We start from the raw sequence: 55,898 nt of genomic DNA, 5'->3' as shown, positions 1-55,898 counted from the left end.
AGGACTGGGGATCTCCATCGGCCAGACGCCCCAGGATCAGCGCGATCCGCAGCGTGAACGCGGATCGTACATCGGACGGTGACCATCCGGTGACGTCTGTCACACGTCGGAGCCGGTAGCGCACGGTGTTCGGGTGAACGAAGAGCATGCGGGCGGCCCCCTCCAGGCTGCTCGCCTGCTCCAGATAGACGCTCAAGGTTTCCAGCAGGGCCGAACCGGCCTCTTCGAGCGGTCTGTAGATCTCCTCCACCAACTGCTCGCGGGCGCTCGGATCGCCCGCGATGGCACGTTCCGGAAGCAGGTCGTCCGCCAGGACCGGGCGGGGTGCGTCCTGCCAGGCGGAACAGGCCTTCAGCCCCGCCGCGGCGGCCTGCGCGGACCGGGTCGCGGCCAGCAGGTCGGGCACCACGGGCCCGGCCACGACGGGTCCCGCGGCGAACGGGCCGATCAGCGACTTGGCGACGGCCAGCGGGTTGTCGCTGCCGCCGGCGACCACGACCAGCCGGTCGCCGAGCACCCCGGTCAGCACCTGGAGCTTGGCGTGCCGCGCGGCCCGCCGAATGGCTTCCACGGTCAGCTCGCTGTCGCCGTCCGGCGCGGTCCCGAGCACGACGCACACATGGTCGGGGGAGTTCCAGCCGAGCGCGGCGGCCCGGCTGACGGCGCCCTCGTCGGCCTCACCGCTGAGCACGGCGTTGACCACCAGGGATTCCAGCCGCGCGTCCCAGGCACCGCGTGCCTCGGCGGCCTGGGCGTACACCTGGGCGGTGGCGAACGCGATCTCCCGGGCGTACACGAGCAGCGCCTCGCGCAGCACGCCCTCGTCGCCGGGCGCGGCCACCTCGTCGATCGCCGACTCCATGACCTCGATGGTGGTCCGCACCATCTCCACGGTCTGACGCAGTGTGATGGCCCGGGTCAGCTCGCGCGGCGCGGTGCCGAAGACATCCGTCGAGATGGCCTGCGGGGCGTCCGGGTGCCGGAACCACTCGGTGAAGGCGGCGATACCGGCCTGGGCCACGAGCCCGATCCAGGATCGATTCTCCGGGGGCATGGCCCGGTACCACGGCAGGGACTCGTCCATGCGGGCGATGGCCTGGGCGGCGAGGCTGCCGGACGACTTCTCCAGCCGCCGCAGGGTCGCGGAGTGCGGGTGCACTCCGTGCGCTGCGGGTTCGGGCTTGTGGGATTCGGGTTCGGGCACGGTGACAAGACTGCCTCATCCGGACGGCCGAACGTGTCGCCGGGGGCTCGCCTTGGCAGTGGGGCTGTTCGCCGTGGGCGGTTCGGTCCGCTGCCGGGTGCGGGTGCGTGGTGGCTGATCGCGCCCGCGCGGCGGAGCCGCATGTGGACAAAGTCCTGCGTCCCTTCGGGGCGGGCTAACGTGGGGGTGTGATGGATGTCAGGCGGGCTGGGGAGCGGTATGCGGGCGGGGATGCGGGGGGTGGGACCGAATCGCGGCATGCCTTCGCGTTCGGTCCGCATTACGACCCCGACAACCTCCGCTTCGGTGCGCTCATCGCGTGCAACGAGGAGCGGCTGGCGCCTGGTGCCGGCTTCGACGAGCACCCGCACAGCCATACCGAGATCGTCACCTGGGTCGTCGAGGGCGAGCTGACCCACCGTGACTCGACGGGCCACGAGACGGTGCTGGGTCCGGGCGACGTCCAGCGCCTCAGCTCCGCCGCCGGTGTCCGCCACGCGGAGCGCAACGACGGCCCGGTGCCGCTGACCTTCGTCCAGATGTGGCTGGCCCCGCGGACCCCCGGCGGTACCCCCGGCTACGAGATCGTCCGGGGCATCGCCGACTCCACCCCGTACGCCGTCCCCGAGGCCGGCGCGATGCTCCACGTACGGCGGTTGGGGCCCGGGGAACGCACGGCGCTGCCGGACGCCGCGTACCTCTACCTGCATATGGTGCGCGGAGCGCTGCGGTTCGCGGCGGAGCGGCTGGAACCGGGCGACTCGGCCCGCGTCACGGACGCACGGGACCTGGAGGCGGTGGCGGAGACGGCGGCGGAGCTGCTGCTGTGGGAGATGGCGGCGGCGTAGGGCGCGGGAAGCGCCCGGCGGGCCTCAGCCGCGCAGTTCCGAGAGCACCGCGTCCGTGAACACCGGCCACGCCTCGATCGCCCAGGGACCGAAGGCACGGTCGGTCAGCGCGACGCCCGCCGCCCGCGCCTCCGGGTCGATCCACAGGAACGTACCGGACTGCCCGAAGTGCCCGAAGGTACGCGGGGAGGACGAACCGCCCGTCCAGTGCGGCGACTTGGCGCCGCGGATCTCGAAACCCAGCCCCCAGTCGTTCGGGTTCTGGTGCCCGTACCCCGGCAGCACGCCCTTGGTGCCCGGGTACTGCACGGTCATCGCCTCGGCGACCGTCCGCGGATCCAGCAGCCGGGGCGCCTGCACCTCGGCCGCGAACCGCAGCAGGTCCGTCACCGACGACACCCCGTCCTTCGCGGGCGAGCCCTCCAGTGACGTGTCCGTCATGCCCAGCGGCTCCAGCACCGCCTGCCGCAGATACTCGGCGAACGGGATGTCGGTCGCCTTGGCGATGTGGTCGCCTAGCTGCTCGAAGCCGGCGTTGGAGTACAGCCGCCGCTCACCGGGCGGTGCGGTCACCCGGTGCTCGTCGAAGGCCAGCCCGGAGGTGTGGGCGAGCAGATGACGGACCGTCGAGCCGGGCGGCCCCGCCGGTTCGTCGAGTTCGATCGCCCCCTCCTCGTACGCGACGAGCACCGCGTACGCCGCGAGCGGCTTGGTGACCGAGGCCAGCGGGAAGCGCAGCCGGGCCGGTCCATGGGTGCCCAGCACCGTACCGTCGGCCCGTACGACACCCGCCGCGGCGGTCGCCACGGGCCACTTCGCGACCAACGCAAGACTCTCCAACGCCATACGGCCGAGCTTAGGTCCTCAGAGTTTCAGCTCCAGCAAAGGGTCCGGCTTGGGCCGGAAGCCGAGGGAGTCGTACAGGGGGCGGGCCTCGGCGGAGGCGGTGAGCTGGACCTGGGCGGCGCCGCGGGAGCGGAACCACTCCAGCAGTTCGCCCATGCACGCGCGCGCGTATCCGCGGCGGCGTGCGCCGGGGTCGGTGGCGACGCTGAACACGAAGCCGACCGTGCCCTGCGGGTTGCGGGTCCGGCCGATGCGGTATTCGATCGTGCCGGCCACCAGCGCGGCCAGCGCCCCGGGCCGCTCGGGGTGGTCCACGACGAACGCGGCGAAGTCGCCGTCGGGCTCGGCGAGCCGGCTGCGCAGGGTCGGCAGGGACTCCCCGTGCCAGTCCGTGGACGGGTCGGACCCGAACATCGAGTCGATCATGACCTGGCGCAGCCGCAGAACTTCCTGCGCGTCGTCGGGTGTTGCACGGCGTACAAAACTCATACCCGAACGCTAGACACTCCGCCAAAGCCCCCGCCACGCACCACCACCCCACCCGACCAACGCCGGCCCCCCAAAGCCACGGCCGCAGGGAACAGCACGAAACCCCACAACGTTGCGGCACTGGACCGACGGCGGATGTGCTCGACAGGGGCGCGGGGAACTGCGCGAAACCCCACGACGCGCCCGCACTCGAAGGACGGCAGATGCACCCCACCAGGGGCGCGGGGAACTGCGCAAAAACTCACAACGCAACCGCAACCGCAACCGCAACCGCAACCGCAACCGCACCCGAACAACGGCAGACGCACCCCGCCAGGGGATCACAACGGCCCACAACCCTCCCGCACCAGAAAGAAGATCACGAGAGAGACGTCACACCCGCCCAAGCCCGACGCAGCCGCTTGCCTGGAGCGCACTCAAAGGTCATAGCGTGGACCCCATGACGGTGATGCAGACCACGCCCGCGGCCACCGAGCAAGCCCAGACCCCCGCCGACATCTGCTCCGCCCCACCCCGGCGGCACCCACGCCCGGACGGCCAGGACCACTACACGATCAGCGAGGTCGTCGCCTTCACCGGCCTGAGCGCCCACACCCTGCGCTGGTACGAACGCATCGGCCTGATGTCCCACATCGACCGCTCGCACACCGGCCAGCGCCGCTACACCAACCGCGACCTGGACTGGCTCGACCTGGTCACCAAGCTGCGGCTGACCGGCATGCCGGTGGCGGACATGGTCCGGTACGCGGAGCTGGTGCGCGAGGGCGATCACACCTTCCTGGAGCGGTACGAACTGCTGGAGTCCACCCGCAGGGACGTGCTGGCCCGGATCGCGGAACTCCAGGACACCCTCGCCGTACTGGACCGAAAGATCAGCTTCTACGCGGACGCCGGGCGCGAATTCGAGCGGGAACGGGCCGGCCGCTGACCGCGGCGGCTACAGCTCCGCCAGCAGTTCGGCCTTCTTCACGGCGAACTCCTCGTCCGTGACCAGCCCCGCCCCGTGCAGCTCCCCGAGGTGCCGGATCCGCTCGGCGATGTCGGCGGGGTCGCGCCGGCGCGGCGGTGTCGTCGGCACCGCCGCCGCGGACCCGCGCGCCCGCACCGCGGCGAGCACGGCCGCGGCGAAGGGCAGCGACTCGTGGACGGGCCCGTAGCCGAGGCCGAAGACGACCGTCGCCGGGTCCTGGTCGGGCTGGACGGTCCGGCCGTCGGCGGGGGAGCGGTGCAGGAGCCGCAGATGGCCCTCGAACACCTCGGGGGAACGCCATTCGACGCCGCCGAGGTCGGCGACCTGGAAGCGCTGGTCGCCGGCCTTCCATTTCGCGGTGGAGGCGCCCGTCCAGGACCAGCGGAAGTGCACCGAGGTCCCGTCGAAGGACGCCTTCCCGTCGTACGCCTTGAAGTGCCGGGGCGCCTCGGGCGCGGCCACCAGATGGCGCTCGGCCGGGCCGGACTCGGTGAGTTGCGCGCGCAGTTCGTCGGCGTAGTACTCGGCGAGAGTGGCCCGCTCGGCGGGCAGCACCAGCCGGTAGGGGTCGCTGTGCTCCTTGAGCTGCCCGGCCGCCGCCTCCATCAACGGATCGGCGCCGGGCCGGGGTTCCGCGCGCAGCACGACCGTGCCGCGCCGCCCGGGGGAGAGCGTCACCCCCTCCAGCGCGGCCAGCGGAACACGTCGTTCCGCAAGCGCCTGGAACAACTTGGGCGTCCGAATCCCCCGTTCGTAACGGATGAGCACGGAGTCGGACTCGAACTCCCAGGCGGCATGAAATCCGGCCAGCACGTCACCCATGCGGCTCATCGTATGCGGCACAAGCTCCTCCGTCCCTCCCCGAGCAGACCGCACTTCCTGCAAGTTCTACGCGCGTTCGACCGTAGAGCCGTCGGTCAGGCCCCTCCGGCACCCCTTGTCGTCGCGGGCGCATGTCACCGAGTGGTACGCGCCCACCCCGATGTCGGCCAGGTTGCGCAGGCTGTCCGTGCCCGGCTCGAAATAGCCGCTGTGCCCCTGGGCGTTCCGCGCCGACAGCACCCGCGCGCCGAACCCGCCGGAGACGGGGTCCGCGCCGTGCCCGAGCCCCCCGACCTCCAGATAGGGCACGTCCTGGATCCAGTCAGTGGCGTCCCGCATCGCCCACACCCGGGCGTCCGTGCCGAGGTGCGCGGCCTTCGCGACCCGCATGCCGGGGCTCGCGGCCACCGCCAGGTCGGTCACCCGGCGCGGCATGCCGTGCGCGGCCACTCCGCAGACCACGGAGCCGTAGCTGTGGCAGAACAGCGACAGGGGCGCGGCGCCGGGCAGCGCCCGCAGCAGCGCGTTCAGCCGGACGGCACCGTCCTCGGCGCGCATCGCGGTGGCCGCGTCGACGCCGAGGCCGCTGGGCGAGGTGTAGTCGGCCCAGGCGATTACGGCCGTACGGGTCGAGGGGCTCTGGGCGCGCTCCGCCGCGTACAGCGCCTTGGCCATGCCGACCGGCGCCGAGTACGGGCTGTACGTCTTCTGGAAGGTGAGCAGGTCGGTGTCGACGCCGGGCACCACGACCGAGATCCGCTGCGCCTTGCGGAGACTGCCGAACACCTCGGCGATCCGGCCCGGGCCCGCGGGGTCGAAGGCCAGGATGTGCCGGCCCTTGGTCAGCAGTGCCTCGAAGCGGTGCATACGACGGCCCGCCTGCTGCTGGCCGACGGGCGTGAGCCTGGTGTCGTGCATGCGTTTCTTCTCGGCCTTGCGCGCCTCGTCCAGGGCGATGCGGTTGGCGCGGTAGCGCAGTTCGACCGGGGCGCCGTTCATGTTGCCGACCGCGAGCGGGTACCGGTGCGCCAGCCCGATCTGCTCCCGCGCGCTGAGCGAGGCGAAGAACCGGGTGAGCGCGGCGGGGGCCGCGTGCGGGTCGGGCAGCCGGTGGCCGTGCACGCTGCCGTGCTCCCACGCCGTGAGCGAGGCTTGCAGGGCGCTCGCCTCCCGGTGGCTGCGCAGTGCGGTCCAGCCGGTGGTCGTGAGCATCACGAACACGACGGCCAGCGCGAGCAGCGCGCGCCAGACGTTGAGTTGCGGGGAGGTGTCGAAGGAAGTCACTGGGAGGACACACTAGGAGAACGAGACGGTCTCGCGTTAACCGAGTGACGGGTATCACGTTTCGGCGGACGCGGCGGGTTCAGTCCGGCCGCCAGCTCCCGATCAGCTCGGGTCCCACCAGGTCCAGATATGACCTGGTGAGGTCGCGTATCGCCGTGACGCTGATGTCGTCGCCGACCGACCAGGTGCGCCCGGTGACCCTTATCACCGCGCCGAACACGGCCACCAGGAGGCGTGGGCGCGGATCCGTCTCGACGTCCACCCCCTCGCGCTCGGCGAGCAGCCGCGCCAGCGCCTCCTCCGTCTCCACGGAGCGGCGCAGATGGGCGGCGAGCAGTACGGGCGTCGACTCGATCACCCGGAACATCCGCAGATACGTCTCGACCGGGACGACCGAGGCGATGGTCTCGTTCACGGTTTCCCAGCCCTCCAGCACGGCCTGGCGCAGCGCCTCCAGCGGGGGCTCGTACGGCGGGCGCTCGCGCACCGCACGGAGGAAGTGCGCCTCGGTGATCTCCTGGATGGCGAAGGCCGCTTCCTCCTTTCCGGGGAAGTACCGGAAGAATGTGCGCTGCGAGACCTCGACGGCGTCGGCGATCTCGTCGACGGTCGTCTGCTCGTACCCCTGGCTGGTGAACAGGTCGAGGGCGGCGTGCAGCAGGGCGTCCCGGGTGCGACGCTTCTTGCGTTCGCGTAGCGTCTCCACGGGCTCCTCCGCCTCTTGGGCCCTCTTGGGCGAACCGTTCTCCCAGTTCGGGCTATATGTGAGTGACATGACAGTTACCGACTTGTGAATTGGTTTGTCAATTGTCAGCCGCTGTCATTAGCCTCGAAGGTATGACTAGTCAGACCACCATCGACGCGGCGGGGTCGGGGGACAAGGCGGACCGGGTACCGTCGGACCCGTCGGTCCAGGCCCCCGCCGCCGGCCTGCGCGGCCATCCGTGGCTCACGCTCATCACCGTTGCCGTAGGGGTCATGATGGTGGCCCTCGACGGCACCATCGTGGCCATCGCCAACCCGGCGATCCAGAAGGACCTCGGCGCGACCTTCGCCCAGGTCCAGTGGATCACCAACGGCTACTTCCTCGCCCTCGCGGTCTCCCTGATCACCGCGGGCAAGCTCGGTGACCGCTTCGGTCACCGGCAGACCTTCCTGATCGGCGTCGTCGGCTTCGCCGCCGCCTCGGGCGTCATCGGCCTGTCCGACAGCATCGGTCTTGTCGTCACCTTCCGTGTCTTCCAGGGTCTGTTCGGCGCGCTGCTGATGCCGGCCGCGCTCGGCCTGCTGCGGGCGACCTTCCCGGCCGAGAAGCTCAACATGGCGATCGGTATCTGGGGCATGGTCATCGGTGCCTCCACCGCGGGCGGCCCGATCCTCGGCGGCGTGCTGGTCGAGCACGTCAACTGGCAGTCGGTGTTCTTCATCAATGTGCCGGTCGGTGTTCTCGCCCTCGTCCTCGGTGTGCTGATCCTCCGGGACCACCGTGCCGAGAACGCGCCGCGCTCCTTCGACATCCCCGGCATCGTCCTGCTGTCCGGCGCGATGTTCTGCCTCGTCTGGGCGCTCATCAAGGCGCCGGAGTGGGGCTGGGGCGACGGCTTGACGTGGGCGTTCATCGTCGGTTCTGTCCTGCTCTTCGGGCTCTTCTCCTTCTGGGAGACGAGGGTGAAGGAGCCGCTGATCCCGCTCGGCCTGTTCCGCTCCGTTCCGCTGTCGGCGGGTGTGGTGCTGATGGTCCTCATGGCCATCGCCTTCATGGGCGGCCTGTTCTTCGTCACGTTCTACCTCCAGAACGTGCACGGCATGAGCCCGATCGACGCCGGTCTGCATCTGCTTCCGCTCACCGGCATGATGATCGTCGGCTCCCCGCTCGCCGGCGCCATGATCACCAAGCTGGGCCCGCGGATCCCGCTCGCGGGCGGCATGGCCGCCACCGCGATCGCGATGTACGGCATGTCGACGCTGGACACCAACACCGGCAGCGCCGCGATGTCGATCTGGTTCGCCCTGCTGGGCCTCGGTCTCGCGCCCGTCATGGTCGGCGCCACCGAGGTCATCGTCGGCAACGCCCCGATGGAGCTGTCCGGTGTGGCCGGCGGTCTCCAGCAGGCCGCGATGCAGATCGGCGGCAGCCTCGGTACGGCGGTGCTGGGTGCCGTGATGGCGTCCAAGGTCGACAGCGCCCTGCCGGGCAACTGGACGGACGCGGGGCTGCCGAAGCTCTCCTCCGAACAGCTCGCCCAGGCGTCCGAGGCGGTGCAGGTGGGCGTGGCCCCGGTGCCCGAGGGCACGCCCGCGGCCATCGCCGGGAAGATCACCGCCGTCGCGCACGACACGTTCATCTCCGGCATGAGCCTGGCCTGTTTCGTGGCCGCGGGCGTGGCGGTCGTCGCCGTCCTGGTCGCGCTCCTGACCAAGCGCGGCGACAACGCGGAGGCGGGCGCGGGCGTAGGCCACATCTGAGCCCGCGCAGCCCACGGAAATCCCGGCGGAGTCAGCCCCTCAGACTGACTCCCCGGGAGCCCCCGGACAGGGGCACGAGGAACAGCGCAAGAAACCACGACACACCCGCCCCCAATCGACGGCGGATACCGCCCCGGATAGGGGCGCGGGGAACTGCGCAACACACCACAACGCACCCGCACCCAATCGACGGCGGACGCCCCCCGATAGGGGCGCGGGGAACGGCGCAAAATCCCACAACGTTCCCGCACCCGAAAGACGGCCGACGCCCCCCGCAGGGGCCCGCGCAAAATCCCACAACGTTCCCGCACCCGAAAGACGGCCGACGCCCCCCGCAGGGGCCCGCGCAAAATCCCACAACGCACCCGCACCCGAAAACCAACCCCCTGGCCAAACCGGCGGAGCCAAGTGGCCAAACCGGCGGAGCCAAGCGGCTAAGCCGGCGGAGCCTGCGCCGCCACCTCCAGCAACCGATACCGGTCGATGGCCTGCTTGAGCACCGAGCGGTCGACCTTCCCCTCCCGTCCCAACTCGGTCAGCACCGCCACCACGATCGACTGCGCGTCGATATGGAAGAAGCGCCGCGCCGCCTCCCGGGTGTCGGCGAAGCCGAACCCGTCCGCGCCCAGCGACTGGTACGTCCCCGGCACCCACCGCGCGATCTGGTCCGGCACCGACCGCATCCAGTCGGACACGGCCACGAACGGCCCCTCCGCACCGCTGAGTTTCCGGGTGACATACGGCGTGCGCTGCTCCTCCTCCGGATGGAGAAGGTTGTGCCGCTCGCACGCCACGGCCTCCCGCCGCAGTTCGTTCCAGGAGGTCGCCGACCAGACGTCCGCGCGGACGTTCCACTCCTCGCCGAGGATCCGCTGCGCCTCCAGCGCCCATGGCACCGCGACCCCGGACGCCATGATCTGCGCCGGGATCGAGCCCGCGGTGCCCTCGCCGATCCGGTGGATGCCCTTCAGGATGCCTTCGACGTCCACGTTCGCCGGTTCGGCCGGGTGCTGGATGGGCTCGTTGTAGACGGTGAGGTAGTAGAAGACGTCCTCGCCGTGCGGGTGCTCGGCGTCACCGCCGTACATGCGGCGCAGCCCGTCCTGCACGATGTGCGCGATCTCGTACGCGTAGGCCGGGTCGTAGGCCACGCACGCCGGGTTGGTGGAGGCGAGCAGCTGGGACTGGCCGTCCGCGTGCTGCAACCCCTCGCCGGTCAGGGTGGTACGCCCGGCGGTCGCGCCCAGTACGAAACCGCGCGCCAGCTGGTCGGCCATCTGCCAGAACTGGTCGCCGGTGCGCTGGAAACCGAACATCGAGTAGAAGACGTAGACGGGGATCAGCGGCTCGCCATGGGTCGCGTACGCCGAGCCGGCCGCGATCAGCGAGGCCGTGCAGCCCGCCTCCGAGATGCCGTCGTGCAGCATCTGGCCGGTCGGCGACTCCTTGTAGGCGAGGAGCAGATCCCGGTCGACCGACTCGTACTGCTGGCCGAGCGGGTTGTAGATCTTCGCGCTCGGGAAGAAGGAGTCCATGCCGAACGTGCGGTACTCGTCCGGTGCGATCAGCACGAACCGCCGGCCGATCTCCTTGTCCCGCATGAGGTCCTTCAGCAGCCGTACGAACGCCATGGTGGTGGCGACGGACTGCTGACCGGTGCCCTTCTTCACAGTCGCGTACGTCGCGTCGCCGGGCAGCGCGAGCGGCTTCGAGCGCACGACCCGGGTCGGCACATAGCCGCCGAGCCCCAAGCGCCGGTCGTGCATGTACTGCATCTCCTCCGTGTCCCGGCCGGGGTGGTAGTACGGCGGCGGGCCGGACTCCAGCTCCCGGTCGGAGATCGGCAGGTGCAGCCGGTCACGGAAGTGCTTGAGGTCGTCGACCGTCAGCTTCTTCATCTGGTGCGTGGCGTTGCGGCCCTCGAAGTTGGGGCCCAGCGTCCAGCCCTTGATCGTCTTGGCCAGGATCACCGTCGGCTGGCCCTTGTGCGCCTTGGCCGCGGAGAACGCCGCGAAGATCTTCCGGTGGTCGTGACCGCCGCGGCCCAGGTGCAGGATCTGGTCGTCGGTCATGTTCTCGACCATCGCGCGCAGCCGGTGGTCGTCGCCGAAGAAGTGCCGGCGGATGTATGCGCCGGACTCGGTGGCGTACGTCTGGAACTGGCCGTCCGGGGTGGTGTTCATCTTGTTGACCAGCACGCCGTCGCGGTCCTGGGCGAGCAGCGGGTCCCAGGTGTGGTCCCAGACCAGCTTGATCACGTTCCAGCCGGCGCCCCGGAAGACCGACTCCAGCTCCTGGATGATCTTGCCGTTGCCGCGCACCGGGCCGTCCAGCCGCTGGAGGTTGCAGTTGACGACGAAGGTGAGGTTGTCCAGGCCCTCACGTGCGGCGATGGTCAGCTGGCCGAGCGACTCCGGCTCGTCCATCTCGCCGTCGCCGAGGAACGCCCACACATGCGATCCGGAGGTGTCGGCGATGCCGCGCGCCTCCATGTAGCGGTTCATCCGGGCCTGGAAGATCGCGGCGAGCGGGCCGAGGCCCATGGAGACCGTCGGGAACTCCCAGAAGTCCGGCATGGAGCGGGGATGCGGATAGCTGGACAGCCCGTCGGGGTACTTCGACTGCTCCTGGCGGAAGCCGTCGAGCTGCGCTTCGGTGAGCCGGTCGAGCAGGTACGCGCGCGCGTAGATGCCGGGGGAGGCATGGCCCTGGAAGAAGACCTGGTCGCCGCCGCGGCCGTCGTCCTTGCCGCGGAAGAAGTGGTTGAAGCCCACGTCGTACAGCGAGGCGGAGGAGGCGAAGGTGGCGATGTGGCCGCCGACGCCGATGCCGGGGCGCTGCGCGCGGGAGACCATCACGGCCGCGTTCCAGCGGGTCGCGTTGAGGATCTTGCGTTCGATCTGCTCGTTGCCCGGGAAGAACGGCTCGTCCTTGGTCGCGATCGTGTTGACGTAGTCCGTGCTGCGCATCTCGGGCACGGCCACCCGCTTTTCGCGGGCCCGTTCGATCAGGCGGAGCATCAGGTAGCGCGCCCGCTCCCGGCCGCGCTCGTCGACGGCGGCGTCGAGGGAGTCGAGCCACTCCTGGGTTTCCTCGGGATCGAAGTCAGGAACCTGACTCGGAAGGCCGCCAATGATGATCGGGTTGCGATCGGATCCGGAAGCCACGCTGTTCCTTACCTGTCGAAGGGCTGCTGTGTCCGGCTGTACCTGTCAGAACGGTTGCTTTTCCGCTTGCCCCGGTTGTTCTCGGATGTCCCTACGCCTTGTCCCTACGCCTTGTCCCTGCGTCTTGTCCGCACACCTTGCCCCCGCACCGTGTCCCTGTGCCGTTCCCCATGGTGTACCGCGGCACGGCGTACGTCACCTCCACCGCGAGGTGGGAAGGCGCCCGTCCGGCCCCTCCCACCACGTATTTCCGGGCGGTCCAGCCGAAACGCAACGATACGCCTCAGGGTGTACCGTGCGTGGCAAAGTTGTTCGATGGCCGTATAGCCGGATGATTCCGAATGGGGCAAACCGGGCACAACGCTGTGGTGTGCGGTCGAGTGCCGCGCGATACGGTGCCAGGAGTTGCGAGGACACGGCCGGGATCGTCACCGTTTCGGCGGTCTGAACGGCCGGGTACTTGCGCGATCCGCCCCGCCCGTGTGGACTACGGCCAATGCTTCGCGCACGCGCGTGGCTGAGTCATTCACCGAAACATGATCAGGAGGCAACCCGTGAGCGCGACCGCGGACCACGCGGAGGAGCGGACGAGCCCTGCCGCAAGGCTGGGGTTCCAGCCCGAGCAGGTGGTCCAGGAGATCGGCTACGACGACGACGTCGACCAGGAGCTCCGCGAGTCCATCGAGGAAGTCATCGGCAGCGACCTGGTGGACGAGGAGTACGACGACGTGGCCGACGCCGTGGTGCTGTGGTTCCGCGACGACGACGGCGACCTGACGGATGTGCTGGTGGACGCCACCACATACATCGAGGAAGGTGGCGCGATCCTGCTTTTCACGCCCAAGACCGGCCGTTCGGGATACGTGGAGCCGAGTGACATCTCCGAAGCCGCGACGACGGCGGGACTGTCGGCGTCCAAGAGCGTCAGCGTGGGCAAGGACTGGAGCGGCTCGCGTCTGGTGACGCCGAAGGCCGCGAAGTCCAGGAAGTAGGCCGCCTCATCCCGTACGCGGACGGGCCGGGCCCGCCCCGGTCCGTCCGCCGCACCCCGGTGATCGCTGCGTAGGGTGGATCCACCCGAACGGCCCCACCGAAGGGACACAGGACGATGGCGATCCAGGTCGGCGACAAGGCGCCCGGCTTCGAACTCAAGGACAACCACGGCCGCACCGTGCGGCTCTCGGACTTCCGCGGCGAGAAGAACGTGGTGCTCCTCTTCTACCCCTTCGCCTTCACCGGAGTGTGCACCGGCGAGCTGTGCGAACTGCGCGACAACCTGCCCACGTTCGTCAACGACGACACGCAGCTGCTCGCCGTCTCCAACGACTCCATCCACACCCTGCGCGTCTTCGCCGAGCAGGAGAGCCTGGAGTACCCGCTGCTCAGCGACTTCTGGCCGCACGGCGAGACCTCGCGCGCGTACGGCGTCTTCGCCGAGGACAAGGGCTGCGCCCTGCGCGGCACCTTCATCATCGACAAGGAGGGGGTCGTGCGCTGGACCGTCGTCAACGCCCTGCCGGACGCGCGTGACCTGGACGAGTACGTGCGCGCGCTCGGCGCCCTGTGACGCGGCGCCCCGCCACCGACACCGTCGAATCTTGGGTACCAGGGCCTGCGGGGGGCGGGAACCCGTCACTAGGATCGACTCGTTGATCCGGTATCCGACGTACTACGGGGCTCCCCGCCCCCGGACACACATGGAGGACTCGTGGGAGTCAGCCTCAGCAAGGGCGGCAACGTATCACTGACCAAGGAGGCCCCGGGCCTGACCGCTGTCCTCGTCGGTCTGGGCTGGGACGTCCGCACCACCACCGGCACCGACTTCGACCTCGACGCCAGCGCGCTGCTGCTGAACGGGTCGGGCAAGGTCGGCAGCGACCAGAACTTCGTCTTCTTCAACAACCTCAAGAGCCCGGACGGCTCGGTGGAGCACACCGGTGACAACATCACCGGTGAGGGCGAGGGCGACGACGAGGTCATCAAGGTCGACCTCGCGTCGGTCCCGGCCGACGTGGACAAGATCGTCTTCCCGGTGTCGATCTACGACGCCGAGAACCGCCAGCAGTCCTTCGGCCAGGTGCGCAACGCGTTCATCCGCGTCGTCAACCAGGCCAACCAGCAGGAGATCGCCCGTTACGACCTCAGCGAGGACGCCTCCACCGAGACCGCCATGGTCTTCGGCGAGCTGTACCGGCACGGCGCGGAGTGGAAGTTCCGCGCCATCGGCCAGGGCTACGCCTCGGGCCTGCGCGGCATCGCGCAGGACTTCGGCGTCAACGTCTGAGATGTGACCCGTCCCGTCCGGCGCCGCCGCCCCGCCCGGGGCCGGCGCCGGACGCGCAGGACAACCGAACGGCTCCACCCAGGGGAGGACCAGCAACATGGGCGTCACGCTCGCCAAGGGAGGCAATGTCTCCCTCTCCAAGGCCGCACCGAACCTCACCAACGTCATGATCGGACTCGGCTGGGACGCGCGGTCCACCACCGGTGCCGACTTCGACCTGGACGCCAGCGCGCTGCTGTGCCAGGGCGGCCGGGTCCTCGGCGACGAGTGGTTCGTCTTCTACAACCAGCTGAAGAGCCCGGACGGCTCGGTGGAGCACACCGGTGACAACCTCACCGGTGAGGGCGAGGGCGACGACGAGAGCATCCTGGTCGACCTGCCGAAGGTCCCGGTCCACTGCGACAAGATCGTCTTCCCCGTCTCGATCCATATGGCGGACGAGCGCGGCCAGACCTTCGGCCAGGTCTCCAACGCCTTCATCCGCGTCGTCAACCAGGCCGACGGCCAGGAACTCGCACGGTACGACCTCAGCGAGGACGCCTCCACCGAGACCGCCATGATCTTCGGCGAGCTGTACCGCTACCAGGGGGAGTGGAAGTTCCGTGCAGTGGGGCAGGGGTACGCGTCGGGGCTTCGGGGCATCGCTCTAGACTTCGGAGTCAACGTTTCGTAAAGCCGAGTACGGCGCGGGGGAGACCCCTCCCCCAGACTGCGTCTGGGTGGGGGCCCCCAACACACGATGGGGTAGCCAGTGCTTCTCAAAACCTTCGGCTGGTCGTTCGCGGTCACCGCGCTCGGCCTGGTCGCTGCGGTCTTCTACGGGGGGTGGACCGCATTCGGTATCGTGGCGATCCTGTCCATCCTCGAAATCTCGCTGTCGTTCGACAATGCCGTGGTCAACGCCGGCATCCTGAAGAAGATGAACGCCTTCTGGCAGCGGATCTTCCTCACGGTCGGCGTGCTCATCGCGGTGTTCGGCATGCGGCTGGTCTTCCCGGTCGTGATTGTCGCGATCAGCGCCAAGATGGGCCCCATCGAGGCCGTCGACCTCGCGCTCAACAACAAGGACCGCTACCAGGAACTGGTCACCGACGCCCACCCGGCGATCGCCGCCTTCGGTGGCATGTTCCTGCTGATGATCTTCCTGGACTTCCTCTTCGAGGAGCGGGACATCCAGTGGCTGCGCTGGATCGAACGGCCGCTGGCCAAACTCGGCAAGGTCGACATGCTGTCGGTCTGCATCGCGCTGGTCGTCCTGCTCATCACCGCCTTCACCTTCGCCACCCACGCCCACCAGCACGGCGGCGCCCATGTCGACAAGGCCCAGACCGTCCTGATCTCCGGCATCGCCGGCCTGATCACCTACATGATCGTCGGCGGCCTGTCCGGCTTCTTCGAGGACCGCCTCGAAGAAGAGGAGGAACGCGAACACGAGGAAGAGGAGGAGGCCGCGCGCACCGGCAAGAAGCGCTCGGCCGTCGCCCTGGCCGGCAAGGCCGCGTTCTTCATGTTCCTCTACCTGGAGGTCCTGGACGCGTCCTTCTCCTTCGACGGTGTGATCGGCGCGTTCGCCATCACCAACGACATCGTGCTGATGGCCCTCGGCCTGGGCATCGGCGCCATGTACGTCCGGTCGCTGACCGTCTACCTGGTCCGCCAGGGCACCCTCGACGACTACGTCTACCTGGAGCACGGCGCCCACTACGCGATCGGCGCGCTGGCCGTGATCCTCATGGTCACCATTCAGTACCAGATCCACGAGGTCATCACCGGTCTGGTCGGCGTCCTCCTGATCGCCGCCTCCTTCTGGTCCTCCGTGCGCCGCAACCGCGCCCTCGCCGCGGCCGAGGGCGGCACCGGCTCGGACGAGAAGACCGAGGTGTCGTCCGGGGTGTGACACCCCGGACGGTGAGGAACGCTCTGAGCGAGGGGCGGCCGACGCGCTCGGCCGCCCCGGCACGGGTCGGGCATGAGTACTGGGGGCGGGAATGGGCTTCTTCGACGGGCTGCTGGGCGGGCGCGCGGCCGACTTCGACTCGGGCAGCGCCGCCACCAACTCCATCCAGCTCAGCAAGCGGCATCCGCAGGTGTCCCTGTCCAAGCAGGACGCGGCCACCGGGCATCTACGGGTCAACCTGGCCTGGCGGATGCGGACGTCCGACATCATGGGCGGCGTCGAACGCACCAGCCTGTTCCGGCACCCCTTCAAGGCACTGAAACCACCGGAGATCCTGGGCCATGGGCAGAGCATGGTCAACGTCGACCTCGACCTGGGCTGCCTGTACGAGCTGACCGACGGCACCAAGGGGGTCGTACAGCCGCTCGGCGGCTATCTCGGCGACATCAACGCACCGCCGTACGTCAAGCTGAGCGGCGACGACCGGTTCGGTTCGGCGTCCGGCGAGACGATGTACATCAATCTGGACCAGCGCGAGAACATCAAACGGCTGCTGGTGTTCGTGTACATCTACGACCAGACGCCGGCGTTCGACCGCACGCAGGCGATCGTCACGCTCTATCCGAGCAACGGTCCGCGGATCGAGATAGGCCTGGACGAGCGGCACCCGCAGGCCCGCTCCTGTGCCGTGGTGATGATCGAGAACATCAAGGGCGAACTGGTCGTCCGCCGCGAGGTCCAGTTCGTCTACGGCTTCCAGGGAGAACTGGACCGCCTCTACGGCTGGGGCCTCCAATGGGGCAGAGGCTACAAATCCCAACCAGGCCACTGACGAGCCCCGACAGAGGCACGGCGCCGTACCGATATGCGGCTCCGCCGCGATGGGCGTCCCCCCCTGTTCGAGCGGCGCTGCCCCGAGCCTGTCCCGCCGGGCCGGGGCAGCACCCTCAGGGGCGCGGGGCTGTATCGATATGCGGCTCCGCCGCGCGGGCGCGATCAGCTACAACGGCGCAGCAGCCGCCCAGCGACCAGCCGAGGCACCCCCTGAGGCGCTGCCCCGAGCCTGTCCCGCCGGGCCGGGGCAGCACCCTCAGGGGCGCGGGGCTGTGTCGATATGCGGCTCCGCCGCGCGGGCGCGCCAAGCCCCAACGACGCCGCAGCCGCGAACGGCCAACCGAGGCACCCCCTTGAGGCGCTGCCCCGAGCCTGTCCCGCCGCGAGCCCCAGGCCCCCAGGGGCGCGGGGAACTGCGCGCCAAGCCACGACGGCGCAGCACCCGCCCAGCGACCAACCGAGGCACCCCCGTAGGCGCACCCCGCCACAGCGCTAGCGTATGAACTGCGGCCCCTGAGGCGGCAACTGCACATCCGGCGGAGCCACCTGCACATCCGGCGGAGCCACCCGCACATCCGGCGGAGCCACCCGCACATCCGGCGGAGCCACCCGCACGTCCGGCGGAGCCACCCGCGCATCGGGACTCACCGGCGCGGTCACAGCCACCGCCGGCGGATAGCCGTACGCCGGCTGGGACGACCCCGGCTGCGGATACCCGTACCCGGGCTGCCCCGACCCCGCCTGCGGATACCCGTACGCGGGCTGCACCGGGACGGTCGCAGGCATGGCAGAAGGCTGCTCAGGCGGCAGCGGCCGCGAAACCTCCGGAGGAGCCGCCGCTTCCTCCTCCGCCGCCTCCGACTCGTCCACCGAGATACCGAAGTCCGTGGCCAGCCCCTTGAGCCCGTTGGAGTAACCCTCGCCCAGGGCGCGGAACTTCCACCCCTCGCCACGGCGGTACAGCTCGCCGCAGATCAGCGCCGTCTCCGCCCCGGTCTCCGGCTTCACATCGAAGTGCGCCAGCGCCGCACCGTCGGCGGCCGTCGCGTCGTACAACAGGATGCGCAAGGACCGTACGCGGTCGAAGGTGACGCCGTCCGCCGAGGCGACCAGCAGAATTCGGCCCACCCCCGGGTCGACTCCCGAGAGGTCTGTCTGGATCGTGTCGGTGAGGCCCTCGGCGACCCGTTTCTTGCCGAGCCGCCACACCGTCCCGGACGGATGCCGGGGCTGGTTGTAGAAGACGAAGTCCTCATCGGAACGCACACGACCGCCAGGGCCGAGGAGCAGCGCCGAGGCGTCGATGTCGGGGACCCCCTGCCCGGGTGACCAGCGCAGCACGGCCCGCACGGTGGTGGCCTCCAGCGGGACGTTCGACCCTTTCAGCATCGCGTGCGTCATGCGGTCATCCTGCCCTCTCGGCCCTGGTCACGACAACGCGGGGGGTGACCGTGGTCGACACGGTCGAGTTACCTGAAATTCATGCCCGGCGGGAACCTAGGGCATGGATCCCTACGTACTATTACCGGCCACCCCAACACGGAATCCACAGGCCCACCTTGCACCACGGGGGAGTTAAATGCGTCATTTCGGGCACATCGCCCCTGAGGTGCGGCGGCGCCTCTTCCATCAGGAGCCGTCCGAGTTCACCGCCGACTCCGCGGCCCGGCAGCTCTCCGCGGGCCTGGGCGCCACGCTGTACAGCCCGGCCACCCGGCCGCGGCTGGCCGACGACATCGTCAAGCAGGCCGGACTCGGTGTGGTCTCGATGGTGCTGTGCCTGGAGGACTCGATCGACGACGCGGACGTCGTGGCCGGCGAGGAGAACCTGGTCCGGCAGTTCGCCGACCTGGCGTCCCGGCGGGGCGCGCGGCTGCCGCTGCTGTTCATCCGGGTCCGCCACCCCGAACAGATCCCCGACCTGGTGCGGCGCATGGGCCCGGGCATCCGGCTGCTGTCCGGTTTCGTCCTGCCGAAGTTCACCGAGGAGCGCGGCATCCCCTTCCTGGAGGCGCTGACCGGCGCGGAGGCGACCAGCGGCAGGCGGCTGTTCGCCATGCCGGTCCTGGAATCACCCGAACTGCTGTACCGGGAGTCCCGGGTGGAGACCCTGGAGGGCATCCTGCGCGCGGTCGACAAGTACCGCGACCGGGTGCTCGCCCTGCGTCTCGGCGTGACCGACTTCTGCTCCTCCTACGGACTGCGCCGGCCGCCCGACATGACGGCGTACGACGTCCAGATCGTCGCCTCCGTGATCGCCGACGTGGTCAATATGCTGGGCCGGGCCGACGGCACCGGCTTCACGGTCACCGGACCGGTGTGGGAGTACTTCCGGGTCCCGGAGCGCATGTTCAAGCCGATGCTGCGCCGCAGCCCCTTCCTGGAGGGGCAGGCCGTCGAGCTGCGGGAACGGCTCATCGAGCACGCGATGGACGGACTGCTGCGGGAGATCTCCCTGGACCAGGCCAACGGCCTGCTCGGCAAGACCTGCATCCACCCTTCCCATGTGCTGCCCGTGCACGCCCTGTCCGTGGTCAGTCACGAGGAGTTCAGCGACGCCCAGGACATCCTGCACCAGGACCGGGGCGGCGGGGGCGTGCTCCGGTCGTCGTACACCAACAAGATGAACGAGGTGAAGCCGCATCGCGCCTGGGCCGAACGGACCCTGCTGCGCGCCGAGATGTTCGGCGTGGCGCATGAGGACGTCGGCTTCGTCGAGTTGCTGGCCGCCGGAATTCCCGGCTGAGCGCCGCGGCACAAGGAACCCATGAACCCCATGAATCCCATCCCCACGGTCTGGTCCGGCAGCTGGGTCGCCGAGCGGCTGGGCATCGAGCTGACGGGCGACGACAGCCTGACGGACATGCTCGGGCTCGCGCTGCGCCGCAACCCCAAGCGGGCGCATCTGCTCGTCTCCAACGTGCTCGGCAAGCATGTGCCGCAGTCGCCGGCCGTGGTGTACGGCCACGGGGTCGCCCTCGGCCGGCGGGTGCGTGAGCTGCTGGGCGACGAGGAGGCCGCCACCGCGGTCGTCCTCGGTTACGCGGAGACCGCCACCGGACTCGGCCACTCGGTCGCCGACGGCCTGTACCTGGCCCCCTATCTGCACTCCACGCGCCGCCCGGTACCCGGCGTGGCACGGGCCGGCGGCTTCGAGGAGTCCCATTCGCACGCCACCTCGCACCTGCTGCTGCCGGAGGATCCGGCGCTGCTGGTCGGCGACGGCCCGCTGGTCCTCGTCGACGACGAGTTCTCCACCGGGAACACGGTGCTGAACACCATTCGTGATCTGCACGAACGCTATCCGCGCTCACGCTATGTGGTGGTCGCCCTGGTCGACATGCGCTCGCCGGCCGACGCCGCCCGGCTGGCGGACTTCGCCCACGAGATCGGCGCCCATGTGGACCTCGTCGCCGCCGCCTCGGGCACGGTACGCCTCCCGGCGGGCGTCCTGGAGAAGGGCCGGGCCCTGGTCGCCCGCCATGAGCCCACCGCACCCGACGGCACAGCCGGCACCGCCCCCGGCACACCCGCTCGGAGCGGGCGGATCGAGTTGCGCTGGCCGCACGGGCTGCCCGACGGTGGGCGGCACGCCTTCACGCCCGCGCACCGGGCCCGCCTGGAACGGGCCCTGCCGGCCATGGCCGCCCGCGTCGCCGAAGCACTGCCCGCCGACGCCCGGCGCGTCCTGGTCCTCGGCTTCGAGGAACTGATGTACGCGCCGCTGCGGCTCGCCCACGAACTGGAGCAGGCCGTCACCGCCGAGGTCCGCTACTCCACCACCACCCGCTCGCCCGTCCTCGCCGTCGACGACCCCGGCTACGCGATACGCAGCCGCATCGTCTTCCCCGCCCACGACGACCCGGCCGACGGCCCCGGCGAGCGCTACGCCTACAACGTGGCGGGCGGCGGCTTCGACGCCGTCGTCGCGGTCGTCGACTCGGTCGCCGACACCCCCGAACTGCACGCCCCCGACGGCCTGCTGGCCCGGCTCGGCGAGCACAGCCCGCACGTCCTGCTCGCCGTCGTACCGTCGTACGTCCCCGAGCCGCTGTACGTCCCCGCCTCCTGCGAGGAGAGATCCGCCATGCTGTCCGAGCCCCTTCGCGGCCCCGCCTTCTCCTCGTACGCGCCCGACGAGGTCGGCTGGCTGCTCCGGGACCTCTCGGATGTGTCCCTGGAGGCGCCGACCGAGGAGCGCGAGGAGGCCATCCAGAACGGCGGGGCCCACTACGCCGAGTCGCTGCCGGTGGAGTACCAGCCGAGCGAGCGGTACCAGGAGCTGTTCCACCAGGCCCTCGACGCCTCCGCCGCACGGCTGGCGCGGGCGGTCGGCGTCGTCACCGAGACGGTGATCGCCGAGCTCCCCCACTCTCGACTTCGCTCAAGCGGGGGGACCCCCATCCCGCGCCCCGTGCTGGTCTCCCTGGCCCGCGCGGGCACCCCCGTCGGTGTGCTGATGCGCCGCTGGGCCCGGTTCCGGCACGGACTCGACCTGCCGCACTACGCCGTCTCCATCGTGCGCGGCCGGGGCATCGACGTGAACGCGCTGCGCTGGCTGGCCGCCCACCACGACCCCCAGGACGTCGTCTTCGTCGACGGCTGGACCGGCAAGGGCGCCATCACCCGCGAACTCGCCGAGGCGATCCGGGAGTTCGAGAAAGCCGAGGGCATCACCGGCTTCGACCCGGAGATCGCGGTGCTGGCCGACCCCGGCTCATGCGTACGGACCTACGGCACCCGCGAGGACTTCCTCATCCCGTCCGCCTGCCTCAACTCCACGGTCTCCGGCCTGATCTCGCGTACGGTCCTGCGCGCCGACCTCGTCGGACCGCACGACTACCACGGCGCGAAGTTCTACCGCGAACTCGCCGGCGCGGACCTGTCGGTGGCCTTCCTGGACGCCGTCTCCGCACGCTTTTCCGAGGTCGCGGACCCGGTGGCCGCCGCCGTGAAGGAACTGGCCGCCGCCGACCGCACCCCGAGCTGGGCGGGCTGGGCGGCCGTCGAGCGCATCAGCGAGGAGTACGGCATCCACGATGTGAACCTGGTCAAGCCCGGTGTGGGCGAGACCACCCGGGTGCTGCTGCGCCGGGTGCCGTGGAAGATCCTCGCCCGGTCCGGCGCGGGCGCCGACCTGGACCATGTGCGGCTGCTGGCAGAACAGCGCGGCGTACCCGTCGAGGAGGTCGACGAACTCCCTTACAGCTGCGTGGGTTTGATCCATCCCCAGTATTCGCGGGGCGCCACCGGCGCCGACGGCAGGGCGGTGACCGTCTGATGCCGGTGCTCGTGGCGAGCGACCTCGACCGCACCCTGATCTATTCGGCGGCGGCCCTCGCGCTGACCATGCCGGACGCCCGGGCGCCGCGGCTGCTGTGTGTGGAGGTGTACGAGAGCAGGCCGCTGTCGTATCTGACGGAGACCGCGGCCCAACTGCTCGCCGAGTTGGGTGACGCGGCCGTGTTCGTGCCGACCACCACCCGGACCTGCGAGCAGTACCAGCGCATCAACCTGCCCGGCCCGGCGCCCGCCTACGCGGTCTGCGCCAACGGCGGGCATCTGCTGGTGGACGGCGTGTCCGACCCCGACTGGCACGCGCGGGTGCGCGGCCGGCTGGCGGCCGAGAGCGCCTCGCTGGACGAGGTCGGACAGCATCTCGCCGACACCGCCGATCCCGCGTGGGTGCGCAAGCACCGAATCGCCGACGACCTGTTCGCCTATCTGGTGGTCGAGCGCGAGCTGCTGCCCGAGGACTGGGTGAAGGAACTCGCCGTGTGGGCCGAGAACCGGGGCTGGACGGTCTCCCTCCAGGGACGCAAGATCTACGCCGTACCGAAGCCGCTGACCAAGAGCGCGGCCGTACGCGAGATCGCCCGCCGCACCGGTGCCGAGCTGACGCTGGCCGCCGGTGACTCCCTGCTCGACGCCGACCTGCTCCTCGTGGCCGACCGCGGCTGGCAGCCCGGACACGGCGAACTGGCCGACTCCGGCTGGACGGCCCCCGCGGTCAGCGCCCTGCCGGAGCGGGGGGTACTGGCCGGGGAGCGCATCCTGCGCGAGTTCCTGCACACGGTACGGCGCGGTTAGCGGTCATGCCGGCCTTGCCGCTCCGCTCGGGTCAGGGGATGGCTCGTGCCGGAGAGCGGCTCGTGCCGGGGAGCGGTTCGGGTCGGGGAATGGCTCGGGTCGGGGGTGTGGCTAGCCGCAGCATCCGCCGCCGCAGCAGCCACCGCCTCCGGCGCCGGACCGGGGCGCCGGCGCCGGCGCGGACGCCGAGCCGCCGACGGCCACGGTAGACAGCAGCTTCACCGTGTCGTCGTGGCCCGCGGGGCAGACGGCGGGCGCGGCGGACTCCGCCATGGGACGGCTCAGTTCGAAGGTGTCGCCGCAGCTCCGGCAGCGGTACTCGTAGCGAGGCATGCGCACAGGCTATCCGCCGAGGACGCCCGTCGGCAGTTACCGTTCGACATACAGCCCCTTTTGGGGCGCTGCCCCTACGGGTGCTGGTGCCGCTGGTCCAGTTCGCGGGCTTCGGTGCGGGTGGGTGGTTCGGGGTGGCGGGCTCGCCAGTACGGGTTGTCGTGGGGCAGGGTCGAGCTGACCCGGCCGTACATGCCGAACACCATCAGCAGCAGGCCGACCACGAAGCTGAACAAGACGTTCTGGATGCGGAACGCGAGGAAATTATATGGACTGTCCAGCAGGGCGAGATTCAGGAATCCGCTGAGCAGGAACAGGATGCCGAGGGTCATGTTCAGCGTGGACGCGAAGTTCCCGCCGATCACCATGCCGATGAACAGCAGCACCCCGACGCAGATCGACAGAACGCTCAGCGCACCGTTGGTGTTCAGACCCAGCGCCGTGTTCCCGCCGGTGTTGAAGAAGCCGATGTTGTCGGTCAGGCCGAGGACGCCGAAGGCCAGCAGGAACAGGCCCATGAGGCCCGCGCCGATCCGGTAGATCAGGTTCAGCCGATGGTCGACGGGCAGATGCTCGTCGAACCGGATCCGGCGGCGCGTCTCCGGCGGCATCGTATGTGAGGCCATCTCCGCCTCCCTGGGGCGTGTGCGGAGGCCATGCGTACCACCCAATATCCGCCCACCCCGCCCCCCGGGCAAATGTCGCTCAGTGACCTGGGGCGCCGCGCTCCTCGCGGATGCGGGAGACCACGCGGGCCACCGTCTGCCGCACCGCCTCCGTCTCGGTCAGAAAGTGCCAGTAGTCGGGGTGGCGGCCCTCCAGCGTGCCGATCGCCCGCTCCAGGCGGGCCACCGAGTCGTCCAGCGGCCGGGCGTCGCGCGGGTCCGGCGTGGCACGGCCCGTCATGGCCAGCCGTTGCGCGTCCCGGATCGCGAACCGGGTCCGTTCGATCTCCTGCTGTGGATCCTTCTGCACGGCGTTCAGCCGCGTCAGTCGGTCACCGGCCGCCGACACCGCCTCGTCCGTGGTGTTCAGCAGCGCCCGCACGGTCGACAGCAGCGACATGGCGTCCGCCCAGCGCTGCGCGTCCCGGGCCGTCTGCGCATCGCGCAGCTTCAGCTCGGCCTGCCGTACGTTCTCGGCAGCCTGCGCCGGCACCTGCTGGAGGTCCTGCCAGCAGGCCGCCGCGAACCGGCGGCGCAACTCGCTCAGCACCGGGTCGACCTGCCCGGCCCGGGTGGTCAGGGCCTGCGCCCGGGTCCGCAGGCTCACCAGCCGGTGATCGATCTCGGCGGCCTGCTCCGGCAGCCGCTCCGCCTCGACCCGGATCGCCTCGGCTTCCCGCGCCACCCGCTCGGCCCGCTCCAGCGTCGGCTGCACCCCGTGCTGTCCTGCGCCCTGGTTCAGCCGGGTCAGTTCGGGGGAGAGCGCCGCGAGCCGGGCGGCGAGGTCGTCCGCCTTCAGTCCCGTGCCACGGACGGCGTCCAGCGCGTTCGAGGCGGCGAGCAGCGCCTGCCGGGCCCGTTCCACGGCGGGCGCGAGCCGGGCCAGCTGGGTCTCGGCCTTGCCGAGCAGCGGTCCGAGTCCGTCGCCGAACCGGTCCAGGTCCTGCTTGACCCGGACCAGTTCCTCCTTGGCCGCGGTCAGCTCGCCGCGCGCCTGGGAGGCGACGGAGGCCTCCAGGTCGTCCCGGTCCAGGTCATGCGCGTCGACGGCCTCGATATAGCGGTGGCTGGCCTCGTCGATGCGCCGGCCGAGCGCGTCGAAGCCGGAGACGGCACGCCAGGCCGCGGGGGAGTCGTCGACGGCCGTGATCGTCTCGATGGAGATCCTCAGGTCGCGCTGGGCCGTGTCCAGCTCGTAGAACGCGGCCGCCGCCGCGTCCTTCGCGGCCTGCGCCTGCGCCCGCTGGCTCTCCGCCCGCCCGCCGAACCAGCGCCGGGTGCCGCCGCCGGCGAACGCGCCGGGCACCGCGAGGGCGACGAGCACGGGCAGGCCCATCAGGGCGAGGGTGTCCCGGAGGGCCGAGGGGCCGCGCCGGAGCCGTGCGAACGGCGGGTACGGCTGCGATGGTGTCGTCGCCGGTGTCGCCGTCACATCCCTCTCCCGTGCTGTGCTGCGTCCTCGGTGGTGTCATTCTCCCACCCACTGAGGACGAACACACGGGCCGGTCAGTTCGCGGTTCGTACCGTGATCTTCCCGTCCCGGGTGCGGGCGGTGACCGTGTGGGCGCTGGCGTCGTCGCGCGGCACGGACACGTCCACCGAGCCGTCGTCCGCGCCGGTCGTCACCCGGTACGTGGCGCGGGGCAGGTCGATGGTGACGGAGCCGTCGTCGGTGCGGGCGTCCACCAGATCGGGTACGGCGCGGAGCCGGAGGCGGACCGAGCCGTCGTGGGAACTGGCCCGGACCGTGGGCGAGGACACCTCGGCGCGTACGGAGCCGTCGTCGCTGCGCAGTTCGAGCGGGCCGCTGGAGTCGGTGACGCGCACGGAGCCGTCGTGCGTACGGATGTCGAGCGCGTCCTTGAACCCGCGCGCCCGTACGCTGCCGTCGTCGTCCTCCACCTTGACGGCGATCCCGCGCGGCACCTCGATGCGGTGCCGGGCCGAGCAGTCGGCGACCAGGCCGGAGCACTTCACCCGCAGCACCAGTCGGTCGTCCTTCATCGACCAGGTCACCCGCGGGTCGCTGCCGACGACGACCGACCCCTGGAACCACCGGGTGACCTCGACCGTGCCCGCCTTGGCCGAGTCCACCGCGACGATCTCCAGCGCCGAGTCGTCGGAGTCGACGGTGAGGGTACGGCCGTGCAGTGCGAAGGACCGGTGATCGGGATGCTTGTCGTCCCCGGCGGAGCCACCGCAGCCGGCGGCCCCGGCGACCACCACCGCGACAGCACCGACGGCGACGCCCATACGGGCATGAGCAGAACGAACCATGAGACGAAACTCCCCCTGAGCCGGACGGCGCGGTTCTCACCCGACGCTAGACCCCCGCCCCCGCCGCGCCGATCCGGCCCGCTACCGCATCGGCGGTGGGGATAACCCCCGATACGGGTTTGCGGCGCACCGCCGTCGGCAATGTAGGCTGTCGACTCATTCGGGGTGCGTAGCTCAGGGGTAGAGCGCCTGCCTTACAAGCAGGATGTCGGCGGTTCGAAACCGTCCGCGCCCACGGTGAACGGTCCTTCGGAGGTGGCTCCGGGGGGCCGTTTTTGTGTCTGTTTTCGTCCGCGGAGCGGGGCGCGTCCATCTGGACCCCCGTCTCGCGGGTCGGGCCGGGGCTTCGTCGGGTCCGGCTTAGCATCCGTGGACGTGGCAGACATCCCCGATCGGCTCATCGCACTGGAACGCACCGCCGAGGAAGAGCGGGCGAAGCTCGCCGGGCTCAGCGGCGACGACTACGACGCACAGTGGCGCCGCTGGCGTACGGCGGCCGAGGCCGCGCAGGCGGCGATCACCGAGCACGCCAAGCAGACCGAGGCCAACCGGCACGAGGTGGAGCAGGCCGTGAAGAGGGCCGTGCGGCATGCCGAGGAGGACCCTGCGGAGTGAGCGGCCGAGGCGGCCACGGCCTCGCTCCCCGGTCGCCGGTCCGCGGGCCGCGGGCGTCGTGGGCGGCCCGCTGTGCGCTCGCCCGCGCGTGGGGAGAGTGTGGAGACATGACCGGCACGAAACCCGTGGTGATCTACCCGCCCGACGAGGAAGGCGGTCGGCGGGTGCGCGTGAACGGGGAGATCCTCGGGCGCGCGTTCAGCCTCCAGGACATCGCCCGCTTCATGCAGCAGGCAGGTTTGCAGGGCTGGGACGAGATGGACGTGGTCCGCTCCACACTGATCGAGTGGCGCGGCGGCGGACCGGGCGTGTGGCGGCACTGACGGAATGACGGAACCTGTACGTCCCCTTTCGGCGTCAGGGGTTTCGTCGGGGTACCGGTCGGCGGCCCGAGAGGATCACGGGCGTCGTGCGCGCGTGCGGAGGAGGGGGACGTGATGGTCGTACTGCTGGTGGGCGTCTTGCTGGTCGTGGTCGGCGGCTGCGTGTGTGTGGTGTGGGCGCAGCGCGGGGGGCCGCGCTGGGTCCGCGTCGTGGCGCGCCTGACGCTCGGCGCGGGCGAGTTGCTGCGCGCCTCGGAAAAACGCCGGCGCGGCCTGAACCGGTCGGGCGGCGGCGACGCCTGAGCGCTCCGCTGGGGGCCGCGGGGGGTCGTCGGTCGTCTGCGGCGCCGTCGTGGTTGGTCGCGCCGTTCCCCGCGCCCCTTTTGGGGTGGGGTCTGTCGTGGGTTGTGTGCGGCGTCGTCGTGGTTGGTCGCGCCGTTCCCCGCGCCCCTTTGGGGTCCCTTTGGGGGCTGTGTCGGCGGTGGGGGGGTGTCAGTTGATGTGGAGTTGGATGGTGCCGTTCTGGGTTCGGCTCGGGTGTACTCGGGTCAGGTCGGGCACCACGATGTCCGGCTTGTGCTTCCCGGCGCGTGGGCCCACGCCCACGACCCGCATGCCCGCGGCGCGCCCCGCGGTGATGCCCGCTCCGGAGTCCTCGAAGACGAGGCAGTCGGCGGGGTCGACGCCGAGTTCCGCGGCGCCCTTCAGGAAGCCCTCGGGGGAGGGCTTGCTCGCGCCGACCGATTCGGCGGTGACGCGTACGTCCGGCAGGTCCAGCCCCGCGGCGGCCATCCGCGCCGTGGACAGGGGGACGTCGGCGGAGGTCACGAGGGCGTGCGGCAGCCCACGCAGGGCCCGTAGGAAGGCGCTCGCGCCGGGGATCTCGACCACGCCGTCCATGTCGGCGGTCTCTTCGGCGAGCATGCGGGCGTTGTCGGCGAGGTTCTGCTCGACGGGCCGGTCGGGCAGCAGGACGGCCATGGAAGCGTGTCCCTGACGGCCGTGCACCACCGTCATCACCTCGTCGCCGTCCAGTCCGTGCCGCTCGGCCCAGCGCCGCCAGATGCGTTCCACGACGGCGTCGGAGTTGACGAGTGTGCCGTCCATGTCGAGCAGCAGGGCGCGGGCGGTGAGGACGGTGGACGGCATGGGCGGCTCCAAGGCGGCGGACGGACGGCGGGCGCCGGGGATATCGGTTAGGCCCCCGGAGGAACTGCGCCCCCGGAGGGACAAGGCGGCCCCGCCCGCCGGTCAGGGAAAACGGGCGGGAGCCACTTTGTTTCCCCACGGTACAAAAAGAAGGCCCCATCCCGCCACCGCCACGTCAACCGTTCACTCGACGTTCAGCTCACCCCCGGGCCCGACAGGCGCGGGGACCGGCCTTGGAGAACGGGTGCCGACCCGGCCCGGAGGCGGGCTACGGTCCGGCCGGCCCGGTGGCGGCGGATCCGGAGGGGAGGGCGACGGCCCAGGCCGCTTCGATCATCTGGAAGATCTCGTCCACCGCGGCCTCCGGATCGGCCGCCTCGCGGGCCAGCGAAAAGGCGTCGATGGCGAACCTCGAGATCGTCCGGCAGGCCGTTGTGGTCTGTGGCAGGCCGGGATCGGCGGCGATGGCCGTTGCCAGCGACTCGGCGTGGCGCAGCCTCATCGACTCCTCGTACTCCCGCAGGGCGGGTGACGCGTCGATCATGCGCCAGATCGGGGCGGCGCCGTCCGCCGTGCAGTGCCGCACCAGGGCGTGGATCTCGCGGCGCAGCGCGGGGATGAGCGGGTCGTGCGGTGCCCGGCCGGTGACCGCCTGTGTGAGGCGTTGCTCGAAGTCCTGGTCCTGCTCGAACACCAGGGCCTCTTTCGAGGCGAAGTGGGAGAAGAGCGTGGTGACGGCCACGTCGGCCTCGGCGGCCACCTCGCGGATGCCCACCGCGTCGTACCCGCGTTCCGTGAAGAGCCGCAGGGCGGTGTCGGCGATCTTCTGGCGGGTCGCGGCCTTCTTGCGCTCACGGCGTCCGGACGGCACGGTCATGCCCTGACGCTAGCAGATACAAAGGTGGAACGGTTTTTAAACACTAACCGTTAGTGTTACGGTCGGCCGCATGAAGAAAGTGAGCTTCGCCGAGTTCGGCGGTCCGGATGTTCTGCACCTCGTAGACGCCGAGGAACCCCACGCGGGGCCCGGTCGGATACGTATCGCCGTGCGGGCGGCGGGCGTGAACCCCTTCGACTGGCGGGTCCGTGAAGGCCAGTTCCAGCAGGTCCATCCGATCGAGTTGCCCGCCGGAGTCGGGCAGGACGCCGCCGGGGTGGTGGACGAGGTCGGCGAGGGCGTCGAAGGGGTCGAGGTCGGCGACCATGTGTTCGGCGAGGGGGCGAGCACGTATGCCGAGTTCGCCGTGCTGTCGGCCTGGGCCCGTATGCCCGAGGGGCTGACGTTCGAAGAGGCGGCCGGGTACCCCTCCGTGGTGGAGACCGCGCTGCGCATCCTCGGCCAGATCGGTGTGCGGTCCGGGCAGACGCTGCTGGTCAGCGGCGCGTCCGGGGGAGTCGGATCGGCGGTGCTGCAGATCGCCCGCGACCGTGGCATCACGGTGATCGGTACGGCCGGGGCCGCGAACCAGGACTATCTGTGCAGCCTGGGTGCCCTCGCCGCGCCGTACGGCGACGGCTGGGTCGAGCGGGTGCGACGGCTCGGCCATGTCGACGCGGCGCTCGACCTGGCCGGCTCGGGCGTGATCCGCGAGCTGGTCGAGCTGACCGGGGATCCGCAGAAGGTGATCTCCATCGCCGATCTCGGTGCGCCGGAGCTGGGTGTCCGGTTCTCCGGCGTGGCCGGGAGCATGCCGGAAGCGCTCGCCGCGGCCGTCGGCCTCATCTCGCGGGGAAAGCTCCATATCCCGGTCGAGAAGTCGTACACGCTCGGCGAGGCCGCGGCGGCGCACGTCGACAGCCAGGCCGGTCACACGCGCGGACGCCGGGTCCTGGTCGTCTGAAAGCCGGCCCGCGTGTCGTCCGCAAGCGGGAGCTGAGGACGACACGGGGGCCGCTACTGCGCCTGTCTCCCTCAGGCGGCGGCTGGTCGTTTCGTCATGGTGGCCGAGAGCGTCCGCGACGACGAGGGCGGGCGGTTCAGGAGCTGCCGGCGGATGTCAGCGCCGCGGGCGGCGGCGGCCTGGACCCCGGCCTCGTGGCGGATCGCGGACAGGTGGTCGGGGCGGGCCGGCGGTCCTGGGCGGCGGCCGGGGAAGAACCGGCGGCTCGCCGGGTCTGCCGTAGCAGCACGGCTTCGCCGTCATGGTTACGTCGTCGACGGTGGGCCGAACGATGCGAGCGAATCCGGGATCGGCGGGGGCCTGGCGGGCCGTGAGTGATCTTGCTCGCGCGAAGGACCGTTCGGGAAAGCCGCTGTGGGTTGCGTCTGATCTTGGTCCGTGGGTCGTCGGTGGCCTTCCGCGCGGAGGGCAACGTCCAGGTGCCGGTGTTCACGCCCCGGCGCCCGCGTGGCAGGAAGTGTTCCGCGGTGACGACCGTGTGCTGGGCACCCCGATGTGCTGGACGGCGGGTTTCGGCAAGTTCGGCAACACCTTCGGCTGGGGCGGCTGGGGCGGCTCGCTGGTCGTGAGCGACCCCGGTTCACGCATGACGGTGGCCTATGTCATGAACCAGATGATCGACCGGGACCGGCAGGAGGACAACCGCGGCATGGAGATCGTGATGGCCGCCTACAGCGGACTGCACTGACAGGCAACGGGGCGGCCCGGGCCCGCACAGGCTGCCCCTTCTCCTCTCCCGCCCGGAATTCGCCGCTCGGCGGGGCCGGCCGGGGAGCCTTCATCCGGACAGACGCCCGGCCCGGTCACCAGGAGGTGACCGGGCCGAGCTTACTTATAGTGGCTGGGGCCTAGGAACAGGCGCCGCAGCCGCCCGCGCCGGAGCCGCCGCCGTAGCCACCGGGGCTGCCGGAGCTACCAGGGCTGCCCCCGCCGGGGCTGGATCCGATGCCGGAGCCGCCGACGCCGGTTCCGCCGCCCGAACTGCTGGGGTTGCCGGACCCGAAGCCACCGCCGTAGGCGCCGGGGTTGACGGTGCCGTAGCCACCGCCGATGCCGCTGCTGCCGGGAGAACCGGTCCCTACGTTGGGCATGTTGCCGGGGATGTTGCTCCAGGCTCCGGAACTCCCGATGATGCTGCTCCCGGTGCCGCTGGGGGAACCGGTGCCGGGCATGTTGCCGGGGATGGTGCTCCAGGCGGCGGGAGCCGGTTGCGGGGCCGGTGCCGTGTTGATGGTGCTGCCAACCGTAGGCAGCCCCGCACTCGGGTCGAGGCCGGGGATCGGGCCCGGCGTGTTCGCGGGCTGCGAGGCGGCCGAAGAGCCGCCGTCAGCCGCGCCCCTGCCCGGAAGCGAACCGGAACCGGTGGCCGGAGCCGCGCCGGTGGCCGCGCCCCTGCCCGGAAGCGAGCCGGAGCCGGTGGCCGGAGCCGCGCCCATGGCCGCACCCCTGCCCGGAGCCGAATCGGCGCCGGTGGCGGGAGCGGGAGCGGGAGCGGGAGCGGGAGCCGGAGCCGGAGCGGGGGCCGGGGCGGCCGGAGCCGGAGCGGAACCGGTGCCCGAACCCTTACCGGGAGTCGTGCCCTTACCGGGAGTCGTGCCCTTGCCCGGAGTCGAGCCCGAGGTGGAGCCCTTGCCCGGGGTCGTGCCCGGCGTGGAGCCCTTGCCCGGGGTCGTGCCCGGCGTGGAGCCCTTGCCCGGAGTCGAACCCGGGGCGGAGCCCTTGCCCGGAGTCGAGCCCTTGCCGGGAACCGAGCCCTTGCCGGGAACCGATCCCTTGCCCGGTGTCGAGCCCGAGGCGGAGTCATTGCCCGGAGCCGTGGGCGCCCCGATGGGCACCGAGCCAAGCGGGCTGGGCTTGAACTTCTTGGGCTTCTTGTGGACCCGGACAGCGCGGTCATCGACACCGTCACCATTGACGTCCGGCACCAACTCGCGCAGCTTGGTGAGCGGCGTCAGCTTGTCGCCCTGTGCCGGTGGCGACTTCAGCCCGAGCGCCTTGGCCAGCGCCTTGGCGATGGCGTTGGCCATCAAGGCCCCGCCCTTGGCGTTCGGGTGGAACGGCTCGTGCTTGCTCCACTGGCCGACGCTGCCGGAGAAGATCACACCCAGATCGGTGAGCCCCGGATCATCGGTGTAGACCTCGTGCCCGTCCATCGCGTGGGAGACGTCGGCCAGTTCGGCGCAGCCGCACACCTCGACCGCCTTGGCGATCGCGGCGTTGAGCTGCTTCCCGAATGCCTGGACGCGCTCCAGTTCGGACTTGCTGAAGCCGCTGTAGTAAGGCGCCTTGACCTTCGGGTCGATGGCCAGCGGGTAGTTCGGCACCACCAGCTTGGCGTGCGGAGCCCGCTGCTGCAACGCCTTGTAGACCTGCAGCAGTCGCGCGGTCACCGTGGGCGCCTGGCCCGGCGCCGAGTTCGCCGCCTGGTCCCGGTACTCCTGGGCGCTCAGCTCGGAGTTGAGCATGGGCTTGAGATCTCTGAGTACCTTCTCGAATGCCTTACCGCTGCCTGAGGTTATGGCATCGGTCAGCACCTCGGCGAAGTGGGCGTCGTTGCCGCCGAAACCGACGATCACGGCATCCGCGTCGGGCCGGACCAGGTCCACCTGCGGTCCGTTGACCGCCGGATCCCCGGCCGAATCGGCCGCTTGGGGCTTGAAGAAGTCCTTGGAGACGGCACCCGAGGACGCGCCCGTGGCGCCGTTCAGATTCACATCCGGGTTGGCATCCTCGACCCGCTGCATCGCCTGCGCCCCGGCCGCGTAGGGCGACCGGTGCCGAGGGTCATTGGCGTTGAAGTAGGTGCCGATCATCCCCTCGCCCGCGGAGTAGGAGTCACCGACGATGTCTACTTTGACATCTCTTGGTTCAGATGCGGCGGCCGGACCCGAACCGAGGCCGGTCGGGGCTTGGGACGGTTGGGCGGATGCGGTGCCGGCCGGGACGGTCAGTGCCGAGGCCAGGACCACGGTGCCTGCGACTTGAGCCAGCAGGGTGCCGCGTCTGTGTGGTGGTGGAAAGGGTGGGGGGCGCAACTTGTTCTCCTTTTGTTCTCCTCTAGGGGCGTTACGTGAAGGCGCCCGGCGGTACGGATCTTTTTGGATCGATCCAATCGGGCACACCGCGAAACGGTATCGCCATGCACCTGACATGCAAGGGGGCATGGAGGCGAAGAAACTGTGAAGTCGTTGCCGGTGCGACGATCCGGTGCTCGACGAACCGTTCCGCCACCGGCCATCGCATGCCCGGCCGAGTCGAGCCCGGCCGGACCGGGCGACAACGGCCTTTTGTGAGGCGTCCGTTGTGCACGCCAGACCCTCCGGTGCGGGCGCCCCGCTTCGAAAAGTCTCGTCGCACACATTGTCGTGTCATGTGCGCGTCACTAAGTTCTTACCGCGCACACACCTCCACGCAACGCGGACCCGCGAGCATTCCCTCGCTCGCCCCCCAACGCCCGCACCCCTCAAGGGAGTTCGCATGGCCAAGTTCTACGCGCGTCGACGGGTCAGCATACTCGCCGCGCTCACCGGTCTCATAGCCTCCGTCGCGCTCTTCAACTCCCCGACCGCCTCCGCCGCGCTTCCCACCCCGGTCAGCGGCGCCACCGCCCGCAGCTACCTCTCCCAGCTCACCGTCGCCACGGAGAACCGCACCGGCTACAGCCGCGACCTCTTCCCCCACTGGATCACCATCAGCGGCGCCTGCAACACCCGCGAGACGGTCCTCAAGCGCGACGGCTCGAACGTCGTCACCGACTCCTCCTGCGCCGCCACCAGCGGCAGCTGGTACTCCCCGTACGACGGCGCCACCTGGAGCGCCGCCTCCGACCTCGACATCGACCACGTCGTCCCGCTCGCGGAGGCCTGGGACTCCGGCGCCGGCACCTGGACCACCGCCCAGCGCCAGGCGTTCGCCAACGACCTGACCCGTCCGCAGCTCATCGCCGTCACCGACAATGTGAACCAGGCGAAGGGCGACCAGGACCCGGCCGAGTGGATGCCGTCCCGCACGGCCTACCAGTGCACCTACGTCCGCGCCTGGGTCCAGGTGAAGTACTACTACAACCTCTCCGTCGACTCCGCCGAGAAGAGCGCCCTCACCGGCTACCTCAGCGGCTGCTGATCTCCGGAACCGCCCCGCCCGCCTCCGTCGTTCCGTACCGTACGGGACGACGGAGGAGGGTGATCGTGGCCGAACTGCGCCTGGGACCACTGCTGAGGTACGCCGACGGCAGGACCGCGACCGTCTGGGTCGAGGCGAGCCGGCCGTGCGCCGCCGAGGTGCGCTGCGCCGACGGCGCGGGCGGCACGGCCCGCACCTTCCAGGTGGCCGGCCATCACTACGCCCTCATCCCGGTGACCGGGCTCACGCCGGACACCTCGACGGCGTACGAGGTGTTCCTGGACGACACGCGCGTATGGCCGCTGCCCGACTCGCCCTTCCCGCCGTCCGTGATCCGCACGCCCGCCGCCGACGACACCGTGCGCATCGCCTTCGGTTCCTGCCGCTGGGCCGCACCCCCCGTCGGCGAGCGCGACCCGGTCGGCCCCGACGCGCTGGACTCGCTCGCCGCCCGGCTGGCCGCCGACCCGGACGGCGAACGCCCCGATGTGCTGCTGCTGTTGGGCGACCAGGTGTACGCCGACGAGACCTCAGGAGCGATCCGGCGCCGCCTCGCCGCCCGCCGCGACCTGAGCGAACCTCCGGGCGCCGAGGTCGCGGACTACGAGGAGTACACCTGGCTCTACTACGAGTCCTGGCTGCACCCCGAGGTGCGCTGGCTGCTGTCCACCGTGCCCAGTTGCATGATCTTCGACGATCCGAAGGCAGTGGACTTCCAGTTCTAGCACAAACGCCCTGGTCAGCGCAGCGAATCAGCACCAGGAAGCACCCCCGGACCAGCGAAAGAGGCACCCCAACGGACGCGCCTGCCCCCGTAGCCTGGTGAGATCACAAAAGCGCCCCGGCAGGAAGGGTGATGGCTTCCTTACCGGGGCTTACCGACTGATTGGGAGTCGGCATGACTGAGCTTATCGCTGAGCGCATTACGGACCGGACGGAAAACCTCGTCGTCAACACGGCGCGCAACGATGCTGCTTACGCGCTGACCATGTCCCAGCGTCCAGAAATCTCACGGGATGAACTCTGCCGCTTGGTGGCGAAGTTGGCGGGTGCAGTCAGGGACGTTGCCAGCGTGGCGGACATGCGCGGGGAACGTCTCAACTCCCCTGCCGCAAGGGCACTGGAAGAAGCATTGCGCGCGGCTCTGACTCAGCGCTGAACGCCGGGCAGGCAAAAGCCCCGCCCATGCGCTACGGGGGAGCAACGCATGGACGGGGCAGCCGACACGCTGAGCTTTGATTGCCGTCCTCAGCGTGCCGGAGTCTTGTTGCGAGGGTCATCCGGGTGGCCATAGATCATGTGCGCGTGCATGCCGAGTACGACGGCCCGAGCGGCATTCGCATTGCCGGTACTGACTGACTCGCTCAGGTCTGTTCGCAGCGAGAAACACACGGGGCAAGTCTCGGGGTCCACTCGGCCAGCGCGAGGGGTTCGAAGATCAAGGAGCAGCATTCCGGCCCCCTCTCTGGCACAGCGAGCAACCCGGACGGCATGGGGGCAGCGAATTGGGCGGAAAGGCTATGACGCCAGACGCGAGATCCAGCCGCCCGCCGTACTGCTCCCACCAGTCACCCTCAGACCGCCCGTTGCCGTCCTCAGGCAGGCTGACTAGCTCAGGTTCGGTCAAGGCGCTCACACGAACGCTGACGCGCTTTGCCGGGGAGGTCATTCGGGGCACTCCACATGCCGATACCGAACAGCCGGACCCGCTGACGATCGCTCCTGCGTGATCCGACGGCATGGCTCAAGCGTCTTGATCGGTTTCTTGCAGTCGGGGCACGTCTCCCCCTTCGGCGCGTACGTCGTGTACTCAACCTGTCGCGCGTCGGTGTCAGGCTCCTGCGTCTTGGTGGGCATCCTCGCCGTCCCCTCACGTGGTCCGATGGAAATCACGCTAGGAATGGCGGAGGGACAGCCTCAACGAACTTGCACGGACTTGCGCTCATTCACCCAACAGAGTCGATTGCCGCCGTGATCAGCGAGCGGGCAGGGGCGCCGTAGACAGCCAACTCGGCAAGATCCGCGAAGGTTTGCGCATACATGCTGACTTCATGAGGCTGAGTGATCGTCAGAAAGGCAGAAACCAACTCTACGTTGACTTGCCCGTCATCGAAGATCCAGAAATCTTCGACCGGCCACAGTGCCGAACGATCAGCGCTGAGCGGGACAACACCCAAGCTGACATTGGGCAAGGTCGCCAGCGAAAGCAGGTGCCCAAGCTGTCCGGCCATCGTGTCATCCCCGCCGATGCGATGCCGGAGCACGCTTTCCTCAAGGATCACAGCGAAACGGCGCGCCCCCTCGTACAGGACACGCTGTTTGTCGACGCGCACCTGAACGGCGGCGTCAAGGTCATCGGGCAGAGAGCGCCGATCGCGAATCGACGTCAGCAGCGCCTCAATGTACGCACGCGTCTGGAGTGGCCCGGGAATCAGCCAAGACGAGTAGGCGCGGAAGTGTCGCGTACGCTCCCACAGCGGAATTACCGACTCTTGGGCCCGGCGCAACCCGGAGCGCTCCATGCGTCGCCACTCGACGTAGGCACCCTCGATGTTCCGCACTGTGGCGACCAAATCAGCCGTCTGGTCTTCAGCGCCGCAGTGCTGCGTGTAGACGCTCAGGTCTTCATCTGAGGGCGTGGTGCGCCCGTTCTCAATTCGGCTGCACTTGCTCTCATGCCAGCCAGCCCGAGAGGCCAACTCGCGCGCTGTAAGGCCGGAGTCTTTCCGGATCTCACGTAGACGCTTGCCTAGGGCCTCTCGGGCTTGCTGAATGCTGGACGAGGAAGTCACGTGTCAGACCGGCCGGTACTCCTCATGCGGGGTTGCCCGCTCCCACACAGCGGCGAATGCGGACGCGCACAGCTCCACCACGGCAGGGTCACTGACCAATTCCTCGCCGGTCATGGTTCCGTCGCCAGCGAAGTGGTTGAACAGCACAGACGTGCCGTCAAAGAGCCAGAAGTCATTGCCCGGCAGCGCCAGACCGGATGCTTGCCGACGGGGCAGCCAGCGCACGACTTCACCGGCCTTGACGTTGTGGCCGCTGGTCAGGTCGTACTCATAGCGCGCGTACTCGGAAATGGGTTCAGAGACGATGCGCGCACGGTGCACGGTGACACCACGGGCAACAGAGGCGGAGACGAGATCGATCCACCACGGCCAGCGCTCGGCCGGGTCGAAACGGTTCCCCGCTGCCCACTCCTGGTAGTCGTCATCAAGCGCGTACGCATCCCTCATCTCAAGGTGGTACGCGCTGTGCTGAGCGGAGCGGAACAGATCCTCAAACGTTGGCTCCGTCGCCACCAGTCACCTCCGGGAAGAACTGCATCATGCGCCTGGGGAACTCGATCACGGTTTCATGGTCAGGGATGTTCATCTGTGCCAGCCGCTCAGGGTCCGTGACCTTCCAGCCTTGCAGGATGTAGTGCCCGGTCTCGTCGTCCAAGTACACAGTCGGAGAGCCGTTGTTGGGGCTCTCAGGGTCCTTGCCCAAGCGGATCAGCGCCATGGTGTCCTCCCGTACCGTCGGTGACGATCAACATGACTGAGCTTGCGCCGGATCACCCCACGGCGCCAGCAACTTGCACGAACTTGCACGGAGACTCGCCTGACGGAGCGTCAGAATCGTAGAGGCCCGCACCGGCGAACAGTTGGGGCAGGTCACCCCAGAGAACTGCGGCTTCACTTGTCCAAAGTGCCCATTGAGTGATGTTCAGCCGGTGCATAATTTCCTCATGCTTACGAGTGTGCTGCCGGGATTTCGCCACTTCCGAACACCATTTGCTATCGGCGCGCTGGTCGCGTTCAATTTCTGGACGCTCTTCGGCCAGTTTGTACCGAACGAGCGTGAGGCCAGCGGCTTCACGCATCGACTCTATTCGCTAGGCGAGCTAGCGGGGCGCCCAATAGTTACAGCAGTCCTGGCAGTCGTGATTTACTTGATAGGTGAGATTCTAAGACTTGCGCCAGAACGAGTAATCGAAATGAGTCGGCTTGCCTCGAAACGCATATGGCCCATTTCCATGGAATCTCGCGTTCAACTAATAACCTTCGCGAACGACTTCTTAAAAAAGGTCAATCCGCGCCGCACCCAGGAGCCTAGTCAGGACGAAGTGACCGAACTGGCCATGAACATTCAGAGCGAATTCAATCGCATCAGGATGCGTCTCATCGCTAACCATCTCGATGTTTACGTAGAGTACGACCGACTTGAATCGGAATCTGAATTTCGATTCAACGTGGCCATCATCTCGGTCTTGGTTTGGGTATCCCTAACGGTTCAGTGGTCACCTTGGTTCGTTTTCGGCCTGCTAATTAGCGGCATCCTATATCGCATTGGACATATGACCTTGCAACAAGCAAACGAGATACTAAGGGTTGTCCCGTAACTGCTGGTCGCGGGTGAGATGATCTTGGTGTGGCTGGTGTGATCACGGCGTCGGAGCCGTCCTGGATACTCCCGTTCACCGGGTTGAGCCCTCGCACAACAAGTCCCACAAGCAGGTCCGCGCCCGCGTCGAGCACGTCTTCGCGCGCATGAAGACCTGGAAGATCCTCCGCGACTGCCGCCTCAAGGGTGACGGCGTCCACCACGCCATGCTCGGCATCGCCCGGATGCACAACCTCGCCCTCGCCGGATAGACGAGCGGCCCCCACCACGGCCCACCACGCCCGAGGCAACTCGGAGATCATTTACGGGACAACCCTTAAAGTTGGTATCCCTATAGGTTTTCTATAGGTGTATTGAAATTGACTACCACTTCACCACCTTCACCATTTACCCAGTTCAGAGACTTGATCAACTTCTCTGATGGTGGCGAATTGAGATAACCGCCGTTCCTCGCTGTTAGCCCCTGGAGCCCTTTCCGCTCCTCTTGCGCAGGTACTCGGCACGGCTCCGGCAGCGCATAGAACAGTAAGCCGGGCGGCGTCCCTTTCCGTCGTAAGTCAGTTCCTGGTCACAGTCGGGAGATCCACAGCGAGTAGGCGATATACCCGCGCTGACGTGCTCTTCTATCTCACAAACAAGGGCGTACAGGTGCTCAAAAACGGGGTCGGCCCTTTGCATCGGGTGCAGTAGTGCCCCCGCCTCGGCGAGCTTGCTGAAAATCGCGTCGACGTCCATTGCTGCCATGGGAAACTCCTGTTTCTGCGGGTGAGAGATTTTTCTGAGTAACGGGAAATTGATCGTGGAGGCCGGCTGAGAAATACCAGATACTCCAGAATGAGTGTCCGAGTAACCGCCAATTCTCCGGAATGACTGTCCGAGGAATTTCCCTTACTCCAGAACTGGACTGCAAACACTTCCTAGGAACGGCCCGTTACTCCAGAAGGTGACCGCACAGTAAACCCCCCGTTTGAGCCGTAGCCCAAAACAGGGGGTTTAAATTCATGCCAAGGCAGTGCGCCGAGGAGTACGCTGCTGCCGCCTGGTCGCCGTCTGCTCCAGTTCTCGCGCAATGTTCCGGGCATTGATGAGCGGGTCATAAAGGGTCGGCCTGCCGTCAACGGCGGTGTCAAGCATCTGGAGCAGTGCGCGCAGCGCGCCAATCTCACGAGCTCCCATGGGGCTCTCCCTCGCTGGTGTGGTCCGGGTGCTTCCTGTCTCGCTGGAGCGCAAGCACTACCCGCGCCGCTGTGTGGCCGCCTGAGGGCATGAGAAAGCCCCGCCGGGCCGGAGGGTCCCAACGGGGCTGAAAGGGTCGTTCAGACGATTGCCGCTGCCATGGCGGTCAGTTCGCTGGCTGCGTCGACGAAGAACGGTTCCCGAATGTCGAAGCTAACGCGCGACTCGTCCAGCCTGCGCCAGCCGCCCGGCGTTCCTTGCTTCACGGTCAAGATGGCGCCTGCCTCGTCGAGCATTCCCCGCCTACCAGCTACGTCGGCATGCCTCCATTCGTCCTCGTACAGTCGGCCGGTTCGGATTTCCTCGGTGCGAGGCTCAACCTTTTCACGGCTTTCAAGTTCAGCGAGTCGCGTGTCAAGGGCGTCGCGGTGCTGTTCCCATGACGTCATCGCTGCCTTTGATTTGATGTTCTTCCGTTCAGCGCGGTGTGCTTCGTACTCAGCGAGGGTGGCGTCAATCTCAGGCTGAGGGTCATACCCAGGAATGACGCGAGAGTGAGTGACCTCAAGCCGTCCAAGGATGCGCAGAAATTCGCGGGTCACGTATTCGTCCACCCAATCGGCCCGGATATTCATGGGGTGCTCGCAGACTTCACCACGTGCGGAGGCACCGCACCGGTACGTAGGGCGCTGGCCCGGCTTACCTTCCTGCCGGTTCAGATACATTCGCCCGCCACACGAAAAGCAGTGGGCGATTCCGAACAGAAGCGCATTGGTGTCGCGCCGGACCGGGTTACTGACGCTGCGCTCATCCAAGAGAGCTTGCACAGCATCGAACTCAGCGCGCGTAAGGATGGGTTCATGCGTCGCCATTACGGGCCGTCCCTCGCTGTCACGGACCGGCTTGCCGTTGCTGAGCTTCCACCCGATCAGGGTTTCGGAACGCAGAATGCGCGTGACAGTAACGGCACTCCATTTCGTGAGTTTCTTGACTTCCCGACCCTTGAACTTCGACCAGTGGTCAGCGGGGGAAGGCACGTTGTCGGCATTCAGTGCAAACGCGATGCTGTTTGCCGTCTCTCCCTCCATAAGCGCCTTGATTATGCGCTCAATTACCTTGACGGCTTCCGGGTCCTGAACAAGCGTCCAGCCGCCACCTTCGAGCGGGACGGGCATGTATCCGTAAGGCGCACGGGAACCACGCCAGCGCAGAGGCATTAGACGCATTGCCGCCTGAGCAGCGGTCACGCGTTCCCGGATTGCCTGAGCTTCCATCTGTGCCGCGAAAGCGAAGAGCGTGACCATGAGCTGTGCCATAGGGTCCAGCGGATTGCGGAAGTCCAGCACTAGCCGCCCGCCGGGACCTTCGGCGAACACAATCATTTTCTTGTGCTCGCGCGCCCATTTCGCAAGCTCGTGCATGTCATCCATTGAGCGAACAGCGCGATCGAAGCGCCAAAAGCACAATGCTTCGAAATCGTCGGGGCGACGAAGCCAAGAGCCCAATTCCTTGCGCTCGAAAGGCGTTGTCTTGCTCGCGCTGACACCCAGGTCGACGGCTTCCCTGTCGGCAAGTTCAATCCCCAGCGATGCGGCAGCACCCCGGTTGGCCTCCCGCTGCCGTTCCGGTGAGGTGGTTTCGTCCGTGAGGACGGACAGACGGAGGGCAGAGACGCCCCGGAGGTGTGGTGTGTGCATGGCGCTGCTGGAGCGCAAGGGCTTCCGCGACGCTCTGACCTGCAAGTTTGTTGCCATGGTGGGCCGCTCCCAGAACCGCTAGTCGGGAGCCTTCGGAGACCATGACGTGATCGACGACTGGAACACCTCCGCCGCCTGGCTCGCCGACATGCGGGCCACCGACTGGTGGCGCGAGCGGCTGCTGAGCGGCCTGATGTCGTACTGGGTCCACCAGCACCTGGGCAATCTGTCCCCGGCCGAACTCGCCGCCGACCCGCTGTACGCGGCCGTGCGCGAGACCCCCGACGCCACCGATGTGCTGCGCGCCTTCGCGGCCGAGGCCGACGCCGATCCCGCCTCGGTCCGCTGGAGTTACCGCCGCGACTTCGGCAGGGTCCGGCTGCTGATGGTGGACACCCGGGCCGCCCGGGTACTCGACGAGGACGGCCGCGCGATGCTCGACCCGGACGAGGCGGCCTGGCTGCGCGAGCAGGCGCTGGCCGACCGGGGCTCCTGCGACCACCTGCTGATCGGCAGCTCGCTGCCCTGGCTGCTGCCGCACCTGGTGCATGACGCCGAGACCTGGAACGCGGCGCTGTGCCGGGGCGAACGCGGGGCCCGCTGGGCGCGATTCGGCGAGGACGTACGCCGCCGTGCCGACCTGGAGCACTGGGCGGCCTTCCCGGAGTCCTTCGCCGCCCTGGCCGCACTGCTCGCCGAGGCGGGCTCGGGGCCGGGCGCGCCGGCGACTGTCCTGGTCCTCTCCGGGGACGTCCATCACGCGTATGTCGCCGAGCCGTCCTGGCCGGCCGGTCCGCCCGACGCCCGGGTCCGCCAGCTCACCTGCTCCCCGGTGCACAACTCCATCCCGCTCTCGATCCGCCTGGGCTTCCGGTTCGGCTGGAGCGGGGTGGCGCGGGGCCTGGGCCGCCGGCTGGCCCGGCACGGCCGCTGTCCGGAGCCGCCGGTGTCGTGGCGCAGGACGGGCGGCCCCTGGTTCGGCAACCAGCTCATGACGCTGACGCTGACCGGCCGTTCGGCCCGCCTACGCCTGGAACAGGCAGCGCGGACCGGCAACCTGACAACAACGGAGAACACCCTCCTCACCACCCCCTGAGCAGGCGGCCCCGCCCTTCCCCGGCCCCTGAGGACCAACCCCCGCTTTACGTTTCGCCGGGAACGGTCCCGCCCATGCCGGAAACCTGCTGGCGGCGGGTGTCCTGCTCCTCGCCGGCCCTTGAGGCCCCCGGCCTTCCGTGTCGGCGGCTCGGTCTCGCCGTGCCGGAAACCTGCTGGCGGCGGGTGTCCCGCTCCTCGCCGGCCCCTGAGGCCCCCGGCCTTCCGCGTCGGCGGGATCGGTCCCCGCCCCGGTCGGAAACCCGCCGGCGGCGGGTGTCCCGCTTCTCACCGGCCCTTGAGGCCCCCGGCCTTCCGTGTCGGCGGCTCGGTCTCGCCGTGCCGGAAACCTGCTGGCGGCGGATGTCCCGCTCCTCGCCGCCTCGCGAGGGGAATCCTCGGCCCCCCGGAACGGGAATCCGGCGACCATGGGGGACTCCCTGACGCACCCGCCCATGAGGGACAACCGGGTCCGTGGGACCCGCGTTGGTTTCCGTGGTGGGCGGCGGCATGATGATGCGGACCGTCCGCTTCCTGCGGGCGTTTCGCTGTATTACGCCCCACATGCTCGGGAGTCTCACCTTTGTCTGCACCGACCGAGGAATCCTCTGCGGTCTCCGTCGCCCTGGTCGGCGCCGGTCCGCGCGGCACCAGCGTCCTGGAACGCCTCTGCGCCTCCGCGCCGGAACTGCTACCGCCGGGCGTCCGGCTGACGGTCCATGTGATCGACCCGGCACCACCCGGACCGGGCCGCGTCTGGCGCACCGCTCAGTCGCCGGAACTGCTGATGAACACCGTGGCCTGCCAGGTGACGCTGTTCACCGACGAGAGCGTCGACTGCTCGGGGCCGATCCGGCCCGGCCCCAGCCTGCACGAGTGGGCGGACGGCGAGCTGGGCCCGGACGACTACCCGACCCGCGCCCACTACGGCCGCTATCTGGAATGGGTGTTCGCCCGGGTCGTACGGAACGCCCCGGACGCCGTACGCGTACGCACCCACCGGGCCCGCGCCGTACGGCTCGCCGACGACGCCGACGGCCGGCAGCTGCTCACCCTCGACGACGGCCGGACCCTGACCGGACTCGCGGCGGTGGTCCTCGCCCAGGGCCACCTCCCGGCGCTCGCGGACCGCACGCTGCGCGAGTCGGCGGAGTACGCCGAGCGGCACGGCCTGCGCCACATACCGCCCGCCAACCCGGCCGACGTCGACCTCGCCCCGCTCGCGCCCGGCGAGCCGGTGCTGCTGCGCGGCCTGGGCCTCAACTTCTTCGACCACCTTGCCCTGTTGACCACCGGCCGGGGCGGACGGTTCACCCGCGGCGCCGACGGCACCCTGCGCTACACGCCCTGCGGTGACGAGCCGCGCCTGTACGCCGGTTCCCGCCGCGGCGTCCCCTATCAGGCCCGCGGCGACAACGCGAAGGGCCCGTACGGCCGGCACACCCCGCGGGTGCTGACCCCGGAGGTGATCGCGGGCTTCCGCAAGCGCGCGGACTCCGGTGAGCCGCCGGACTTCCTGGCGGAGATATGGCCGCTGGTCGCCAAGGAGGTGGAGACCGTCTACTACGGTGCGCTGACCCGGCGTGCCGACTTCGCCGAGCGGTTCCTCGCAGTCCCGCACGGCGACCCCCAAGAGGCCCTGCTGCTGGACGAGTTCGGGGTACGGGACACCGACCGTTGGTGCTGGGAGCGGATCTCCCGGCCGTACGCGGGACGGGACTTCGCGGACCGGGAGCAGTGGCGGGCGTGGCTGCGCGCCCATCTGCGCGAGGACGCCGCGCAGGCCGCGCTCGGCAATGTCGAGGGCCCCCTCAAGGCGGCCCTGGACGTGTTGCGTGACCTGCGCAACGAGATACGGCTCGTGGTCGACCACGGCGGGCTGGCCGGCGCTTCCCGCCGGGACCACCTGGACCGCTGGTACACCCCGCTGAACGCGTTCCTGTCCATCGGTCCGCCGCGGCGGCGCATCGAGGAGCTGGCCGCGCTGCTGGACGCGGGGGTGGTGCAGGTGCTCGGGCCACGGCTGGAGGTGCGCTGCGCGGACGGGGCGTGGACGGCGTACTCACCGGATGTGCCCGGCTCGGCGGTGCGTGTGACGACTCTCATAGAGGCGCGTCTTCCGGAACCGGATCTGCGACGCACCGCGGACGAACTGCTCGCCGGGCTGCTGCGGACCGGCGACTGCCGGCCGCACACCGTCGACGGCTACGAGACCGGAGGGCTGGATGTGACAGCGCGTCCCTATCGCCTGATGGACCGTCAAGGCCGGTCGCACGCAAGGCGGTTCGCGTTCGGGGTGCCCACAGAAGGGGTGCACTGGGTGACCGCGGCGGGGGCCAGGCCCGGGGTGGATTCGGTCACGCTGTCCGATGCGGACGCGGTGGCGCGGGCGGTTCTGCGGGCGGCCGGGACGGAAGCGGAACCGCAAGCGGAAGCGGCACCGTGGCCGAATGTTGAACTTGCAAGCATTGATTAGGTCAACCTAACCTGGTCGCCTCGTTCGGTACCCGCACCAGACCGGCCCGCCCCAGGCCGACCCGACCGAAACCGATGAGGAGACCCCCACATGTCCGCACGCCTCAACTCCGCTCAGCCGTATGTCATCGGTCTGTTCCGGATCGTCATCGGCCTGCTCTTCGCCGTGCACGGCGCCGCCTCGCTCTTCGGTGTCCTCGGCGGCGTCGCGGGCACCGACGGCGGCACCGTCGACGCGGGCACCTGGCCCGGCTGGTACGCGGCCGTGATCCAGCTCGGGGGCGGCGCCCTCGTACTGCTCGGCCTCGGCACCCGGGCCGCCGCGCTGATCGCCTCGGGCTCCATGGCGTACGCCTACTTCAATGTGCACCAGGAGGCCGCCCTGTGGCCCATACAGAACGGCGGCGAGTTGTCGGCCCTGTTCTGCTGGGCCTTCTTCCTGCTCGTCTTCACCGGCTCCGGTGCGCTCGGCCTGGACGGCCTGCTCGTCCGGCGCGCGTCCGCCGAGGGGGGACGGCCGGCGGCGGACCAGGAACCGGCGACGGCCTGACCCTGCCGTCTCTTCTGCTCAATCCCTCCACCCACCCTCTCCAGCCTCTTTCGCCCCCGACGTCCCCGCTGTCACACCAGCCGCGTACGCTGTATGGCTGTCATCGGGGGAACAACGGGAGTCGTCGTGCTGGAGAGCGTGGGGTCGCTGACCTCCGGACCGTGGATATACGCCATGGTGGCCCTGTCGGTCCTGCTCGACGTGTTCCTGCCGGTGCTGCCGAGCGGTGTGCTGGTGATCGCGGCGGCCACCACGGCGGCGGCCGGTTCCGGCGCGGCGGCCGGGCAGGTCCCGCAGGCGGTGCCCGACATGCTCGTCCTGATCCTCTCCGCGGCCACCGCGTCCGTCCTCGGCGACCTGGTGGCGTACCGCCTGGCCTGGCGCGGCGGGAAGCGACTGGATCGCGCCATCGCCCGCTCCCGCCGCCTGACCACGGCGCAGGAACGCCTCGGCGCGGCGCTCTCGCGGGGCGGCGGTGCCCTGGTGATCCTGGCCCGCTTCGCCCCGGCCGGCCGCTCGGTCGTCTCCTTCTGCGCGGGCGCCGCACACCGTCGCGCCCGCGACTTCCTCCCCTGGTCGGCCCTGGCCGGCCTGTCCTGGGCCGCCTACAGCGTCGCCCTCGGCTACTTCGGCGCGCAGTGGCTGGGCGCCACCTGGCTGGCCACAGCGGTCTCCCTGGCCGCTCTGTTCGCAGCAGGAGCAGCAGCCACCTACTGGATGCGCCGCCCCACCTGACCCCGCCCCACCGGCACCAGGGGTGCGGGGAACTGCGCGAGACACCACGACGGACCCGCGGAGACTCACCGGCCGGTGGCTGGCCAGGGGCGCGGGGAACTGCGCGAGACACCACGACGGACCCGCAGCCGAGTGACGGCCGGTGGAAGGTCAGGGGCGCGGGGAACTGCGCGATCGGCCACGACGGACCCGCAGCCGAGTGACGGCCGGTGGCTGGTCGGGGGCGCGCGCGATCGGCCACGATGGATTCGCGGGTGCGGGTCGGCGCGGTCCTACCCGCGGAGCGACCCCGCACCACGGATCTCCAGCCCGTCGAGCAGTTCCGCCGTCGCCTGGGCGACCGCGTCCACGGCCCGGTCGAACACCTCCCGGTTGTGCGCGGCCGGCGCCCGGAAGCCGGACACCTTCCGTACGTACTGGAGGGCCGCGGCGCGGATCTCCTCCTCCGTGGCCTCTTCCGGCAGCACGGGCGGACGCAGGGTCTTGATACTCCGGCACATGCGCCCAGTCTGCCGCACCCCCGTCCAAGGCGGGCCGTCACCAGGGCGCGGCAAGGAACGGCCGTAGCAGGGGCAGCAGGGCGTCGGGCCGGTGCAGCGGCACGATATGACCGGAGCCCTCCACCACATGCCCGGTCAAGTCGTCGGCGTATGGCCGTAGTTGACGTTCCAGGGCGCGCCCCACCGGATGCGCGCCGATCGCCATCGCCGGTATCGTCAGCCGTCCCGCGGCCACGGCCGCGTCGATCTGCCGCGCGCTGACCGGCAGCGCCCGGTAGGGCCCGAAGGCGGCGCGCAGCGCCTCGCGGCCGACGTACGTACGGACGATCGCGTCGCGGATGTCGGGCCGTACCCCGTGCCCGAGCGTGCCGCGGTCGAGGAACCAGTCGACGTACGTCTCCTCCTGCCCCGCCAGCACCGACTCGGCCAGTCCGGGCCCCGCCAGCACCGACTCCGCCAGTCCGGGCTCGGCGTGGAAGCCGAACCACCATGGCGGCCCGCCGGCGAGGAACTCCTCCGCGCCGGGCAGCCGGCCCAGCAGCGACTCCATGACCACCAGCCGCCGTACGAGGCCGGGTCGGCGCATCGCCAGCAGGAAGGCGGGCGGGGTGCCGACGTCGATGCCCACCACCGCCGCCGAGGTCACGCCGAGCGCCGTGAGCAGCGCTTCGGCGTCGTCGGCCAGTGTGCCCGCGTCGTAGCCGTCCGCGGGGCGGGCGCTGTCGCCGAAGCCCCTGAGGTCCGGCGCGATCACCCGGTGCCGTGCGGCCAGGTCGTCGATGACGTGGGTCCACAGCCGCCAGGTGTGCGGGAAGCCGTGCAGGAGTAGCACGGCGGGGCCCGTTCCCGCGGTGGCCACGTTGAGTTCGACCCCGTTGGCCCTGACCGTGTGCAGCTCCATGTGTTCGCCTTCTTGCCGGATGGTGGTGAATGTATGGATCACCATTGGTGACGAGGGAACGGTAGGTGACTAGCCTGGGCCGTCCAAGACCGCACTTTCGTCTCAGGTGGTGAGCTTCAGGTGACCTTCCAGGTCAGGCGCGGGGACCTGTTCGACCCCGACTGCCCCACGCGTCGGCTGCTCGACCGGATCGGTACGAAGTGGACGTCGATGGCGGTGAAGGTGCTGGCGGAGGCGTCCCCCGGCGAGGTGCGCTTCGGGGAACTCCAGCGCCGGATGCCGGGTGTCTCGCAGAAGATGCTGTCGGTGACCCTGCAGAACCTGACCCGGGACGGGCTGGTCGCCCGCCGGGTCGAGCCGTCCGTACCGCCCCGCGTCCACTACCGGCTGACCGCCCTCGGTCTCTCCCTGGAGGGCGCGCTCGCCGTGGTACGGGCCTGGGCCGAGGACCACATGGCGCAGATCGACCGGGCGCGCGAGGAGGGCGGGGCCGAGGGAGACCGGATGTCGTAGGAGTCCGGGCGTGTGTGGATCATGTCGCGCGAAAACGGGGCGAGTTGGGGCGGAAGGGTGGCTGGAGGAGTGCGTCGGCGTCGGCTGTCGCACACGTTCGCGTGAAGTGAGGGAAGGAACTCGCGTCACAAAATCGAACAGGCGTAGCATTGCTGCGTGGCTGAGACCTATGACTTTCCGAGTGACTTGCTCGCCGGTCAGGAGGAGCTGCATCAGGTCAGGGCCGAGCTGTCGGCCCTGCTGAAGCGGCTCCCCTGGTCGGTCGAGCCGTTGGACGGCTTCAGCGACGACCAGGGCTGGCGGAAGGTGGAGCGACCCGCTTCCCCGGGCTGGACGGATGACGAGCAGGCCGAGGTGGAGAAGCTGCGGCAGCGGGAGCATGAGCTGGCGGTGTTCGTCACCACGCATCGCTTCTGGGCGGAGGTCGTGGCGGCGGAGCGGGTGGACGCTCGGATGGGACTCAAGCACGCACACGAGGAGCCACCCGCGGGACCGGGAGCCGGGTGAGCCGCCGCCTGAGGTTTCCCCGCTGTGCGGGAGGTGGGCCTGTGTGGGGGAGGGCTCAGGGTTGGGAGGTCTCCGACTCCAGGCTTGTCCGGGTGGCCGCGCCGTAGACGCCTGACTCGTCCGCGCGGATGCCACGGGTCCACTGGTAGGTGCGTACGGCGTCTTCCAGGTGCCGGTCGAAGCGGCCGTTCGTGGAACCCCAGTACAGGTTCACCTCCTTGAGGCGTAGCTGGAGTTCGGTGACCTCGGGGCCGCTGTCGCCGCGCCGCAGGACCGGGCCCGGAACGGGGGTCGGCTCCTCGGCCGTGTCGGCGGAGGTCGTCGCGTGGGACGCCTCCGGTGAACGGGACGGGGCGGCGGAGGGGGTGGCCGTGCCCGACTCCGTAGCCGACGGGGTGGGGGAGGCCGTCGGGGACTGGCTCGTGGACTCGGAGGGGGTGGCGGCGGCCGGGGGAGCGGACGCGGTGGCCGGGGGTGCCTGCGTCGTGGCCGACTCGGTCGTCCGCTCGGGCACGCTTGCGCGGATGTCCTGGGGGGCCGCCCCGTCCCGTGACGGGGTCTCGTAGCTGAACAGCCCGCTCGCGAAACCGGCCGCCGTGACGGTGGCGACCGCGGCTCCGGTGACCGAGAGGAGAACGGTACGGCGGCGCCTTGGCTTCGGCGCCGCGGCCCCGACGGGGTCGGCCTCGGCCGGGGCGGGGTGCTCCGCGTCGAACAGGTCCACGTCGGCTGCGCTCGGCAGGGGTGCCGCCGGCGGTGCGTTCCCCTCGACCCGGCGAAGCTCCATGGTGACCTCAGCCCCGGGGCCGGCCCCGGACCCCGTGGCACCGCCCGGTTCCCGGGGGTGTTGTGGGGTGCGGGTGGTCGGTGGCTGGTGGCGCGGTTCTTCGCGCCCCTGCGGGGGCGTGTCCGGGTTCGGCCCGGTGCCGGTGGCACCGCCCGGTTCCCGGGGGTGTTGTGGGGTGCGGGTGGTCGGTGGCTGGTGGCGCGGTTCTTCGCGCCCCTGCGGGGGTACGCCTTCGCTCCGCTTCCCGGCTGCTTCCTCGGTGAGGGTGGGGTCCAGGTCGACGTACGGCCGTATCCGCAGCGGATCGAAGTCTTCCGCAGCCGCCGCTTCCGCGGTGCGGGTGTCGCGGAGGGCGTCGGAGGCACGCTGGGCGCAGCGACAGGACGCGGTGTTGTCCACCCCCCGCGGCACCCCACACTCCGGACACGGCCGCCCCACCCCACCCAGCGGATACGCCCCACCCTGCGGGTATGCCCCACCCTGCGGGTTTGCCGCGCCCTGCGGTCCTGCGCCCCCCTGCGGCCCAGCCGAGTCCTGCCGACCTGCGTTCTGCTGGAGGCTTGCCGAGCCCTGCTGACCTGTGTCCCCCCGGAGGGTTGCCGTCTCCTGTGGGGCTGCCTTGCTGTCCCGGTTGGTCTTGGGGGTGGGGGTTGGGGGCGTGGTGTAGTTCTGGGGCGGCCTGGGCCGGAGGCCACCGTTGCCCTGCTGATCCGTCATATGTGTCGTCCCCTCCCCTCGCGTCCCCGCGCGATCTTCAGAGATTATGCAGACCTCCCACACATCTCCCGCCCGGAAGCCCCCGGAAGGGCAGATTCCGGAGAGATTTCCGTGGGACTCAACAGGCCATAACGGGTGACACCGCTCACGATGGGAGGTGGGAAAAGAAGGGGGAGCCCAGGAGGTCCCATGGCGCTGGAGACACACGGCACCACGCAGGACGCCAGGGACGCGCAGGGCGTCCCCGGAAACGTCCTCGTGCCGATCGGCGCCCTGCTCCTCGGACTGCTGCTTGCCGCCCTCGACCAGACCATCGTGTCGACCGCGCTGCCCACCATCGTCAGCGACCTCGGCGGACTGGAGCACCTGTCCTGGGTGGTCACCGCCTACCTGCTGGCGTCGACCGCCGCCACCCCCCTGTGGGGCAAGCTCGGCGACCAGTACGGCCGCAAGCGGCTCTTCCAGCTGGCGATAGTGATCTTCCTGATCGGCTCCGCGCTGTGCGGCATGGCCCGGGACATGCCGCAGCTCATCGTCTTCCGCGCCCTGCAAGGGCTGGGCGGCGGCGGCCTGATCGTACTGTCGATGGCGATCGTCGGGGACCTCGTCCCGCCGCGCGAACGCGGCCGTTACCAGGGACTGTTCGGCGCGGTCTTCGGCACCACCAGCGTGCTCGGACCGCTGCTCGGCGGCCTGCTCACCGAGCAGTTGAGCTGGCGCTGGGTCTTCTACGTCAACCTGCCCGTCGGCATCGTCGCCCTCGCCGTGATCGCCACCTCGTTGCGCATCCCGCGCCACACCGCCCACCACGTCATCGACTATCTCGGCACCCTCCTGATCGCCGCGGTCGCCACCTGCCTGGTCCTGATCGCCTCGCTCGGCGGCACCACCTGGCCCTGGGGCTCGCCCCAGATCATCGGCCTCGCCGTGGCCGGCGCCGCGCTGGCCGCGGTCTTCGTCGGCGTGGAACGCAGGGCCGCCGAGCCCGTGCTGCCCCTGGACCTCTTCCGCATCCGCACCTTCACGCTGGCCGCCCTCATCAGCTTCATCGTCGGCTTCGCGATGTTCGGCGCGATGACCTACCTGCCGACGTTCCTCCAGGTCGTGCACGGCGTCTCGCCGACCATGTCGGGTGTGCACATGCTGCCGATGGTGGTGGGCCTGATGCTGTCCTCGACCGTCTCGGGGCAGATCGTCAGCCGTACCGGCCGCTGGAAGGTGTTCCCGATCGCCGGCACCGGGGTCACCACGATCGGGCTGCTCCTGCTGCACCGGCTCGACGAGCACAGTTCGACGGCCCTGATGAGTACGTACTTCTTCGTCCTCGGTCTGGGTCTCGGCCTGGTCATGCAGGTCCTCGTGCTCATCGTGCAGAACGCCGTGTCGTACGAGGATCTGGGCGTCGCCACCTCCGGCGCGACCTTCTTCCGCTCCATCGGTGCCTCGTTCGGCGTCGCCATCTTCGGCACGGTCTTCGCGAGCCGCCTCGGCACGGAACTCGTCGCCGCCCTGCGGGGCGTACACCTGCCGCCGGGGATCACGCCGGGCGCGCTCCAGGCCGACCCGCGCGGCATCGGCGCCCTGCCGCCGCCGCTGCGCCCGGCGGCCCTGCACGCGTTCTCGACCTCCATCACGGATGTCTTCCTGTACGCGGCTCCGGTCGCGTTGCTCGGGTTCGTCCTGGCGTGGTTCCTGCGGGAGGACCGGCTGCGCGGCTCGGTGACGGCGCCGGACGGGACGGAGACGCTGGCCTCCAACCCGGTCGAGCGGTCCTCGTACGACGAGGTGTGCCGTGCGCTGTCGCTGCTCGGCACCCGTGACGGGCGGCGCGAGGTCTACCAGAAGCTCACCGAACGGGCCGGGTACGACCTGCTGCCCGGGGCGAGCTGGCTGCTGCTGCGGATGCGGAAGTACGGCTCGGTGGAGCCCGGTGTGCTTGCCGAGCGGGGTCCCGTTCCGCTGCACGTCGTGATGGCGGCCGCCCGGCAGGTCGAGGAGCGGCACCTTGGCGTACGCGAGGGTCGTGACCTGTATCTGACCGACGAGGGCCGCGAGGCCGCCGACCGGCTGGCGCGGGCCCGTGAGGAGTCGCTGGCGGAACTGCTGGGCGACTGGTGGGGGCCGGGCCGGCCCACCGACCTGGACCGGCTGGTGAAGCAACTGACCGACGAGATGTGCGGTTCGCGACGCGAGCAGCCCCACCCCGGCCCCGAACCGAAGTTCAGCTGAAGCGCCCCGAAAGAAACGAAAGGGGCGCGGGGCTGTATCGATATGCGGCTCCGCCGCGATGGGGGTGCCCCCTGTTCGAGCGAAGCCGAGAACTTGGGGGAACGACCAGCCACGACGGCGTCGCGCCCGCCAGGCGACATACCGAGGCACCCCCTGATGCGCCCCGCCCCCGGCCAAAGCACCCGCCAGGGCCATGCGGGGAACTGCGCGACCAGCCACGACGGCGCCGCAGACGATAGGTGTGCCGGCCCCGGCGTCCGACCGGAACGGTCTGCGCGACCTCAGCACAAGGAACGGCCTACGCGCCCGCAGGGCCGTGGCGTCGGTGCCATTCCCGTACGACCTCGTCGACGTCGTACGGCTTCATGCCCAGCGGCGGCCCCGGCGGCGGCTTGAACATCATGTCGCGGATCTTGACGTTGATCTCCGTGATGATCTTCCGCGCGATCCGTTCCGAAGGGGCCGCGTACGCCGCCGCGAGCGCGTCCTCCGCCTCCTTGCGCAGCGTCAGCGCCGGCGGCAGAAAGCCCAGGCCCTCGCGGGCGAGCTTGCGCTTGACCCACCACAGTTCGTCGTACGTGGCGTCGATGTCCCGCGGCAGCGGCTTGCCGGCGCCGGTGAGCCGGTCGAACTCGCCGCGTCCCTGCGCATCACGGATCTGCCTGTCGACCCACGACTCGAACGGTACGCCTGGTGGCTTTCGCTCGGTCATGTGTTCATTGTGCCGGACGCGACAAGCCCGGGCGATTTATCATTCGGCCGCTGCCGCAAAGACAGTTCACGACGGAACACCGCCGCATCACAGGGGGAACGCACGTGCTCGAACTCACCATGGCCACCGTCTCCGGGGCCGACGCCGGTGCCACGGCCGGGATGCTGATGGCCGACGCGCCGAGCGAACCGGGCGCGGTGCTGCGCGTGGGCCGGGACGGGTCCGTGTGCCGGCTCGCCACGCCCGACGACTGGCTGTTCGTCTCCCGGGTGCACCTGGAGTTCCTGTGCGGTCCCGAGGGCGGCTGGCAGGTGACCTGGCTGCGCGGCTCGCTGTCCGATCCGTCGTCCGTGGTGCGGCTGACGGTCGGGGAGTACGCCCAGACCGTCGCGTACGGCACCGGTGTGGCGCTGCCGCGGGGCGGCTCCGGCGAGATCGTCATCCAGGACCGTTCCGGGCCGCGCAGCGTCAACGTCGGCTTCTACCACGAGGTGTAGTGCCCGCGTTCTACCACGAGGTGTGGTGCCCGCGTTCTACCACGAGGGGTAGTGCCCGCGTTCTACCACGAGGGGTAGTGTCCGCGCGGCGGCCTCGATCCAACCGTCACGGCAGTACGCGGGCCAGCGCGAAGCCGTCGTAGCCCTTGCTGCCCACCGTCTGGATCGCGGTGCCGGACAGCCTGGGGTGGGCGGCGATCAGCTCGATGGCGGCGCGGCTGCCCACGACGTCCGGCTCCTCGCTCTCCGCGTCGAGCACACGGCCACCGCGGACGACGTTGTCCACGACGATCAGGCTGCCGGTGCGGGTGAGGCGCAGCGCCCATTCCACATAGTGCGGGTTGTTGACCTTGTCGGCGTCGATGAAGACCAGGTCGAAGGGGGCTGGGTTCTCGTCGGCGAGCTTGGGCAGGGACTCCAGGGCCGGGCCCACCCGCACCTCCACGACCTTGTCCAGGCCGGCCCGGGCGATGTTGCGGGTGGCGATCTCGGCGTGCTTCGCCCGGTACTCCAGGGAGATCAGCCGGCCGTCGGCGGGCAGGGCGCGGCCGAGCCAGATGGTGCTGTAGCCGCCGAGCGTGCCGATCTCCAGGATGCGTCGGGCGTCCTGGATCTGGGCCAGGAGCTGGAGGAACTTGCCCTGGTTCGCGGTGACGTTGACATGCGGCAGGGCGGCGGCCTCGCTGTCGCGCAGGGCCGCCTGGAGCGCCTCGTCGTCCGGTGAGAGGTGGCTGATGAAGTAGAAGTCGACGTCGTCCCAGAGCTGCGACCCGCTCATGGCCCCTTGCCTTTCCGTGTCCGTACCTGTCCTAGTACCCCGCACACGCGCCTGCCGGCGGCTCGGCCGTCCCCGGCCAGTGTCCCCCCACCCGAGGCTCGCCCGCCGCAGCGGAACCCCCGGTATGTCGCCCGCCGGGGGCGTGGCCGTACCGTGCCGGTGCGCCTGAGGGGGTGCGTCGGTAGGTCGCCCGGCGACGGCGGCCCCCCCCGATCACAGGGGCCGTCAGGCCGGGGTGTCCCCTTTGAGGATTTTCGCGAGGTCGGCCAGCGTCGTGTGGATGTCGCGCTGGAGGCGGGTCAGGTCCAGGCCGTCGTCGCCGAGGACGGTGAGCAGGGCTCGGTCGTTGATCGCCAGAACGACCACGTGCCGGTCCGCGCTGCGGGTGGTGACGTCGCGCAGGCCCGTACCGCCCGCCTCGTGGGCCATGCGGCGCGCGAGGCTGTGGGTGGCGGCGGAGAGCGCCGCGATGGACTCCGCGTGCACGGCGTCGACGTCGGCGGCGACAAGGAGGCCGTCGACGGTGGAGATCACTGTCTCGCTGACGCCCATCACGCCATCGCGCAGTGCCGTGAGTACCTCGACGAGTGGTTCGGGCTGGTGGATTTCAGGCATCTGCATTCCCGGCTTGTGTGGGGTGGCGTGCTGGGGTGTGCGGGTGTGGTTCAGGGCAGTCCCGCGAGACCCGCGCGGACGCGGTGGAGCAGGGCTGTCTCGGGCTGGTGCTCGGTGAGGTCCGTCGGGAAGGACGGTCGGCCGGGTGCCGCGCCGGGTCGGCGCGTGGGCAACGGCGGCAGCGGTGAGCGCGGACCTGTGCGGGTGCGAGCGAGTCTCAGCTGCCGGCAGAGGGCGAGGTTACGCCGTTTGGACTTCCTGCGCCGACGCGGGTTCACACCGCATCCGAGCGGTGTGGGTGGTGTGCTCCGGGCGAGCGTTGTGGAAGCGGTGCCGGGGCGGCCGGGCGCGGGGTCTCGGTCCGGGGGCCGGGCATGCGCGGGGCGGTGCTGGGGCGGCCGAGCGGCGGTGTGTCGTGCTCGACGAGGCCGAGGGC

General features: G+C 69.8%; 53 protein-coding genes, 1 tRNA gene and 3 pseudogenes (2 of these 57 only partly in view). 31 read left to right on the top strand and 26 right to left on the bottom strand.

Annotation, left to right across the window (positions count from 1 at the left end; translation table 11 throughout):
* Positions 1 to 1,204: the 5' portion of a fatty acid biosynthesis transcriptional regulator FasR gene (gene fasR / locus ABT245_RS05540; protein WP_351728904.1), read on the bottom strand. The gene continues 2 nt to the left of window position 1, outside the view; only the first 1,204 of its 1,206 coding nucleotides appear in the window; it begins with the start codon at positions 1,202 to 1,204; its stop codon straddles the left edge of the window (only 1 of its three bases is visible, at position 1).
* A gap of 191 nt (positions 1,205 to 1,395) precedes the next feature.
* Here fasR and ABT245_RS05535 point away from each other — a divergent pair, with 191 nt between their 5' ends.
* Complete coding sequence (locus tag ABT245_RS05535) at positions 1,396 to 2,052, top strand: pirin family protein (RefSeq protein WP_351729013.1); 657 nt, start codon at positions 1,396 to 1,398, stop codon at positions 2,050 to 2,052.
* Positions 2,053 to 2,076: 24 nt separating this feature from the next.
* Here ABT245_RS05535 and ABT245_RS05530 read toward each other — a convergent pair whose 3' ends face one another.
* Together ABT245_RS05530 and ABT245_RS05525 are read right to left on the bottom strand one after the other, a co-directional pair.
* Positions 2,077 to 2,898 carry a serine hydrolase domain-containing protein gene (locus ABT245_RS05530; RefSeq protein ID WP_351728901.1) on the bottom strand — a complete coding sequence of 274 codons (822 nt, stop codon included), beginning with the start codon at positions 2,896 to 2,898 and terminating at the stop codon, positions 2,077 to 2,079.
* 18 nt (positions 2,899 to 2,916) lie between these two features.
* The gene (locus ABT245_RS05525) at positions 2,917 to 3,387 is read right to left on the bottom strand and encodes a GNAT family N-acetyltransferase (RefSeq protein WP_351728898.1); all 471 of its coding nucleotides are present in this window, start codon (positions 3,385 to 3,387) and stop codon (positions 2,917 to 2,919) included.
* A 439-nt stretch (positions 3,388 to 3,826) separates the two neighbouring features.
* On the opposite strand from ABT245_RS05525, the gene ABT245_RS05520 reads away from it, so the two are divergent.
* Positions 3,827 to 4,315 (top strand): MerR family transcriptional regulator, encoded by a 489-nt coding sequence (locus ABT245_RS05520; protein ID WP_351728895.1) that lies wholly within the window; start codon positions 3,827 to 3,829, stop codon positions 4,313 to 4,315.
* A gap of 9 nt (positions 4,316 to 4,324) precedes the next feature.
* On the opposite strand, the gene ABT245_RS05515 is transcribed toward ABT245_RS05520, so the two are convergent.
* From ABT245_RS05515 to ABT245_RS05505, 3 genes are all read right to left on the bottom strand, one after another.
* Positions 4,325 to 5,179 (bottom strand): DUF4429 domain-containing protein, encoded by an 855-nt coding sequence (locus tag ABT245_RS05515; protein ID WP_351728892.1) that lies wholly within the window; start codon positions 5,177 to 5,179, stop codon positions 4,325 to 4,327.
* Between the two features lie 66 nt (positions 5,180 to 5,245).
* Positions 5,246 to 6,463, bottom strand: a complete 1,218-nt coding sequence (locus tag ABT245_RS05510; RefSeq protein WP_351728890.1) for an alpha/beta hydrolase — start codon at positions 6,461 to 6,463, stop codon at positions 5,246 to 5,248.
* A gap of 79 nt (positions 6,464 to 6,542) precedes the next feature.
* Positions 6,543 to 7,169, bottom strand: a complete 627-nt coding sequence (locus ABT245_RS05505) for a TetR family transcriptional regulator (RefSeq protein WP_351729011.1) — start codon at positions 7,167 to 7,169, stop codon at positions 6,543 to 6,545.
* Between the two features lie 131 nt (positions 7,170 to 7,300).
* Between ABT245_RS05505 and ABT245_RS05500 the strand changes: the two genes are divergently transcribed.
* Positions 7,301 to 8,929, top strand: a complete 1,629-nt coding sequence (locus ABT245_RS05500) for an MFS transporter (RefSeq protein ID WP_351728887.1) — start codon at positions 7,301 to 7,303, stop codon at positions 8,927 to 8,929.
* A 434-nt stretch (positions 8,930 to 9,363) separates the two neighbouring features.
* On the opposite strand, the gene aceE is transcribed toward ABT245_RS05500, so the two are convergent.
* Positions 9,364 to 12,096, bottom strand: coding sequence for a pyruvate dehydrogenase (acetyl-transferring), homodimeric type (gene aceE, locus ABT245_RS05495; RefSeq protein WP_351728884.1), 2,733 nt, complete (start codon positions 12,094 to 12,096; stop codon positions 9,364 to 9,366).
* 554 nt (positions 12,097 to 12,650) lie between these two features.
* Here aceE and ABT245_RS05490 point away from each other — a divergent pair.
* The 6 genes from ABT245_RS05490 to ABT245_RS05465 all read left to right on the top strand — a co-directional run bounded on the left by ABT245_RS05490 (position 12,651) and on the right by ABT245_RS05465 (position 17,109).
* Positions 12,651 to 13,088 (top strand): DUF3052 domain-containing protein, encoded by a 438-nt coding sequence (locus ABT245_RS05490; RefSeq protein ID WP_351728882.1) that lies wholly within the window; start codon positions 12,651 to 12,653, stop codon positions 13,086 to 13,088.
* 116 nt (positions 13,089 to 13,204) lie between these two features.
* Entirely contained in the window at positions 13,205 to 13,663 is a 459-nt protein-coding gene (locus ABT245_RS05485; protein ID WP_351728879.1) for a peroxiredoxin, read from the top strand.
* 141 nt (positions 13,664 to 13,804) lie between these two features.
* The gene (locus ABT245_RS05480; RefSeq protein WP_351728876.1) at positions 13,805 to 14,380 is read left to right on the top strand and encodes a TerD family protein; all 576 of its coding nucleotides are present in this window, start codon (positions 13,805 to 13,807) and stop codon (positions 14,378 to 14,380) included.
* A 97-nt stretch (positions 14,381 to 14,477) separates the two neighbouring features.
* A complete protein-coding gene (locus ABT245_RS05475; protein WP_351728873.1) occupies positions 14,478 to 15,053 on the top strand; it encodes a TerD family protein in 576 nt (191 codons plus the stop codon).
* 78 nt (positions 15,054 to 15,131) lie between these two features.
* Complete coding sequence (locus ABT245_RS05470) at positions 15,132 to 16,277, top strand: DUF475 domain-containing protein (protein ID WP_351728870.1); 1,146 nt, start codon at positions 15,132 to 15,134, stop codon at positions 16,275 to 16,277.
* 91 nt (positions 16,278 to 16,368) lie between these two features.
* Positions 16,369 to 17,109: a TerD family protein gene (locus ABT245_RS05465; protein ID WP_351728867.1), complete on the top strand. Its 741-nt coding sequence runs from the start codon at positions 16,369 to 16,371 to the stop codon at positions 17,107 to 17,109.
* A 494-nt stretch (positions 17,110 to 17,603) separates the two neighbouring features.
* Here ABT245_RS05465 and ABT245_RS05460 read toward each other — a convergent pair whose 3' ends face one another.
* Positions 17,604 to 18,512, bottom strand: coding sequence for a TerD family protein (locus tag ABT245_RS05460; RefSeq protein WP_351728864.1), 909 nt, complete (start codon positions 18,510 to 18,512; stop codon positions 17,604 to 17,606).
* A gap of 178 nt (positions 18,513 to 18,690) precedes the next feature.
* On the opposite strand from ABT245_RS05460, the gene ABT245_RS05455 reads away from it, so the two are divergent.
* Genes ABT245_RS05455 through ABT245_RS05445 form a run of 3 tightly spaced genes read left to right on the top strand, consistent with a single transcriptional unit; the run spans position 18,691 to position 23,201 of the window.
* Complete coding sequence (locus tag ABT245_RS05455; RefSeq protein ID WP_351728861.1) at positions 18,691 to 19,857, top strand: HpcH/HpaI aldolase/citrate lyase family protein; 1,167 nt, start codon at positions 18,691 to 18,693, stop codon at positions 19,855 to 19,857.
* Between the two features lie 30 nt (positions 19,858 to 19,887).
* A complete protein-coding gene (locus tag ABT245_RS05450; RefSeq protein ID WP_351728858.1) occupies positions 19,888 to 22,392 on the top strand; it encodes a phosphoribosyltransferase in 2,505 nt (834 codons plus the stop codon).
* Positions 22,392 to 23,201, top strand: coding sequence for an HAD family hydrolase (locus tag ABT245_RS05445; protein WP_351728855.1), 810 nt, complete (start codon positions 22,392 to 22,394; stop codon positions 23,199 to 23,201). The genes ABT245_RS05450 and ABT245_RS05445 overlap by 1 nt, the downstream gene beginning before the upstream one ends.
* Positions 23,202 to 23,312: 111 nt before the next feature.
* On the opposite strand, the gene ABT245_RS05440 is transcribed toward ABT245_RS05445, so the two are convergent.
* From ABT245_RS05440 to ABT245_RS05425, 4 genes are all read right to left on the bottom strand, one after another.
* A complete protein-coding gene (locus ABT245_RS05440) occupies positions 23,313 to 23,534 on the bottom strand; it encodes an FmdB family zinc ribbon protein (RefSeq protein ID WP_351728852.1) in 222 nt (73 codons plus the stop codon).
* A gap of 74 nt (positions 23,535 to 23,608) precedes the next feature.
* Complete coding sequence (locus ABT245_RS05435) at positions 23,609 to 24,160, bottom strand: DUF4383 domain-containing protein (protein ID WP_351728849.1); 552 nt, start codon at positions 24,158 to 24,160, stop codon at positions 23,609 to 23,611.
* Between the two features lie 79 nt (positions 24,161 to 24,239).
* The gene (locus tag ABT245_RS05430) at positions 24,240 to 25,631 is read right to left on the bottom strand and encodes a coiled-coil domain-containing protein (protein WP_351728847.1); all 1,392 of its coding nucleotides are present in this window, start codon (positions 25,629 to 25,631) and stop codon (positions 24,240 to 24,242) included.
* A gap of 74 nt (positions 25,632 to 25,705) precedes the next feature.
* The gene (locus ABT245_RS05425; protein WP_351728844.1) at positions 25,706 to 26,476 is read right to left on the bottom strand and encodes a DUF4097 family beta strand repeat-containing protein; all 771 of its coding nucleotides are present in this window, start codon (positions 26,474 to 26,476) and stop codon (positions 25,706 to 25,708) included.
* Positions 26,477 to 26,639: 163 nt separating this feature from the next.
* On the opposite strand from ABT245_RS05425, the gene ABT245_RS05420 reads away from it, so the two are divergent.
* The 4 genes from ABT245_RS05420 (at position 26,640) to ABT245_RS05405 (ending at position 27,717) form a co-directional block, all read left to right on the top strand.
* Positions 26,640 to 26,711, top strand: a tRNA-Val gene (locus ABT245_RS05420).
* 140 nt (positions 26,712 to 26,851) lie between these two features.
* Entirely contained in the window at positions 26,852 to 27,091 is a 240-nt protein-coding gene (locus tag ABT245_RS05415) for a hypothetical protein (protein ID WP_351728841.1), read from the top strand.
* 107 nt (positions 27,092 to 27,198) lie between these two features.
* Complete coding sequence (locus ABT245_RS05410; protein WP_351728839.1) at positions 27,199 to 27,414, top strand: hypothetical protein; 216 nt, start codon at positions 27,199 to 27,201, stop codon at positions 27,412 to 27,414.
* Between the two features lie 114 nt (positions 27,415 to 27,528).
* On the top strand, positions 27,529 to 27,717 hold the full coding sequence (locus tag ABT245_RS05405) for a hypothetical protein (RefSeq protein WP_351729009.1): 189 nt from the start codon (positions 27,529 to 27,531) through the stop codon (positions 27,715 to 27,717).
* A gap of 189 nt (positions 27,718 to 27,906) precedes the next feature.
* Here ABT245_RS05405 and ABT245_RS05400 read toward each other — a convergent pair whose 3' ends face one another.
* Together ABT245_RS05400 and ABT245_RS05395 are read right to left on the bottom strand one after the other, a co-directional pair.
* On the bottom strand, positions 27,907 to 28,563 hold the full coding sequence (locus ABT245_RS05400; RefSeq protein ID WP_351728836.1) for an HAD family hydrolase: 657 nt from the start codon (positions 28,561 to 28,563) through the stop codon (positions 27,907 to 27,909).
* A 268-nt stretch (positions 28,564 to 28,831) separates the two neighbouring features.
* Positions 28,832 to 29,440, bottom strand: a complete 609-nt coding sequence (locus ABT245_RS05395; RefSeq protein ID WP_351728833.1) for a TetR/AcrR family transcriptional regulator — start codon at positions 29,438 to 29,440, stop codon at positions 28,832 to 28,834.
* A 70-nt stretch (positions 29,441 to 29,510) separates the two neighbouring features.
* Here ABT245_RS05395 and ABT245_RS05390 point away from each other — a divergent pair, with 70 nt between their 5' ends.
* A complete protein-coding gene (locus ABT245_RS05390; RefSeq protein ID WP_351728831.1) occupies positions 29,511 to 30,404 on the top strand; it encodes an NADP-dependent oxidoreductase in 894 nt (297 codons plus the stop codon).
* A 538-nt stretch (positions 30,405 to 30,942) separates the two neighbouring features.
* On the top strand, positions 30,943 to 31,152 hold the full coding sequence (locus tag ABT245_RS05385; protein WP_351728828.1) for a hypothetical protein: 210 nt from the start codon (positions 30,943 to 30,945) through the stop codon (positions 31,150 to 31,152).
* 160 nt (positions 31,153 to 31,312) lie between these two features.
* Here ABT245_RS05385 and ABT245_RS05380 read toward each other — a convergent pair whose 3' ends face one another.
* Positions 31,313 to 33,499, bottom strand: coding sequence for a GDSL-type esterase/lipase family protein (locus ABT245_RS05380; RefSeq protein WP_351728826.1), 2,187 nt, complete (start codon positions 33,497 to 33,499; stop codon positions 31,313 to 31,315).
* Between the two features lie 442 nt (positions 33,500 to 33,941).
* On the opposite strand from ABT245_RS05380, the gene ABT245_RS05375 reads away from it, so the two are divergent.
* The 3 genes and pseudogenes from ABT245_RS05375 (at position 33,942) to ABT245_RS05365 (ending at position 35,745) form a co-directional block, all read left to right on the top strand.
* Positions 33,942 to 34,586 (top strand): HNH endonuclease family protein, encoded by a 645-nt coding sequence (locus tag ABT245_RS05375; RefSeq protein ID WP_351728823.1) that lies wholly within the window; start codon positions 33,942 to 33,944, stop codon positions 34,584 to 34,586.
* A gap of 65 nt (positions 34,587 to 34,651) precedes the next feature.
* Positions 34,652 to 35,299, top strand: a pseudogene (locus tag ABT245_RS05370) (DUF7800 domain-containing protein); the annotation flags it as partial.
* A gap of 185 nt (positions 35,300 to 35,484) precedes the next feature.
* Positions 35,485 to 35,745: a hypothetical protein gene (locus ABT245_RS05365; RefSeq protein WP_351728821.1), complete on the top strand. Its 261-nt coding sequence runs from the start codon at positions 35,485 to 35,487 to the stop codon at positions 35,743 to 35,745.
* Positions 35,746 to 36,532: 787 nt separating this feature from the next.
* On the opposite strand, the gene ABT245_RS05360 is transcribed toward ABT245_RS05365, so the two are convergent.
* The 3 genes from ABT245_RS05360 to ABT245_RS05350 are packed head-to-tail and all read right to left on the bottom strand — an operon-like array spanning position 36,533 to position 38,096.
* Positions 36,533 to 37,378, bottom strand: coding sequence for a helix-turn-helix domain-containing protein (locus ABT245_RS05360; protein WP_351728819.1), 846 nt, complete (start codon positions 37,376 to 37,378; stop codon positions 36,533 to 36,535).
* A 3-nt stretch (positions 37,379 to 37,381) separates the two neighbouring features.
* The gene (locus ABT245_RS05355) at positions 37,382 to 37,825 is read right to left on the bottom strand and encodes a DUF6879 family protein (protein WP_502982069.1); all 444 of its coding nucleotides are present in this window, start codon (positions 37,823 to 37,825) and stop codon (positions 37,382 to 37,384) included.
* Positions 37,826 to 37,868: 43 nt separating this feature from the next.
* Positions 37,869 to 38,096, bottom strand: a complete 228-nt coding sequence (locus ABT245_RS05350; RefSeq protein ID WP_351728814.1) for a hypothetical protein — start codon at positions 38,094 to 38,096, stop codon at positions 37,869 to 37,871.
* A gap of 226 nt (positions 38,097 to 38,322) precedes the next feature.
* On the opposite strand from ABT245_RS05350, the gene ABT245_RS05345 reads away from it, so the two are divergent.
* Both ABT245_RS05345 and ABT245_RS05340 read left to right on the top strand, forming a co-directional pair.
* Positions 38,323 to 38,976: a hypothetical protein gene (locus ABT245_RS05345; protein ID WP_351728812.1), complete on the top strand. Its 654-nt coding sequence runs from the start codon at positions 38,323 to 38,325 to the stop codon at positions 38,974 to 38,976.
* Between the two features lie 94 nt (positions 38,977 to 39,070).
* A pseudogene (locus tag ABT245_RS05340) lies at positions 39,071 to 39,229 on the top strand (transposase); the annotation flags it as partial.
* Positions 39,230 to 40,294: 1,065 nt separating this feature from the next.
* Here the strand turns inward: ABT245_RS05340 and ABT245_RS05335 are convergent.
* The gene (locus tag ABT245_RS05335) at positions 40,295 to 41,869 is read right to left on the bottom strand and encodes a recombinase family protein (protein ID WP_351728810.1); all 1,575 of its coding nucleotides are present in this window, start codon (positions 41,867 to 41,869) and stop codon (positions 40,295 to 40,297) included.
* 73 nt (positions 41,870 to 41,942) lie between these two features.
* Between ABT245_RS05335 and ABT245_RS05330 the strand changes: the two are divergent.
* The 4 genes and pseudogenes from ABT245_RS05330 to ABT245_RS05315 form a co-directional block, all read left to right on the top strand.
* Positions 41,943 to 42,947 (top strand): annotated as a pseudogene (locus ABT245_RS05330) (metallophosphoesterase family protein); the annotation flags it as partial.
* A 582-nt stretch (positions 42,948 to 43,529) separates the two neighbouring features.
* Complete coding sequence (locus ABT245_RS05325; RefSeq protein ID WP_351728807.1) at positions 43,530 to 45,422, top strand: FAD/NAD(P)-binding protein; 1,893 nt, start codon at positions 43,530 to 43,532, stop codon at positions 45,420 to 45,422.
* 90 nt (positions 45,423 to 45,512) lie between these two features.
* A complete protein-coding gene (locus ABT245_RS05320) occupies positions 45,513 to 45,971 on the top strand; it encodes a DoxX family protein (protein WP_351728805.1) in 459 nt (152 codons plus the stop codon).
* A gap of 126 nt (positions 45,972 to 46,097) precedes the next feature.
* On the top strand, positions 46,098 to 46,706 hold the full coding sequence (locus ABT245_RS05315) for a DedA family protein (protein WP_351728803.1): 609 nt from the start codon (positions 46,098 to 46,100) through the stop codon (positions 46,704 to 46,706).
* Between the two features lie 272 nt (positions 46,707 to 46,978).
* On the opposite strand, the gene ABT245_RS05310 is transcribed toward ABT245_RS05315, so the two are convergent.
* Positions 46,979 to 47,206: a DUF2277 domain-containing protein gene (locus ABT245_RS05310; protein ID WP_351728801.1), complete on the bottom strand. Its 228-nt coding sequence runs from the start codon at positions 47,204 to 47,206 to the stop codon at positions 46,979 to 46,981.
* 37 nt (positions 47,207 to 47,243) lie between these two features.
* The gene (locus ABT245_RS05305; protein ID WP_351728799.1) at positions 47,244 to 48,107 is read right to left on the bottom strand and encodes an alpha/beta fold hydrolase; all 864 of its coding nucleotides are present in this window, start codon (positions 48,105 to 48,107) and stop codon (positions 47,244 to 47,246) included.
* Between the two features lie 120 nt (positions 48,108 to 48,227).
* On the opposite strand from ABT245_RS05305, the gene ABT245_RS05300 reads away from it, so the two are divergent.
* Together ABT245_RS05300 and ABT245_RS05295 are read left to right on the top strand one after the other, a co-directional pair.
* Positions 48,228 to 48,620 carry a winged helix-turn-helix transcriptional regulator gene (locus tag ABT245_RS05300; protein ID WP_351728796.1) on the top strand — a complete coding sequence of 131 codons (393 nt, stop codon included), beginning with the start codon at positions 48,228 to 48,230 and terminating at the stop codon, positions 48,618 to 48,620.
* A 156-nt stretch (positions 48,621 to 48,776) separates the two neighbouring features.
* Positions 48,777 to 49,127 carry a DUF8825 domain-containing protein gene (locus ABT245_RS05295; protein ID WP_351728794.1) on the top strand — a complete coding sequence of 117 codons (351 nt, stop codon included), beginning with the start codon at positions 48,777 to 48,779 and terminating at the stop codon, positions 49,125 to 49,127.
* 55 nt (positions 49,128 to 49,182) lie between these two features.
* Here the strand turns inward: ABT245_RS05295 and ABT245_RS05290 are convergent, their stop codons facing one another.
* The gene (locus tag ABT245_RS05290) at positions 49,183 to 50,313 is read right to left on the bottom strand and encodes a peptidoglycan-binding domain-containing protein (RefSeq protein ID WP_351728792.1); all 1,131 of its coding nucleotides are present in this window, start codon (positions 50,311 to 50,313) and stop codon (positions 49,183 to 49,185) included.
* 507 nt (positions 50,314 to 50,820) lie between these two features.
* Here ABT245_RS05290 and ABT245_RS05285 point away from each other — a divergent pair.
* On the top strand, positions 50,821 to 52,860 hold the full coding sequence (locus ABT245_RS05285) for an MDR family MFS transporter (protein ID WP_351728788.1): 2,040 nt from the start codon (positions 50,821 to 50,823) through the stop codon (positions 52,858 to 52,860).
* 298 nt (positions 52,861 to 53,158) lie between these two features.
* Here the strand turns inward: ABT245_RS05285 and ABT245_RS05280 are convergent, their stop codons facing one another.
* Positions 53,159 to 53,572: a DnaJ family domain-containing protein gene (locus tag ABT245_RS05280; RefSeq protein ID WP_351728786.1), complete on the bottom strand. Its 414-nt coding sequence runs from the start codon at positions 53,570 to 53,572 to the stop codon at positions 53,159 to 53,161.
* Between the two features lie 104 nt (positions 53,573 to 53,676).
* On the opposite strand from ABT245_RS05280, the gene ABT245_RS05275 reads away from it, so the two are divergent.
* Positions 53,677 to 54,069, top strand: coding sequence for a hypothetical protein (locus ABT245_RS05275; RefSeq protein ID WP_351728784.1), 393 nt, complete (start codon positions 53,677 to 53,679; stop codon positions 54,067 to 54,069).
* A 106-nt stretch (positions 54,070 to 54,175) separates the two neighbouring features.
* Here the strand turns inward: ABT245_RS05275 and ABT245_RS05270 are convergent, their stop codons facing one another.
* The 3 genes from ABT245_RS05270 to ABT245_RS05260 all read right to left on the bottom strand — a co-directional run.
* A complete protein-coding gene (locus tag ABT245_RS05270) occupies positions 54,176 to 54,847 on the bottom strand; it encodes an O-methyltransferase (RefSeq protein WP_351728781.1) in 672 nt (223 codons plus the stop codon).
* Between the two features lie 225 nt (positions 54,848 to 55,072).
* Positions 55,073 to 55,462, bottom strand: coding sequence for a roadblock/LC7 domain-containing protein (locus tag ABT245_RS05265; protein WP_351728779.1), 390 nt, complete (start codon positions 55,460 to 55,462; stop codon positions 55,073 to 55,075).
* A 274-nt stretch (positions 55,463 to 55,736) separates the two neighbouring features.
* Positions 55,737 to 55,898 carry the final stretch of a hypothetical protein gene (locus tag ABT245_RS05260; protein WP_351728777.1) on the bottom strand. The gene runs 651 nt beyond the window's last position, so only the last 162 of its 813 coding nucleotides appear in the window; its start codon lies beyond the right edge, outside the window; its stop codon occupies positions 55,737 to 55,739.

It is taken from the genome of Streptomyces sp. NPDC001508, assembly GCF_040298665.1.
Taxonomy (GTDB): Bacteria; Actinomycetota; Actinomycetes; order Streptomycetales; family Streptomycetaceae; genus Streptomyces.
The sequence above is the reverse complement of the archived record's forward strand: the minus strand, read 5'-3'. Positions and strand labels throughout refer to the sequence as shown.

Coding starts and splice junctions, on each gene's coding strand:
- ABT245_RS05535 (WP_351729013.1), top strand. CDS start 1,396: ATGGATGTCAGGCGGGCTGGGGAGCGGTATGCGGGCGGGGATGCGGGG.
- ABT245_RS05530 (WP_351728901.1), bottom strand. CDS start 2,898: ATGGCGTTGGAGAGTCTTGCGTTGGTCGCGAAGTGGCCCGTGGCGACC.
- ABT245_RS05525 (WP_351728898.1), bottom strand. CDS start 3,387: ATGAGTTTTGTACGCCGTGCAACACCCGACGACGCGCAGGAAGTTCTG.
- ABT245_RS05520 (WP_351728895.1), top strand. CDS start 3,827: ATGACGGTGATGCAGACCACGCCCGCGGCCACCGAGCAAGCCCAGACC.
- ABT245_RS05515 (WP_351728892.1), bottom strand. CDS start 5,179: ATGGGTGACGTGCTGGCCGGATTTCATGCCGCCTGGGAGTTCGAGTCC.
- ABT245_RS05500 (WP_351728887.1), top strand. CDS start 7,301: ATGACTAGTCAGACCACCATCGACGCGGCGGGGTCGGGGGACAAGGCG.
- ABT245_RS05485 (WP_351728879.1), top strand. CDS start 13,205: ATGGCGATCCAGGTCGGCGACAAGGCGCCCGGCTTCGAACTCAAGGAC.
- ABT245_RS05475 (WP_351728873.1), top strand. CDS start 14,478: ATGGGCGTCACGCTCGCCAAGGGAGGCAATGTCTCCCTCTCCAAGGCC.
- ABT245_RS05465 (WP_351728867.1), top strand. CDS start 16,369: ATGGGCTTCTTCGACGGGCTGCTGGGCGGGCGCGCGGCCGACTTCGAC.
- ABT245_RS05460 (WP_351728864.1), bottom strand. CDS start 18,512: ATGACGCACGCGATGCTGAAAGGGTCGAACGTCCCGCTGGAGGCCACC.
- ABT245_RS05455 (WP_351728861.1), top strand. CDS start 18,691: ATGCGTCATTTCGGGCACATCGCCCCTGAGGTGCGGCGGCGCCTCTTC.
- ABT245_RS05450 (WP_351728858.1), top strand. CDS start 19,888: ATGAATCCCATCCCCACGGTCTGGTCCGGCAGCTGGGTCGCCGAGCGG.
- ABT245_RS05445 (WP_351728855.1), top strand. CDS start 22,392: ATGCCGGTGCTCGTGGCGAGCGACCTCGACCGCACCCTGATCTATTCG.
- ABT245_RS05440 (WP_351728852.1), bottom strand. CDS start 23,534: ATGCCTCGCTACGAGTACCGCTGCCGGAGCTGCGGCGACACCTTCGAA.
- ABT245_RS05435 (WP_351728849.1), bottom strand. CDS start 24,160: ATGGCCTCACATACGATGCCGCCGGAGACGCGCCGCCGGATCCGGTTC.
- ABT245_RS05425 (WP_351728844.1), bottom strand. CDS start 26,476: ATGGTTCGTTCTGCTCATGCCCGTATGGGCGTCGCCGTCGGTGCTGTC.
- ABT245_RS05410 (WP_351728839.1), top strand. CDS start 27,199: ATGACCGGCACGAAACCCGTGGTGATCTACCCGCCCGACGAGGAAGGC.
- ABT245_RS05405 (WP_351729009.1), top strand. CDS start 27,529: ATGGTCGTACTGCTGGTGGGCGTCTTGCTGGTCGTGGTCGGCGGCTGC.
- ABT245_RS05400 (WP_351728836.1), bottom strand. CDS start 28,563: ATGCCGTCCACCGTCCTCACCGCCCGCGCCCTGCTGCTCGACATGGAC.
- ABT245_RS05395 (WP_351728833.1), bottom strand. CDS start 29,440: ATGACCGTGCCGTCCGGACGCCGTGAGCGCAAGAAGGCCGCGACCCGC.
- ABT245_RS05390 (WP_351728831.1), top strand. CDS start 29,511: ATGAAGAAAGTGAGCTTCGCCGAGTTCGGCGGTCCGGATGTTCTGCAC.
- ABT245_RS05375 (WP_351728823.1), top strand. CDS start 33,942: ATGGCCAAGTTCTACGCGCGTCGACGGGTCAGCATACTCGCCGCGCTC.
- ABT245_RS05365 (WP_351728821.1), top strand. CDS start 35,485: ATGACTGAGCTTATCGCTGAGCGCATTACGGACCGGACGGAAAACCTC.
- ABT245_RS05355 (WP_502982069.1), bottom strand. CDS start 37,825: ATGAGGGATGCGTACGCGCTTGATGACGACTACCAGGAGTGGGCAGCG.
- ABT245_RS05350 (WP_351728814.1), bottom strand. CDS start 38,096: ATGGCGCTGATCCGCTTGGGCAAGGACCCTGAGAGCCCCAACAACGGC.
- ABT245_RS05345 (WP_351728812.1), top strand. CDS start 38,323: ATGCTTACGAGTGTGCTGCCGGGATTTCGCCACTTCCGAACACCATTT.
- ABT245_RS05320 (WP_351728805.1), top strand. CDS start 45,513: ATGTCCGCACGCCTCAACTCCGCTCAGCCGTATGTCATCGGTCTGTTC.
- ABT245_RS05310 (WP_351728801.1), bottom strand. CDS start 47,206: ATGTGCCGGAGTATCAAGACCCTGCGTCCGCCCGTGCTGCCGGAAGAG.
- ABT245_RS05305 (WP_351728799.1), bottom strand. CDS start 48,107: ATGGAGCTGCACACGGTCAGGGCCAACGGGGTCGAACTCAACGTGGCC.
- ABT245_RS05285 (WP_351728788.1), top strand. CDS start 50,821: ATGGCGCTGGAGACACACGGCACCACGCAGGACGCCAGGGACGCGCAG.
- ABT245_RS05280 (WP_351728786.1), bottom strand. CDS start 53,572: ATGACCGAGCGAAAGCCACCAGGCGTACCGTTCGAGTCGTGGGTCGAC.
- ABT245_RS05270 (WP_351728781.1), bottom strand. CDS start 54,847: ATGAGCGGGTCGCAGCTCTGGGACGACGTCGACTTCTACTTCATCAGC.
- ABT245_RS05265 (WP_351728779.1), bottom strand. CDS start 55,462: ATGCCTGAAATCCACCAGCCCGAACCACTCGTCGAGGTACTCACGGCA.